General features: G+C 60.2%; 50 protein-coding genes and 1 rRNA gene (1 of these 51 running past the window's edge). 43 read left to right on the top strand and 8 right to left on the bottom strand.

All coding sequences use genetic code 11. From position 1 onward, the window contains the following. From secA2 to M516_RS0117560, 4 genes are all read left to right on the top strand, one after another. On the top strand, window positions 1-1,858 hold the 3' portion of the coding sequence (gene secA2 / locus M516_RS0117580) for an accessory Sec system translocase SecA2 (protein WP_029100279.1). The gene continues 665 nt to the left of window position 1, outside the view; only the last 1,858 of its 2,523 coding nucleotides appear in the window; its start codon lies beyond the left edge, outside the window; the stop codon is at window positions 1,856-1,858. 257 nt (window positions 1,859-2,115) lie between these two features. Beyond that, complete coding sequence (locus tag M516_RS24435; protein ID WP_152523427.1) at window positions 2,116-2,628, top strand: hypothetical protein; 513 nt, start codon at window positions 2,116-2,118, stop codon at window positions 2,626-2,628. A gap of 107 nt (window positions 2,629-2,735) precedes the next feature. Further along, window positions 2,736-3,849 (top strand): peptide chain release factor 2 gene (gene prfB / locus M516_RS0117565; RefSeq protein ID WP_141669699.1). Its coding sequence is split into 2 segments (ribosomal slippage): window positions 2,736-2,816 and window positions 2,818-3,849, totalling 1,113 coding nucleotides; the frame shifts between segments, so codons are not numbered across the junction. Window positions 3,850-3,860: 11 nt separating this feature from the next. Then, the gene (locus M516_RS0117560; protein ID WP_029100277.1) at window positions 3,861-4,601 is read left to right on the top strand and encodes a glycerophosphodiester phosphodiesterase; all 741 of its coding nucleotides are present in this window, start codon (window positions 3,861-3,863) and stop codon (window positions 4,599-4,601) included. Here M516_RS0117560 and M516_RS26020 read toward each other — a convergent pair. Next, window positions 4,584-5,114 carry an ATP-binding protein gene (locus M516_RS26020; protein WP_238551001.1) on the bottom strand — a complete coding sequence of 177 codons (531 nt, stop codon included), beginning with the start codon at window positions 5,112-5,114 and terminating at the stop codon, window positions 4,584-4,586. The genes M516_RS0117560 and M516_RS26020 overlap by 18 nt on opposite strands. A 12-nt stretch (window positions 5,115-5,126) precedes the next feature. Continuing rightward, window positions 5,127-6,011, bottom strand: coding sequence for a PAS domain-containing protein (locus M516_RS26015; RefSeq protein WP_238551000.1), 885 nt, complete (start codon window positions 6,009-6,011; stop codon window positions 5,127-5,129). 136 nt (window positions 6,012-6,147) lie between these two features. Here M516_RS26015 and M516_RS0117550 point away from each other — a divergent pair, with 136 nt between their 5' ends. From M516_RS0117550 to M516_RS0117500, 11 genes are all read left to right on the top strand, one after another. After that, window positions 6,148-6,417 carry a YciI family protein gene (locus M516_RS0117550; protein ID WP_029100276.1) on the top strand — a complete coding sequence of 90 codons (270 nt, stop codon included), beginning with the start codon at window positions 6,148-6,150 and terminating at the stop codon, window positions 6,415-6,417. Between the two features lie 84 nt (window positions 6,418-6,501). Then, window positions 6,502-6,864: a cytochrome c551 gene (gene cccB / locus M516_RS0117545; RefSeq protein WP_029100275.1), complete on the top strand. Its 363-nt coding sequence runs from the start codon at window positions 6,502-6,504 to the stop codon at window positions 6,862-6,864. A 209-nt stretch (window positions 6,865-7,073) separates the two neighbouring features. After that, window positions 7,074-8,114 carry an N-acetyl-gamma-glutamyl-phosphate reductase gene (gene argC / locus M516_RS0117540; protein WP_029100274.1) on the top strand — a complete coding sequence of 347 codons (1,041 nt, stop codon included), beginning with the start codon at window positions 7,074-7,076 and terminating at the stop codon, window positions 8,112-8,114. 13 nt (window positions 8,115-8,127) lie between these two features. Further along, complete coding sequence (argB, locus tag M516_RS0117535) at window positions 8,128-8,928, top strand: acetylglutamate kinase (protein ID WP_029100273.1); 801 nt, start codon at window positions 8,128-8,130, stop codon at window positions 8,926-8,928. A 59-nt stretch (window positions 8,929-8,987) separates the two neighbouring features. After that, window positions 8,988-10,169, top strand: a complete 1,182-nt coding sequence (locus M516_RS0117530) for an aspartate aminotransferase family protein (protein WP_029100272.1) — start codon at window positions 8,988-8,990, stop codon at window positions 10,167-10,169. Between the two features lie 238 nt (window positions 10,170-10,407). Beyond that, window positions 10,408-11,514, top strand: a complete 1,107-nt coding sequence (locus tag M516_RS0117525) for a carbamoyl phosphate synthase small subunit (RefSeq protein ID WP_029100271.1) — start codon at window positions 10,408-10,410, stop codon at window positions 11,512-11,514. After that, complete coding sequence (gene carB, locus M516_RS0117520) at window positions 11,507-14,743, top strand: carbamoyl-phosphate synthase (glutamine-hydrolyzing) large subunit (RefSeq protein WP_029100270.1); 3,237 nt, start codon at window positions 11,507-11,509, stop codon at window positions 14,741-14,743. Before M516_RS0117525 ends, carB begins: the two co-directional genes overlap by 8 nt. Continuing rightward, window positions 14,688-15,659, top strand: coding sequence for an ornithine carbamoyltransferase (argF, locus tag M516_RS0117515; protein ID WP_029100269.1), 972 nt, complete (start codon window positions 14,688-14,690; stop codon window positions 15,657-15,659). The genes carB and argF overlap by 56 nt, the downstream gene beginning before the upstream one ends. A gap of 432 nt (window positions 15,660-16,091) precedes the next feature. Next, on the top strand, window positions 16,092-16,643 hold the full coding sequence (locus tag M516_RS0117510) for a DUF5317 domain-containing protein (RefSeq protein ID WP_029100268.1): 552 nt from the start codon (window positions 16,092-16,094) through the stop codon (window positions 16,641-16,643). Then, the gene (locus tag M516_RS0117505) at window positions 16,627-17,961 is read left to right on the top strand and encodes an HD-GYP domain-containing protein (protein ID WP_029100267.1); all 1,335 of its coding nucleotides are present in this window, start codon (window positions 16,627-16,629) and stop codon (window positions 17,959-17,961) included. Before M516_RS0117510 ends, M516_RS0117505 begins: the two co-directional genes overlap by 17 nt. A gap of 169 nt (window positions 17,962-18,130) precedes the next feature. Next, window positions 18,131-18,559: a DUF4760 domain-containing protein gene (locus tag M516_RS0117500; RefSeq protein ID WP_029100266.1), complete on the top strand. Its 429-nt coding sequence runs from the start codon at window positions 18,131-18,133 to the stop codon at window positions 18,557-18,559. A gap of 18 nt (window positions 18,560-18,577) precedes the next feature. On the opposite strand, the gene M516_RS23835 is transcribed toward M516_RS0117500, so the two are convergent. Continuing rightward, the gene (locus M516_RS23835; protein ID WP_238550999.1) at window positions 18,578-19,198 is read right to left on the bottom strand and encodes a VanW family protein; all 621 of its coding nucleotides are present in this window, start codon (window positions 19,196-19,198) and stop codon (window positions 18,578-18,580) included. A 347-nt stretch (window positions 19,199-19,545) separates the two neighbouring features. On the opposite strand from M516_RS23835, the gene M516_RS0117490 reads away from it, so the two are divergent. Together M516_RS0117490 and argH are read left to right on the top strand one after the other, a co-directional pair. Beyond that, the gene (locus tag M516_RS0117490) at window positions 19,546-20,805 is read left to right on the top strand and encodes an argininosuccinate synthase (protein WP_029100265.1); all 1,260 of its coding nucleotides are present in this window, start codon (window positions 19,546-19,548) and stop codon (window positions 20,803-20,805) included. Further along, window positions 20,802-22,247 carry an argininosuccinate lyase gene (argH, locus tag M516_RS0117485; protein ID WP_029100264.1) on the top strand — a complete coding sequence of 482 codons (1,446 nt, stop codon included), beginning with the start codon at window positions 20,802-20,804 and terminating at the stop codon, window positions 22,245-22,247. Before M516_RS0117490 ends, argH begins: the two co-directional genes overlap by 4 nt. Window positions 22,248-22,430: 183 nt before the next feature. Here the strand turns inward: argH and M516_RS0117480 are convergent, their stop codons facing one another. Continuing rightward, complete coding sequence (locus tag M516_RS0117480) at window positions 22,431-23,588, bottom strand: iron-containing alcohol dehydrogenase (RefSeq protein WP_029100263.1); 1,158 nt, start codon at window positions 23,586-23,588, stop codon at window positions 22,431-22,433. A gap of 338 nt (window positions 23,589-23,926) precedes the next feature. Here M516_RS0117480 and ftsE point away from each other — a divergent pair, with 338 nt between their 5' ends. From ftsE to M516_RS0117445, 6 genes are all read left to right on the top strand, one after another. Next, window positions 23,927-24,613 carry a cell division ATP-binding protein FtsE gene (gene ftsE, locus M516_RS0117475; RefSeq protein ID WP_029100262.1) on the top strand — a complete coding sequence of 229 codons (687 nt, stop codon included), beginning with the start codon at window positions 23,927-23,929 and terminating at the stop codon, window positions 24,611-24,613. After that, window positions 24,603-25,499 carry a permease-like cell division protein FtsX gene (gene ftsX / locus M516_RS0117470; protein WP_029100261.1) on the top strand — a complete coding sequence of 299 codons (897 nt, stop codon included), beginning with the start codon at window positions 24,603-24,605 and terminating at the stop codon, window positions 25,497-25,499. The genes ftsE and ftsX overlap by 11 nt, the downstream gene beginning before the upstream one ends. Before the next feature lie 49 nt (window positions 25,500-25,548). After that, window positions 25,549-26,751 carry a murein hydrolase activator EnvC family protein gene (locus M516_RS0117465; RefSeq protein WP_029100260.1) on the top strand — a complete coding sequence of 401 codons (1,203 nt, stop codon included), beginning with the start codon at window positions 25,549-25,551 and terminating at the stop codon, window positions 26,749-26,751. A 591-nt stretch (window positions 26,752-27,342) separates the two neighbouring features. After that, window positions 27,343-28,821, top strand: coding sequence for a S41 family peptidase (locus tag M516_RS0117455; protein WP_029100258.1), 1,479 nt, complete (start codon window positions 27,343-27,345; stop codon window positions 28,819-28,821). Between the two features lie 99 nt (window positions 28,822-28,920). Further along, a complete protein-coding gene (locus M516_RS0117450) occupies window positions 28,921-30,189 on the top strand; it encodes a PDZ domain-containing protein (RefSeq protein ID WP_029100257.1) in 1,269 nt (422 codons plus the stop codon). A gap of 152 nt (window positions 30,190-30,341) precedes the next feature. Then, window positions 30,342-32,042 carry a YcdB/YcdC domain-containing protein gene (locus M516_RS0117445; RefSeq protein WP_051188283.1) on the top strand — a complete coding sequence of 567 codons (1,701 nt, stop codon included), beginning with the start codon at window positions 30,342-30,344 and terminating at the stop codon, window positions 32,040-32,042. Window positions 32,043-32,129: 87 nt separating this feature from the next. Here M516_RS0117445 and M516_RS0117440 read toward each other — a convergent pair whose 3' ends face one another. After that, window positions 32,130-33,062, bottom strand: coding sequence for a flagellar hook assembly protein FlgD (locus M516_RS0117440; protein ID WP_029100255.1), 933 nt, complete (start codon window positions 33,060-33,062; stop codon window positions 32,130-32,132). A gap of 174 nt (window positions 33,063-33,236) precedes the next feature. On the opposite strand from M516_RS0117440, the gene uvrB reads away from it, so the two are divergent. The 3 genes from uvrB to M516_RS0117425 are packed head-to-tail and all read left to right on the top strand — an operon-like array spanning window position 33,237 to window position 38,796. Next, window positions 33,237-35,213 carry an excinuclease ABC subunit UvrB gene (gene uvrB / locus M516_RS0117435; protein ID WP_029100254.1) on the top strand — a complete coding sequence of 659 codons (1,977 nt, stop codon included), beginning with the start codon at window positions 33,237-33,239 and terminating at the stop codon, window positions 35,211-35,213. A 16-nt stretch (window positions 35,214-35,229) separates the two neighbouring features. Beyond that, on the top strand, window positions 35,230-38,097 hold the full coding sequence (gene uvrA, locus M516_RS0117430; protein ID WP_029100253.1) for an excinuclease ABC subunit UvrA: 2,868 nt from the start codon (window positions 35,230-35,232) through the stop codon (window positions 38,095-38,097). A gap of 45 nt (window positions 38,098-38,142) precedes the next feature. Then, entirely contained in the window at window positions 38,143-38,796 is a 654-nt protein-coding gene (locus tag M516_RS0117425) for an HD domain-containing protein (protein ID WP_420796327.1), read from the top strand. 108 nt (window positions 38,797-38,904) lie between these two features. Here M516_RS0117425 and M516_RS26185 read toward each other — a convergent pair whose 3' ends face one another. From M516_RS26185 to M516_RS0117415, 3 genes are read right to left on the bottom strand one after another with little or no spacing between them, the layout of a single operon-like run. Next, window positions 38,905-39,033 (bottom strand): hypothetical protein, encoded by a 129-nt coding sequence (locus M516_RS26185; RefSeq protein WP_274518673.1) that lies wholly within the window; start codon window positions 39,031-39,033, stop codon window positions 38,905-38,907. A gap of 2 nt (window positions 39,034-39,035) precedes the next feature. Next, window positions 39,036-39,647, bottom strand: coding sequence for an accessory gene regulator ArgB-like protein (locus tag M516_RS0117420; RefSeq protein WP_029100251.1), 612 nt, complete (start codon window positions 39,645-39,647; stop codon window positions 39,036-39,038). 14 nt (window positions 39,648-39,661) lie between these two features. Continuing rightward, window positions 39,662-41,005: a sensor histidine kinase gene (locus tag M516_RS0117415; RefSeq protein ID WP_029100250.1), complete on the bottom strand. Its 1,344-nt coding sequence runs from the start codon at window positions 41,003-41,005 to the stop codon at window positions 39,662-39,664. Between the two features lie 227 nt (window positions 41,006-41,232). On the opposite strand from M516_RS0117415, the gene hprK reads away from it, so the two are divergent. The 17 genes from hprK to M516_RS0117330 form a co-directional block, all read left to right on the top strand. Continuing rightward, window positions 41,233-42,168 carry an HPr(Ser) kinase/phosphatase gene (hprK, locus tag M516_RS0117410; RefSeq protein ID WP_029100249.1) on the top strand — a complete coding sequence of 312 codons (936 nt, stop codon included), beginning with the start codon at window positions 41,233-41,235 and terminating at the stop codon, window positions 42,166-42,168. A gap of 25 nt (window positions 42,169-42,193) precedes the next feature. Further along, window positions 42,194-42,694, top strand: a complete 501-nt coding sequence (locus tag M516_RS0117405) for an acyltransferase (protein ID WP_029100248.1) — start codon at window positions 42,194-42,196, stop codon at window positions 42,692-42,694. A gap of 231 nt (window positions 42,695-42,925) precedes the next feature. Further along, window positions 42,926-44,101, top strand: coding sequence for an ATP phosphoribosyltransferase regulatory subunit (locus tag M516_RS0117400; RefSeq protein ID WP_029100247.1), 1,176 nt, complete (start codon window positions 42,926-42,928; stop codon window positions 44,099-44,101). A 3-nt stretch (window positions 44,102-44,104) separates the two neighbouring features. After that, window positions 44,105-44,746: an ATP phosphoribosyltransferase gene (gene hisG, locus M516_RS0117395; RefSeq protein WP_029100246.1), complete on the top strand. Its 642-nt coding sequence runs from the start codon at window positions 44,105-44,107 to the stop codon at window positions 44,744-44,746. Window positions 44,747-44,784: 38 nt separating this feature from the next. After that, complete coding sequence (hisD, locus tag M516_RS0117390; RefSeq protein WP_029100245.1) at window positions 44,785-46,083, top strand: histidinol dehydrogenase; 1,299 nt, start codon at window positions 44,785-44,787, stop codon at window positions 46,081-46,083. Continuing rightward, complete coding sequence (hisB, locus tag M516_RS0117385; protein ID WP_029100244.1) at window positions 46,080-46,676, top strand: imidazoleglycerol-phosphate dehydratase HisB; 597 nt, start codon at window positions 46,080-46,082, stop codon at window positions 46,674-46,676. Before hisD ends, hisB begins: the two co-directional genes overlap by 4 nt. A 2-nt stretch (window positions 46,677-46,678) precedes the next feature. Continuing rightward, the gene (hisH, locus tag M516_RS0117380) at window positions 46,679-47,296 is read left to right on the top strand and encodes an imidazole glycerol phosphate synthase subunit HisH (protein WP_029100243.1); all 618 of its coding nucleotides are present in this window, start codon (window positions 46,679-46,681) and stop codon (window positions 47,294-47,296) included. Next, window positions 47,293-48,030, top strand: coding sequence for a 1-(5-phosphoribosyl)-5-[(5-phosphoribosylamino)methylideneamino]imidazole-4-carboxamide isomerase (gene hisA, locus M516_RS0117375; protein WP_029100242.1), 738 nt, complete (start codon window positions 47,293-47,295; stop codon window positions 48,028-48,030). The genes hisH and hisA overlap by 4 nt, the downstream gene beginning before the upstream one ends. 1 nt (window position 48,031) lies before the next feature. Then, complete coding sequence (hisF, locus tag M516_RS0117370) at window positions 48,032-48,790, top strand: imidazole glycerol phosphate synthase subunit HisF (RefSeq protein ID WP_029100241.1); 759 nt, start codon at window positions 48,032-48,034, stop codon at window positions 48,788-48,790. Further along, window positions 48,787-49,440, top strand: a complete 654-nt coding sequence (gene hisIE / locus M516_RS0117365) for a bifunctional phosphoribosyl-AMP cyclohydrolase/phosphoribosyl-ATP diphosphatase HisIE (RefSeq protein WP_029100240.1) — start codon at window positions 48,787-48,789, stop codon at window positions 49,438-49,440. The genes hisF and hisIE overlap by 4 nt, the downstream gene beginning before the upstream one ends. Window positions 49,441-49,588: 148 nt before the next feature. Then, window positions 49,589-50,041 carry a GNAT family N-acetyltransferase gene (locus tag M516_RS24430; RefSeq protein WP_081656612.1) on the top strand — a complete coding sequence of 151 codons (453 nt, stop codon included), beginning with the start codon at window positions 49,589-49,591 and terminating at the stop codon, window positions 50,039-50,041. A gap of 30 nt (window positions 50,042-50,071) precedes the next feature. Next, window positions 50,072-52,012 (top strand): transporter substrate-binding domain-containing protein, encoded by a 1,941-nt coding sequence (locus M516_RS23825; protein WP_051188281.1) that lies wholly within the window; start codon window positions 50,072-50,074, stop codon window positions 52,010-52,012. After that, complete coding sequence (locus M516_RS0117350; protein WP_029100239.1) at window positions 51,987-53,363, top strand: sigma-54-dependent transcriptional regulator; 1,377 nt, start codon at window positions 51,987-51,989, stop codon at window positions 53,361-53,363. The genes M516_RS23825 and M516_RS0117350 overlap by 26 nt, the downstream gene beginning before the upstream one ends. Before the next feature lie 180 nt (window positions 53,364-53,543). Then, window positions 53,544-54,539, top strand: coding sequence for a TAXI family TRAP transporter solute-binding subunit (locus M516_RS0117345; protein ID WP_029100238.1), 996 nt, complete (start codon window positions 53,544-53,546; stop codon window positions 54,537-54,539). Between the two features lie 51 nt (window positions 54,540-54,590). Beyond that, window positions 54,591-55,094, top strand: a complete 504-nt coding sequence (locus M516_RS24425) for a DUF1850 domain-containing protein (RefSeq protein WP_029100237.1) — start codon at window positions 54,591-54,593, stop codon at window positions 55,092-55,094. After that, a complete protein-coding gene (locus tag M516_RS0117335) occupies window positions 55,095-57,062 on the top strand; it encodes a TRAP transporter permease (RefSeq protein ID WP_029100236.1) in 1,968 nt (655 codons plus the stop codon). Window positions 57,063-57,412: 350 nt separating this feature from the next. Then, a 16S ribosomal RNA gene (locus M516_RS0117330) occupies window positions 57,413-57,671 on the top strand; the annotation flags it as partial.

Below are 57,671 nucleotides of genomic sequence, written 5' to 3'. Positions count from 1 at the left end.
GATCATCTCCGGGGCGGCCAACCGTTCCACGGAGCTGTACTACATCTGCGCCCATTTTGTAAAGCGGCTGGAGCCGGAAAAGGACTTCACCGTGGACGAAAAGCTGAAAATCGTCACCCTGACCGACGAGGGTGTGGCCAAGGTGGAGCAGGCGTTCAACATTGAGAACCTGTACGACACCGCCCACATGACCCTGAACCACCATATCAACATCGCCCTCAAGGCGCAAGTCCTGTTCAAACGGGACGTGGATTACGTGGTGCAGGACGGCGAAGTGGTGATCGTCGACGAATTTACCGGCCGTCTGATGGTGGGCCGCCGCTACAGCGATGGTCTGCACCAGGCGATCGAGGCGAAGGAAGGGCTGCGCGTCCAGAGCGAAAGCATGACGCTGGCGACAATCACGCTGCAAAACTACTTCCGGATGTACGAGAAGCTGTCCGGCATGACCGGTACGGCCAAGACCGAGGAAGAAGAGTTCAAGAAAATTTACGGTCTGGACGTGGTGGTGATTCCGACCAACAAGCCGGTCATCCGCAAAGACCTGCCCGACCTGATCTTCAAAACGGAAGCGGCCAAGTACCGCGCCGTCGTCAACGACATCGTCGAGCGGCACAAGAAGGGGCAGCCCGTGCTCGTCGGGACCATCTCGATCGAAAACTCGGAGCGTCTCTCGCAAATGCTGAAGCAAAAAGGCGTGCCGCACAACGTCCTGAACGCCAAGCACCACGCTCGCGAGGCGGAGATCGTCGCCCGTGCCGGCCAGTACGGCGCCGTGACCATCGCCACCAACATGGCGGGCCGCGGTACCGACATCCAGTTGGGCGAAGGCGTGGCGGAGCTGGGCGGCCTGCACATCATCGGTACCGAGCGGCATGAAAGCCGCCGGATTGACAACCAACTGCGCGGCCGTGCCGGACGTCAGGGGGACCCAGGTTCCTCCCAGTTCTTCCTCTCCCTGCAGGATGAGCTGATGCGCCGCTTTGGTGCAGACAACATCATGAACATGATGGACCGCCTCGGCATGGAAGAAGACATGCCGATCGAGAGCCGGCTGGTGACGCGTGCTGTCGAGTCCGCCCAAAAACGGGTGGAGGGAGCCAACTTCGACGCGCGGAAAGTGGTTCTCCAGTACGACGACGTGATGAACCAGCAGCGCGCCGTTATCTACAAGCAGCGCCGCGAGATCCTCGAGCAGGACAACCTGGACGAAGTCGTGCTTAAGATGATCCACAGCGTCATCGACCGCAACGTGGAAGCCTACTGCCCGCAGGAGGAGGTTCCCGAAGACTGGAACCTGCAAGGGCTGGTTGAGGTGGCCAACAACACCTTCCTGCACGACGAGACGATTACCGTCTCCATGCTGAAGGGCAAAGAGGCCGAGGAAATTGCCGAACTGCTGAAAAACGAAGTGGCGAAGCAGTTCGAGAAGCGCAAAGCGGAAATCGGCGAGATGATGAACGAGTTCGAGAAAGTGGTCGTGCTGCGTGCCGTGGACAGCAAGTGGATGGACCACATCGACGCGATGGAGCAGCTGCGTCAGGGAATTCACCTGCGCGCGTACGGCCAGAACGATCCGCTGCGCGAGTATCAGTTTGAAGGATACGAGATGTTCCAGAACATGATCGCCTCCATCGAGGAAGAAGTGGCGATGTACATCATGAAGGCGGAGGTCAGCCAAAACCTGGAGCGTCAGGAAGTGGTGCGCGGCCAGGCGGTCAATCCGGCCCAACTGCAAACCTCCGGCCCTTCGGAGCGCCCCGTGGGCGAGACGTCCGGCGATGCGGAGCCGAAAAACCGCGCCCAGCGCCGCGCGGAAGAACAGGAACGCCGCCGTCAGATGAAGCGAGGCCAGTAATTGCTAATAGAGAACGCTGCGCATAGCAAACCGCTCTTCCCGTGTCGGGAGGAGCGGTTTTTTTCTCCCCGTCTCCCTGCGGCTAGACAGCATTCGCCCGTTTCTGGTGCGCCTCGCCGAAGAGGTTTGGCGGTTTTGTCTAACACTGGAAAAAAGCATCGAACGATTCTCGTGGAAAAACCAGGCAAAATGAATACAATCGGAAGTACACCACTTTTACCTGGAAATCATCCACACGAGAGACGGGGGAATGAACCATGAGAACGTCGAGTAACGTGATGGGCATACAAGGGAAGCTGATGCTGGAGCGTATTGCGGCCACGCTGGATGCGGTCCAGGCCGGTCACCAGCAGAAACCGGCCTACCTGCTGGCCGACAGAAAGATACAGATGGACAAGCCGGAAACTGACGAGGGAGAAAGACAGCCGGAGGTGGTGTTTGCCGCGAGGGACGTCGTCTACCTCGATGAAAGGCTGACGCGAGAAATTCCGGAACCCAATTGGTCAAAAGCGGCGCCGGCGGGGTGCGTCATCCCGGACAAGGCCGGTGCAGCGGCCGGATTCCGAGCGTACGGCGGACACAGCGGTGCGGCGGGGATGTGCACATGCGTCCAAGCCGCCGGAGGATGGACGCAGCAGGCGGAGCGCCTGCAGGCCGCGGACAGGTGGGCGGTACCGTCCGGAGGGAGCGTGCTCGTTCATGCGGGAAGCGGGGACATGGGGAACGCCCCGCAGGACGTCCGATCGGCGCCCGCCCCGCCGGAGGGGTAACGACGTGCTGACGCCTCTGCCACGCCCGAATCGACGTTGTCCGGTTGCGAATCCGCCGATTTGCGGTACAATGTAACATAGCACAAGGAAGAGAAGGTGATTCGCACATGGCATTGATCGACATTGCGGACGTCAAGCAAGAGATGTCCAGTATGGCTAAGCGATTAGCGGATATCAGGGGGTCTCTTTGACCTCCCTGCGAAACAGGAACGAATCGGCGAGCTGGAGGAGCGGATGCTCGCTCCCGACTTCTGGGATGACAACGACGCCGCGCAAAAAACCATCAGCGAACTGAATGCGCTCAAAGGCCTGGTGGAGACCATGGCCAAACTGGACGCCCAGTACGAGGACCTGCAGGTGATGCTGGAGCTGGTCATCGAAGAAGGCGACGAATCGATGATCCAGGACCTGTACGAGAGCGCCCAGGCGCTGAAAAAAGAGTTTGAGAGCTTTGAGCTGGAGCTTTTGCTCAGCGACCAATACGACAAGAACAACGCGATTCTGGAACTGCACCCGGGCGCGGGCGGCACCGAGTCCCAGGATTGGGCGTCGATGCTGCTGCGCATGTACACCCGCTGGGCGGAGTCGAAGGGCTTCAAGGTGGAGACCCTGGACTACCTGCCGGGTGACGAGGCCGGCATTAAGAGCGTCACCCTGCTGATCAAGGGGCACAACGCCTACGGCTACCTGAAATCGGAAAAAGGGGTGCACCGCCTCGTGCGGATTTCTCCGTTCGACGCTTCGGGCCGACGCCACACCTCGTTCGTCTCCTGCAATGTGCTGCCGGAGATTGAGGAAGACACCGACGTGGAAATCCGTCCCGAGGATCTGAAAATCGATACCTATCGCTCCAGCGGCGCGGGCGGTCAGCACATTAACACGACCGACTCCGCCGTCCGGATCACGCACCTGCCGACGGGGATCGTCGTCACCTGCCAGACGGAGCGCTCCCAGATCAAAAACCGGGAACGGGCGATGAAAATGCTGGCAGCCCGCCTGTTTGAGCGGAAGCGGGAAGAGCAGGAAAAAACGCTGCAGGCCATCCAGGGCGAGCAGAAGGACATCGCCTGGGGAAGCCAAATCCGTTCGTATGTCTTCCACCCGTACAGCCTGGTGAAAGACCACCGCACCAACGTGGAGGTCGGCAACGTACAGGCCGTAATGGACGGGGAGATTGATCCGTTTATCGACGCCTATCTGCGTTCGCAGATCAAGCGATAGGAGGAGTCGCGATGGCCGGCAGACCCTCGATTGTGGCACACCGGGGCGCTTCCGCCGACGCGCCGGAAAACACCCGGGCCGCGTTCCTGCTGGCGATGGAGCAGGGAGCGGACGGCGTCGAGCTGGACGTGCATCTGACGGCGGACGGCCGTCTCTGTGTGATTCACGATCACGTGTTGGACCGCACGACCACCGGTACGGGACTGGTGGGAAGCAAAACGATGGCGGAGCTCGCCGGGCTTTCGGCCGGGGCCTGGTTTTCCTCCCGCCACGCGGGCGAGACGGTGCCGGAGCTGGCGGACGTCCTCCCGCTGTTTCCCGCCGGAGCGGTGGTCAATGTGGAGATCAAAAACGGGCCTGTCTGGTACGACGGAATCGGCTCGGCCGTCGCAGAACGGCTGAGCCCCTGGAAACACAAGCTCTCGCTGATCGTCTCCTCGTTTGACCACAAGGTCTTGGAGGAGGTACATCGGCGAGAGCCTGATTTGTGTCTGGGGCTGTTGTACGAGGCCGTCCTGTACGATCCGGTGGGCTATCTCCGCCGTCTGCCGTACCCGGTGGGGTCCCTGCACGTGTGGCATCACCTGGTCACATCCGAACTGGTCCACGCTGCTCATGCCGCAGGGGTGAAGGTGCTGGCGTACACGGCAGACCGGGAAGAGGACGTCAGAAGGCTGGTCGCGTGCGGAGCCGACGGGATCATTACCAATGCACCCGGTGCCGTCGTCCGTCTGTTACGGGCAGAAGTCTGACATCGGCAGCCGGATCTCCACCGTGGTGCCTTTCCCCACCGTGCTGTGGATGGCGATGGAACCGCGGTGTTCACGAATGATTTTGTGGCTCACCATCAGGCCGAGGCCTGTTCCTTGTTCTTTGGTACTGTAAAAGGGCTCGCCCAATTTGGGGATCATCTCCTCGGGGATGCCGTCTCCTTCGTCGATGATCCGGACCACCACTTCGGCCGTACCCTCGGCCGACACGTCAACCGTGAGCGTTCCTCCGTGCGGCATGGCTTCCATGCCGTTTTTCACGATGTTGATGAATACCTGCTTGATCTGGTATTCTTCGCAGGTGATACAAGGGGCGGCATCGGGGAACCGGGTCTGGATGGTTACGTTTTTCAGATTGGCCTGCGGCTCCAGCAGCTTGATCACGGTTTGCAGGAGCGGCAGCAGGTCGTGCCGCTGATAGCGCAGCGCCTGGGGCTTGGCCAAAAGCAGCAGTTCGCTGGTGATAAAGGTGATCCGTTCGATCTCCGACAGCATGATGCGCAGATACTAATCGTTGGTCGACTGCTCCGTCTGCAAAAGCTGGATAAAACCCTTCAGCGCGGTAAGCGGATTGCGGATCTCGTGGGCGATCCCCGCCGCCAGCTCCCCCAGGACGGACAGCTTGTCCGAGTTGCGCAGCATGTCTTCCGTCCGCCTGCGCTCCGTGATGTCCCGGCCGATGACCACCACATGTTCCACTTCTCCGTTGGGGCCGATGACCGGCCTCCCTTTCACTTCAAACAGCAGGGTCCGCCCGTCCTGATGCCGGTACAGGTACTCCTTTTCAACCGGCCGCTTGCTTTCCACCATCTGCCGATAGGATGCTCTGGCTTTTTCCCGTTCGTCCGGATGCAGCAGGGAAAAACAAGGGAGATTCAAAAGCTGTTGCGGCGCAATGCCCAGCACGGTAAGGTGCGAGGGGGAGGCGTATTGAATCACGCCGTTCGTGTCGGTGATCCGGATCAGGTCCATTACGTTTTCAGAGATGAGCCGAAAATTTTTTTCCATTTGGTGCAGGGCCTCTTCGGTCCGCTTGTATGCCGTGATGTCCTTGGCGATTGCGTACCGCCCGGCCACTTTTCCGTTGTCGAAAATGGGAAAACTGGTCACACTGATTTCGATGAAATGGCCGTGTTTATGTCGAAGGAAATAATGGCGGTTTTTGCGGACTCCGTCATAGAGAGCTTTGACCATCTCTTCGACATGATTGCCGTCCGTTTTGCGCGAGAGTATGTCCCAGATCTTTCTGCCGAAGAGCTCGTCTGCAGCGTATCCCGTAAGCGCTTCCCCGGCCGGATTCACACTCGTAAACCCGCCTTCCATGTCAACCGTAAAGACAGCGTCAGGATTGTTCTGAAACAGGGACGTATAAAGTTGTATCTGCCTTCCCATTATCTACCGCCTTTCTTGTTGCTCCTCCTTCAATCGTTCGCTGTTTTCGTGGAAAATCCTACTTCTTCGACCGAATGAGTTGTCGAAATTGTGCTATACTTCCAGTGACAAGTCGTTTGATAAAGGAGAGGACGTCATGCTGTACGTTGCTGTGCTGACGATTGTTGACCAGGAACTGAACGCCAAGGTGCGCCCGGCCCACCTGAGCTACCTCAATGACCTCTACAAGCAGGGGAAAGTGGTCATGGCCGGACCGTTTACGGACAAGCGAGGCGGAATGGTCATCTACAAAGCGGAATCGCCCGAGGAAGCGCGCCGCCTGGCGGAAGCGGACCCGGTCGTCAAGGAGGGCGCCCGGACGCTGGAACTGCGGGAGTGGAGCCCGCTGGAACTGCCGCTGGCGTAGACGGATTCCCTGTGAGCGGAAGAATGATTTGTTCCGGGCGGAGGCATACTTAGCGAAGAATACTCATACAAAGGAGGGAACAGCATGAAGCGTTTCCCGTTTGCCATCCTTTCCATCGCGCTTGTATTCTTCCTGGATGCCTGTGCCACCGGCGGCAAACAAGCACAACCGCCCGCCGGGCAAAAACCCGCGACGGAAACACCCGCCGCTCCATCGGGCCAGTATGATGCCGCGACAGCCGAAACGTTGTTTAAAAACAACTGTGCCAGCTGCCACGGTCAGAATCTGGAGGGGGCAGTCGGCCCCAACCTGACGCACGTGGGAGGCAAATACACCAAGGAACAAATCCTGGAAATCCTCAAGAACGGGAAGGGGAGTATGCCAGGCGGACTGGTCAAGGACGGAGATGCCGAAACCGTTGCCGCCTGGCTGGCCGACAAGAAATAGCACGTGCGCGAAGCGTCCGGCGAATGGCCGGGCGTTTTCTTTTTGGTGACCGCTTGGGGACCGCCCAACGAACGGATACACGGAGCGGCGGCATCGGGGCAGAGGGCGGGAGCCGTAAGCGGGGGCGAGATTTTTAGGGGAGAAGGGTTGCCATCTGATTGAATTTTTATTATGATTCATGTATAAAAATACAAGAGAGGGAGAGAGCTATGATCCGGGTCGGGATTGTCGGGGCGACCGGTTACAGCGGCGTGGAGTTGATCCGTCTGCTTGCCGGCCATCCCCATGTGCAGGTGGCCAATCTGTATTCCAGTTCGACGGAGGGAGAAGCGCTGGGCAGCGTCTTCCCCCATGTGCAGCATTACCCCCTGCCCCATCTGTCGGCGATCGACGCTGAGAGGATGAGCGCCGACAACGACGTGGTGTTTCTGGCCACGCCGGCCGGCGTCAGCGCGGAACTGTCGCCGCAACTGCTCAAGCGCGGCGCCAGGGTAATCGATTTGTCGGGCGATTTTCGCCTGGCGAGCGGGGAACTGTACCGGCAGTGGTACAAACGGGAGCCGGCTCCCGATGAGTGGCTGGATCGGGCGGTGTACGGCCTGGCGGAGTGGAATGCGGAGCAGGTGGCCGGTGCGCAGTTGGTGGCTAATCCTGGCTGCTATCCGACGGCTGCGCTCTTGGCGCTGATTCCGTTGGCACAAAGCGGGTGGGTCAACCCCCGCAGTTGGATCGTCGATGCCAAGTCAGGGGTGTCGGGAGCGGGCCGCGGCGTCTCCCAGGGGGTTCATTTCAGCGAAATCAACGAAAGCATTCACGCGTACAAGGTGGCCCAGCACCAGCACACCCCGGAGATTGAACAGGAGCTGTCCAGAAAGGGCGGCGTGGAGCATGTGGTCCAGTTTACGCCCCATCTGGTGCCGATGACACGGGGGATTCTGGTCACCGCCTACGGACAGTTGGAGCGGGCGGTGAGGGCGGACGACGTGCATCAGCTCTACCGGTCGGCGTATGAAGGCAAGCCGTTTGTCCGGCTGCGAAAGCCGGGGAGCCACCCGCGGACCAAAGAGGTGTACGGTTCGAACTATTGTGACATTTCCGTCCATGTGGATGAGCGGACGGGGCGGGTTATCGTGCTTTCCGTCATCGACAACATGGTCAAAGGGGCGGCGGGTCAGGCGGTCCAAAACATGAACCTGATGTTCGGCTGGCCGGACGCGACCGGATTGCCGCTGGTGCCGCTGTTCCCGTAGAGGAGGATGTGACATGCAAGGCGTAGTGGTCATCAAGTGCGGAGGCAGCACCATGGATCTGCTGCCCGACGCGTTTTTTCAAGCGGTCGCCGACCTGCAGCAGGCCGGCCGGCGGATTGTCATCGTGCACGGCGGCGGTCCGGCGATCAACAGCATGCTGGAGAGGCTGGCCATCACTCCCCGGTTTGTGGACGGATTGCGCGTCACCTGCGAAGAGACGCTGCAGGTGGTGGAGATGGTATTGTGCGGGCAGATCAACAAGCGGCTTGTGCGCCGGCTGACGCAGGCGGGAGCCAGGGCGTGGGGCGTCAGCGGAATTGACGGCGTAATGCTGACGGCAGAGCGGACGCCAAAACCGCTCGGCCTGGTCGGCGAGGTGAAAGGGGTGGACACGTCCATCCCGGCCGCCATCCTCGAACGCGGCTACGTGCCGGTGATTGCGCCGCTGGCCGTGAGCGCAGACGGCGCGGAGACGTACAACGTAAACGCGGACGTGGCGGCGGGGGCGATCGCTGCCGCCCTGGCGGCGGAGCGTCTGGTCATGGTGACCGACGTGCCGGGCATCCTGCGCCCCGATCAGGACGGCGCCAAGACGCTGGTGGCGGAGACGAATGCGGAAGAGATCGGACAGATGATTGCGGACGGCGTGATTACCGGCGGCATGATCCCGAAAGTACAGGCCGCTCTGGACGCCCTCTCGCAAGGCGTATCCCGGGTCGTCATCTGCCGGGGAACGGCGGAAGAGCTGCGGGCGGTATGCGCCGGGCAAACGGCGGGAACCGCGATCAAGGCAGGCGTCCCAAAAGGCGCGTAATGGGCGCCGCGCGTAAAGTACACGCTTCAAGCAAGGAGCGTAAAAGGAGGAATCGTAACATGAGCACAGTGGCTGCCCCCCTGCATCTGATGAATACCTATTCAAAATGGCCGATCCGCCTGGTCAAGGGAGAGGGAAACCGCGTCTGGGACGACCAGGGCAACGAGTATCTCGACTTTGTCTCGGGGATCGCCGTCACCTCGCTGGGACACGTTCACCCCAAAGTGACCAAACGGCTGCACGAACAGTTGGACACCTTGTGGCACTGCTCCAATCTGATGCACGTTCCCCAGCAGGAGGTGCTCGCGCAGAAGCTGTGCGGCCTGTCCGGCCTCGACCGCGCGTTTTTCTGCAACAGCGGCGCGGAAGCCAACGAGGGACTGATCAAGCTGGCCCGGCGTTACGCGCAAAAAGTAAAAGGCACCGGACGATACGAGATCATCACGTTTCAGCAGTCGTTCCACGGCCGGACGCTGGCTACCCTGACCGCCACGGGGCAGGACAAGGTGAAGGACGGATTTGGCCCCCTGCCGGACGGGTTTGTCACCGTGCCCTACAACGATTTGGAGGCGGTGCGCGCCGCCGTCACGGAGAAGACCTGCGCCGTCATGCTCGAACTGGTGCAGGGGGAAGGGGGCGTACACCCGGCGGAAGAGCCGTTTGTGAAGGGGCTGCGCCAACTGTGCGACGAGCACGGCCTGCTGCTTTTGGTCGATGAAATCCAGACCGGCATCGGACGCACGGGCACCTGGTTCGCTTTCCAGCAGTACGGGATCAAGCCGGACGCGATCTCGCTGGCCAAGGCGCTGGGCAACGGGTTCCCGATTGGCGCCGTGGTGGCGACCGAAGAGGCGGCCCAGGCGTTTGCCCCCGGCACCCACGGCACCACGTTCGGCGGCAACCCGCTGGCGATGACCGCAGCCATCGCCACGCTGGAGACGATGGAAGAAGAGCGCGTGCTGGAACGGGTGGGCGGCCTGCATCGACAACTGGTGAGCGGACTTGAGAAATTGCGGGCGGAATATCCCGGCAAAGTGACGGCCGTGCGCGGCAAGGGGCTGCTCTTGGGCGTGGAAGTGACGGTGCCGGCGTCGTCCGTCGTCGATTACGCCCGTGAAAAAGGCGTACTCGTCCTGCTGGCCGGTCCCCAGGTCGTCCGCCTGCTGCCCTCGTTTGTTACGACCGAGGAAGAAGTGAACCGGGTGATAGCGGTCCTCGGCGAGGCGGTGGAGAAGTGGTAAGGAAAAGCGGTCCAATGCCGGGGGCGCGGCCGAAATCGCAAGGCGGTGCGGCCCGGCTTGGCGGCCGATGCGGGGGAACGGGAATGGATCGGGCACATGCATGCAGCGAGTCGGAAAGCGGCTTTCTGATCCCGTTGAAAAACTCGTTGCATTTTTATAATTCTAAATGTATATTAATACATGACGTTGCATAAATTTTCGTGAGAGAGTGCCCTTTGGAGAGGAGTGGCTTTCATAGATGAACGGAGAGAAACAAGGGTTGGGGCCCGGATATTTGACACTGGAGAACGGTGAGGTATTCGCCGGGACGCTGTACGGTGCCCCGCTGACAGGATACGGCGAAGTGGTTTTTCATACAGGGATGACGGGATACCAGGAAGTGATGACCGATCCGTCCTTTGCGGGGCAGATCGTCACCTTCACGTACCCGCTGATCGGCAATTACGGGATTAACGACAAGGATTACGAAGCGGCAAAGCCCGCCCTGTCGGGAATGGTCGTCAGCGAGCTGTGCCTTGCGCCGAGCCACTACCTGTCCCGCCGCACGCTGGCGGAAGCGGCGGAGGCGTTTGGCTTCCCGATCCTGGCCGGGATCGATACGCGGACGATTACCAAGCGGGTGCGCCAGTCGGGCCCGCTGTTCGGCGCGATTGCCGACCGGCCGCTGAGCGTGGAGGAGGTGGCGGCGCTTGGCTCCGCGCATCGGAAAAAGTCGCTGGTCGCCGACGTCTCCAGCCGCCACATTCAGCGCTACCCCGGCAATCAGGAACACGTGGTGCTCGTCGATCTGGGCATGAAGCAGTCGATTTTGGAATCGCTTTTGGAGCTGGGCTGCCGCGTGACGGTCGTGCCGTTTGACACCCCGTTTTCGCAGATTCAGGCGCTGCAGCCGGACGGCCTGCTCTTTTCCAACGGGCCCGGCGACCCGGCCGACCTGCTCGCCTACTGCGGCGAGTGGCGGAAGGCGGCGGAACTGTATCCGACGCTGGGCATCTGCCTGGGACACCAGGTGCTGGCGCTGATGTTTGGCGCCAAGACCGAAAAGCTGGCCTACGGACACCGGGGCAGCAACCATCCGGTCAAGGAACTGGCCACCGGGAAAGTCTACATGACCTCGCAAAACCACGGGTACGTGGTGAAGGAAGAAACCCTGGACAAACGGCTGTTGACCGTGACGTACCGCAATGTCAACGACCGGTCGGTGGAAGGGCTGTGCCACACCTCCCTGCCGATCATGAGCGTCCAGTTTCACCCGGAAGCGCATCCGGGTCCAAATGACACGTCGCACGTTTTTCACCAATTCTTGCAGTCGATGCGCGTAGTGGGAGCGAAGAGATATGCCTAAATTGCCGCACATTCACAAAGTGTTGGTCATCGGGTCGGGGCCGATTGTCATCGGCCAGGCGGCGGAATTTGACTACGCCGGGGCGCAGGCCTGCCTCTCGCTGAAGGAAGCGGGGGTGCAGGTCGTGCTGGTGAACAACAACCCGGCCACGATCATGACGGACGAACAGGTAGCTGACAAGGTGTATCTGGAGCCGCTCACGGTGGAGTCCGTGACGGCGATCATCGCCAAAGAGCGGCCGGACGGCCTCCTGCCCACGCTGGGCGGACAGACGGGGCTCAATCTGGCGGTCGCCCTGGCCGAAGCGGGGGTGCTCGCCCAATACGGGGTGGAACTGCTGGGCACGCCGCTGTCCGCCATCCAGAACGGGGAAGACCGGGAGCTGTTCAAGCAGTTGATGAAGCAGATCGGCGAGCCGGTGCCGGAGAGCGCCACCGTGGAGTCGGTGGAAGCGGCCGTCGCGTTTGCCGATTCGATCGGGTATCCGGTCATCGTGCGTCCCGCCTATACGCTGGGGGGGGCCGGGGGCGGCATCGCCGACGACGAACAGTCGCTGCGCACGGTGGCGGCCCAAGGCATCGCCGCCAGCCCGATCGGCCAGGTGCTGATCGAGCGCAGCGTCAAGGGCTGGAAAGAAATCGAGTACGAAGTGATGCGGGACGCGAACGACACCTGCATCATCGTCTGCAACATGGAAAACCTGGACCCGGTGGGCATCCACACGGGGGACAGCATCGTCGTCGCCCCGTCGCAGACGCTGACCGACCGGCAGTACCAGATGCTGCGCAGCGTCTCCACCAAGGTCATCCGCGCGCTGGGCGTGGTCGGCGGCTGCAACATCCAGTTTGCGCTTGATCCGAAGTCGGATCGCTACTATCTGATCGAAGTGAACCCGCGGGTGAGCCGCTCCAGCGCGCTGGCCTCCAAAGCGACGGGCTATCCGATCGCCCGGATCGCCGCCAAGCTGGCGCTGGGCTACAACCTGGACGAAGTGCTCAACCCGATTACCGGTTATACGTACGCCAGCTTTGAACCGACGCTGGATTACGTCGTGGTGAAAATTCCCCGCTGGCCGTTTGACAAATTCCCGCTGGCCGACCGTCAGTTGGGCACGCAGATGAAGGCGACCGGCGAAGTGATGTCGATCGCCCGCAACCTGGAAGCGGCGCTGCTCAAGGCCGTCCGCTCGCTGGAGCAGGGCTGCACCCACCTCGCCCGTCCCGAGCTGGCCGCATGCAGCCGGGACGAGCTGGTCGGCCTGCTGCGGGACGCGACCGACGTCCGCCTGTTTGCACTGGCCGAGGCGATCCGCAAAGGGTTCGACGAGGACGAACTGCACGCCCTGACCGGCATCGATCCGTTTTTCCTGCGAAGCGTGGGCCGGATCGTGGCGCTGGAGAAGCAGTTGGCAAAGAGCGGAACGCTGACCGTCGAGTTGTTGGCGGAAGCGAAGCGGCGCGGTTTTGCCGACGAGACGATCGCCGCCCTGACCGGCCGCACGGCGGCTGAGGTCAAAGCGCTGCGGAATCAGGCCGGCATCCAGCCGTCGTACAAGATCGTGGACACCTGTGCGGCCGAGTTTGACGCCCAGACGCCGTACTATTACTCCGATTGGCAGGGGTGCGACGAAGTGGAGGAGCTTGCCGGGCGCAAAGTGCTGGTGCTCGGCTCCGGCCCGATCCGCATCGGACAGGGGATCGAGTTCGACTACTGCTCCGTTCACGCGGCCAAGGCACTCAAGGCCAAGGGCATCGCCGCCGTCGTCGTCAACAACAACCCGGAGACGGTCAGCACCGATTACGAGACGGCCAACCATCTGTATTTTGAGCCGCTGCACGTGGAAGATGTGCTGCACGTGGCGGAGCGTGAAGGGGTGGACGGCGTCATGGTCCAGTTCGGCGGCCAGACGGCGATTAACCTGGCGGCCAAGCTGGCTGCCGCCGGCCTGACCGTGCTCGGCACGTCGCTGGACGCGATCGAACGGGCGGAGGATCGCGAACGGTTCTACGCGATGCTGCGCAAGCTGGAGATTCCGCACATCCCGGGCAAAGGGGTGTCTTCCCTGGAGGAAGCGGCCGCCGTGGCGGCGGAGATCGGCTGCCCGGTGCTGCTGCGTCCGTCCTACGTGATCGGCGGCCAGGGCATGGTGGTCGCCCATGACGTCGAGGAGCTGTCGGCCACGATCACGGAGTGGCTCAACCACCCCGACAGCCGCGCCTTTTTCCCGCTCCTGGTGGACAAATTCGTCCCCGGACGGGAAGCAGAAGTGGACGCCGTGTGCGACGGCGAGTCCGTGCTCATCCCCGGCATTTTTCAGCACGTGGAGAAAGCGGGCATCCACTCGGGCGACAGCGTGGCGCTCTTCCCGGCTCCGGATTTGTCCGAGGGCGTCAAACAGACGATCGCCCGGTACACGGAGGCCATCGCCCGCGAGATGGGGGCGGTCGGGCTGATCAACATTCAGTTCGTGATTCACGGCGAGACGGTCTACGTCCTGGAGGTAAACCCCCGCGCGTCGCGGACCGTGCCGATTACCAGCAAAGTGACCGGCATCCCCATGGTGGAACTGGCCGTGCGCGCCCAACTGGGCGAAAAACTGGCCGGCATGGGCTATGGGACCGGGCTGTTGCCGGACATTCCGTTCGCCGTCGTCAAGGCGCCCGTCTTTTCCACCGTGAAATTGAGCGGCGTCGACCCGGCCCTGGGACCGGAGATGAAATCGACCGGGGAAGTGCTGGGACTGGGGCGTACCTTCCCGGAAGCGGCGGGCAAGGCGTTCGCCTTTAAAGACAGCGTGCACCGCCCGTGGCAGAGGGGGCAGGTCTGCTTCCTCTCCCTGGCCGATGCCGACAAGACGGACGACGTGCTGCCGGCCATCCGGAAGATGCAGGAACAGGGCGCGGTCTGGGCGGCCACATCGGGAACGGCTGTCTGGCTGGGCGCAAACGGCTTTTCCGTCACGCACGTGGTCGCGGACGAGCGGGATCTGGCAGCGCTGCTGCAAACGGAAACCGTAGCCTTTTCGCTCATCACCGCCACCAAGGGGAACCGGCGCGGCCGCAGCGGTTTTGCTCTGCGGAGCCGGCTGGTCCAGCAGGGGGTTCCGCTGTTCACTGCCGCGGAGACGTTTGCGCTGTACGTGGAAGCCATTACGGAGAAAAGAGGTGACGGGCATGCAGCCTGTGAAGATATTGGATCACTTTGCAAGCGAGCAATTGGCCAGTTGTAAAGGAAAAGACCTGCTCCGCGTCGATGAATTCAGCGGAGAGGAGTTGACTCAGCTCCTGCATTTTGCCGCCTATCTCAAACAGCGGCAAAAAAGCGGTCAGCCGTATCAGCCGCTTAAAGGGAAGACATTGGGGATGATTTTCGACAAGTCGTCAACGCGGACCCGCGTTTCCTTTGAAGTGGGCATGTACCAGTTGGGCGGCATGAGCATGTTTCTGAGCGGCAAGGAGCTGCAGCTCGGACGCGGCGAACCGATCAGCGACACGGCCAAGGTGATGTCCCGCTACGTCGACGCCATCATGATCCGCACGTTTTCCCACGCCGGGGTGGAGGAGCTGGCCGAACACGCCAGCATTCCGATCATCAACGGCCTGACCGACCAGTTCCATCCGTGTCAGGCGCTGGCCGACATGCTGACGATCTGGGAGCACAAGGGCACGCTGCAGGGCGTCAAGCTGGCCTACGTGGGCGACGGCAACAACGTCGCCAACTCGCTCGTGCTGGCGGCCGCCCTGCTGGGCCTGGACGTGCGCGTCGCCACGCCGCCGGGCTATGAGATGGACGCCGACATCGTGAAGAAAGCGGCCGCGTATGCGCTGGCCAGCGGCGGCCGGGTGGTCGTCACGCACGATCCCGCCGAAGCGGTGAACGGCGCCGACGTCATCTACACGGACGTGTGGACCAGCATGGGCTTTGAAGCGGAAAACGAGCAGCGCCTCAAGGATTTTGCGGCCTATCAGGTAAACGAGCAGCTCGTCCAACACGCCGATCCCGGTTACCTGTTCATGCACTGCCTGCCTGCGCACCGCGGAGAAGAAGTGTCGGCCGGCGTGATTGACGGTCCCCACTCCGTCGTCTTTGACCAGGCGGAAAATCGCCTCCATGCGCAGAAGGCTGTCTTGGCAGCGTTGTTGTGAATATAGTTCTAGGAAAATTTTACCATTCAGAAATTGAAGCTATTAGACTATGAATCTATGATTGCCGAAATTTGTCATGAACGTGTAAAATATAGGTAGGAAGCGCGATGAAGTACAGACTGTATCTGGTCGCTTGGTCTGTATGGAGCCAGTAGCGAATCCGCCCTCTTTTCGAACGGAAAGAGGAAAGAAGAGCACAGGCTGTATGTGGTCGCTTGGCCTGTGTGTCCACAAGTAGCGAAACCAGCTTTCTCCACTATGTAAAAGGGGGGAATTGGAATGAAAAAATGGTTCGTTGCTGTCTTGCTGGTAGCCGGTATTGTTGCTGCAACTTCTGCTAATTATCACATTGGTTAATAATTTCAATGGCAAGGGAAAAACACCGCTTGACTGAAAAGTGGTGTTTTTTCCTTACCGTCTGGGGGATTTTGTATGTTGCTGGATGTCATTCTTCTCTCTTTTCTGATTGCGCTGCTCAGGGGAGGAAAACTAAAAGAAATCCCTACATTTAAAGGAATAATGATGCTGGTTGCCAGTATTGCGCTGCAGATTCTCTCCGCATTTGTTCCCGCGTACGGGGGTATTTTTGTCTCCGCAGCTTATTTGTTTATTCTGGGTTTTTTTCTCATGAACCGGGAATTTGAAGATATCCGCATTCTCATGGTCGGCTGGTTTTTAAATGCGATTGTCATTTGGACGAACGGCGGGAGAATGCCCATTGATCTGGAACAAGCCAAGAAACTGCCCTACGACCTCACTCCGGTACTCAACGGCACCGACTTTAAGCATACGGTCTTGACAGAGCAAACGGTTCTGCCCTTTTTGTCCGATATTATTTATATGCCGTCCATTATTCCGAGGGTGATCAGTATCGGTGATATTTTTATTATGTTAGGGGCATTTCTGCTTGTTCAGCGCTTGATGAACAAGCCGATCTCGTTACTTCAACTTCGAGAAGGTAAAAGTTATGCGACAAAGAGCTGAGAAACGATACATTTTGAAAGGATTACTGGTGATTTTGGGGTTTACCGTTTCCGGTATCCTCATCATTTTGAACTCCCTGCCTTACTGGGAGCCCAGAGAAAACTGGGAAATATTGATTTCCTATGTACTTCTCACCATCATCTCTTCATTTGCGCCCGTCAGGACGTTAAACTATATACTCACACTTAACAACGCCGTTATTTTTTCAGGGATACTGCTCTTCGGTGCGTGGGTCGGAATCTGGTCGGCCGTTATTGAGGCTTTGATTTTATCCGTCCTTGTCAAACCCAATCCCTTAAAAGCTGCCGCCAATTTCGGACAAATTCTGCTGACGATATGGGCTGTAGATGTTCTGAAAACGGCGTGCAATGTGCTTCCCGTTCCCACCATGATCACGGATGTAATCCTGGTGGTAGCGTATTGGTTTATTAACATCATGCTTTGCGGATTAGGAATTTCCTATTTTCATAAGTCGAAATGGATACCGACAGTAAAAAATTTGGCGAATGGAACAACGCTTACCTACTTGCTTTTGTTGATTCTCGGCGGCGTCAGTGCACGCCTGGTTGAAACGTTTGGGCTATCCGCCATCGTACCGATGATGGTCGCTTTTGTCCTCATGAGTTTTGTCTTTTATCAATACTACGATAGTCTTACAAAACTGCGCCAAAAAATGGACGAGATCAAATCCTTCAACCACAAATTCCTCACCGCCATGGCCGCTTCCATCGATGCCCGTGACCATTACACGAGCGGCCATTCCCAGCGGGTGGCCCATTGGGGACGGGAGATCGCCCGGGCGATCGGGCTGCCGGAGGAGAAGGCGGAGGAGGTTTATTTTGGCGGGATTTTGCACGACATCGGCAAAATCGGCATTGAGGATCAGATTCTCAACAAACGTGGGAAATTAACACCGGAGGAGTACGACAAGATCAAGCAGCACACGGTGATTGGATATGAGATTATCCTGCAGGCGGGCATGTTTCACGAGCTGCTGCCGGCCATCCGTTCGCACCATGAGCGAATCGACGGCAAGGGCTATCCGGACGGATTGGTCGGCGAGGAGATTCCGCTGATGGCCCGCATTCTGGCCATCTCTGACGCCTTCGACGCGATGGTGGCGGACAGGCCGTACCGCAAAGGGCTGCCGGTAGAGGAGGCCCTGCAGGAGATCAGCCGTGGGGCGGGGACGCAGTTCGACGCCGAACTGGCCTATCATTTCATACGCATCATCAGGCAGCTGCCCCGCGATGAATTGGAAACGATCATTCGGCAGGACGCGCAGCCGCAAAGGCATCTGCAGGAGGTGGCCCGATAGGGGACCCTCCTGTTGACGCTTCACGAGCAGTCCCCGGTGCTCGGACGAGCCCGGGGATTTGCTGTCCGGATGCAGGCCATTCGCGAAAAAATGCGAACAAACGCTTGTCTTTTCACCTGGTCTGGGACATACTGGAATCGGGTTGCATCTTTTTGTGAGGTGATAGCACATGATTCCCACGTATCAGGATGCGGACATTATTCTGAAATTGTACGATCAGTTCGAATCGGAACGGCTGCGGGCCGCGAGACAGTGGTTCGCCACCTCGCTGGCGGAAGAGGAGCTGGATTACGACGCGTTTTTGCGCCTGTATCCGCGCGGCAGCGAAGGCTATAACCACTTTGTCGCGCTGTACGGCTTCTTCGAGATGGTAGGGGTGCTGCATAAAAACGGCCTCGTCCATCCCGACCTGCTGTTTGACATGTGGTTTGTCAACGGCTTTTTCCGCCGGATGTACCCGATTTTCGTCGGATGGAGGGCGCAGGGAGACATTCACGTGGCGGAAAATTTTGAACGGCTGGCCCTGGCCGAACTGAAGTGGATCGGCACGCACAAAGGAAAGGAATACGTTCCCGAGGTGCCTTACGCCCGCAAGTAAGGAAGCGCCGGACAACCATCAGGGTTGTCCGGCTTTTTGCATGTTGGGCGTGATGTCGGCCAGGTCGTATTTCACTTCCGAAAAGTTGCGGATCACCAGTTCCTCTCCGGTGCGGTTCCCTGTTCGCTTGTCAATGACGAGTCGCCATATTTCGTTTCGCCGATAATGTTTTCCTCCCTGCCGCAGAAACGCGTGGTTGCGCTCTTCGACATGGTACGCACAGGGCCATTCCCGGTCGGTGAATACGGCTCCTTTGAGGTGGTTGTCCGTCAGCCAGACCCGGATCTGAAAAGTCTGCCGGGTCGGATTGAACAGGCGCAGGTCGACATAGTTGTAAAACACGCTGGCACCGCTGCCGAACGGGAGGACGCGGTGGTCGTCGGGAAACGGATCGAACTGGTGATGATGCCGCTCCGTCACCTGCAGCGGCGTGTGCAGCGCCATCCAGAAGAGCAAGTTGGCCAACTGGCACAGCCCTCCGCCCACGCCTGTCCTCACTTCCCCTTGCGACAGCAGCAGCCCTTCCACATATCCTTTGGCCGCCGTCGTCTTCCCCACCCGCTGCCAAAAGGAAAACGTCTCGCCCGGTTTGATCAAGAGGCCGTCGATGGACGGCACGGCAATGCCCAGATTGACCACTTTGTTTGCCTGCAGCCGGGGATCGGTGCTTCCCAGCTATCGCCGCAGCAGCGATTGGTGTCTGTTGCAGGTGAAAGGCAGGGAAGACGCCTGCTGTTCCGCTGCGAACCGCACGCCGCTGATTCGGTCGGATATCGATCGGCAAAGCCGTTTTTGGAATACGCGCACATGGTAAAACACCGGGTGCAGGCGAGATAGCCTCATCGCGGCCGCCTCCTTATCGGTTCGTTTTCTATTTTTATTTGTATCAGGGAGAAAAGTGGGGCAGAATAGAAAAGTGGTTGTATTTTTATAAATTCGTTTGTATAATTACTCATGAACAAATCTTCGAACAGGGAGAGGGAACGATGGCAAGAGAGAAAATCGTATTGGCCTATTCGGGCGGTTTAGATACATCGGTAGCAATCAAGTGGCTGCAGGAGACGTACAACTACGACGTGATCGCGGTCGCGCTGGACGTGGGCGAGGGCAAGGACCTGGAGTTCGTGCAGAAAAAGGCGCTGCAGGTGGGGGCGCTGAAATCGATCGTGGTGGATGCAAAGGATGCGTTCGCCCAGGAGTATGTGCTGCCGGCGCTGAAAGCGAACGCCATGTACGAAGGGAAGTATCCGCTGGTGTCAGCGCTGTCCCGTTACCTGATCTCCCGCGTGCTGGTGGAGATCGCGGAAAAAGAGGGGGCGGTGGCGGTCGCCCACGGCTGCACGGGGAAAGGGAACGACCAGGTGCGCTTCGACGTGTCGTTTACGGCGCTGAACCCCAACCTGAAAATCGTCGCGCCCGTTCGCGAATGGGGCTGGTCCCGCGACGAAGAGATCGAGTACGCGAAAAAGCACAACATTCCGATTCCGATCGATCTGGACAATCCGTACAGCATCGACCAAAACCTCTGGGGCAGAAGCTGCGAGTGCGGCATTCTGGAAGATCCCTGGGCGGCTCCGCCGGAGGGCGCGTACGACCTGACCAAATCGATCGCCGATGCTCCGGACCAGCCGGAAGAGATTGAGATCACGTTTGTCAAAGGCGTGCCGACCGCGCTGAACGGGGAAGAGCTGCCGCTGGCCGAGCTGATTCTCAAGCTGAACAAAATCGCCGGCAACCACGGCGTCGGCCGAATCGACCACGTGGAAAACCGCCTCGTCGGCATCAAGTCCCGCGAAGTGTACGAGACGCCGGCGGCCACCACGCTGATTCTGGCGCACCGCGAGCTGGAGTTCCTGACCCAGCCGCGCGAAGTGGCCCAGTTCAAACCGATCATCGAGCAAAAGATGGCCCAGGTGATCTACGAAGGTCTCTGGTATTCGCCGATCCGCAACGCGCTGCAGGCGTTCATCGAGGAAACACAGCAGTACGTCACCGGCGTCGTTCGCGTCAAGCTGCACAAAGGGCACGCCATCGTCGTCGGACGCAAATCGGCGTCGTCGCTCTACAGCCACGAACTGGCCACCTACGCGGCGGGCGACCAGTTTGACCACAAGGCGGCGCTCGGCTTCATCAAGCTGTGGGGCCTGCCGACCAAGGTGTACGCCCAGGTGAATGAAGGCGTGCTCCACGAAAACGCGAAAACGGCGATCAAGATTTTGGACGAAAAGGATGCGATCGTGCAATGAAACTGTGGGGAGGACGCTTCACAAAGCCGACGAACCAGCTCGTGGAAGAATATACCGCTTCCATTACCTTCGACCAGCAGATGTGGCGGCAAGACATCGTCGGCAGCCTGGCACACGTGGCGATGCTGGGCAAGTGCGGCATCCTGCCGATGGAGGAAGTCAGACAGATCATCGCCGGTCTGAAAAAGGTAAAGGAAAAGATCGAGCGGGGACAGGTGCAGTTTCTCGTGGAGCACGAGGATGTGCACATGAACATCGAAAAGCTGCTGATTGAGGAAATCGGCCCGGTGGGGGGCAAACTGCACACGGGGCGCAGCCGCAACGACCAGGTGGCGCTTGACATGCATCTCTATCTGCGGGAGAAGCTGATGGAGATCATTCAGCTCGCCACGTACCTGCAGGAGGCGCTGCTGGAACAGGCCAACCGCCATCTCGACACGGTCATGCCCGGCTACACCCATCTGCAGCGGGCCCAGCCGGTCCTGTTCGGCTACCATCTGATGGCGTACGTGTCGATGCTGCAGCGCGACATCGAGCGGATGCGCGACTGCTGGAAACGGGTCAACGTCCTGCCGCTCGGCGCCGGCGCCCTGGCCGGCACGACGTTCCCGATCGACCGGGCGTTCGTGGCCGAGATGCTGCAGTTTGACGGCATCTACCTGAACAGCATGGACGCTGTCAGCGACCGGGACTTCATCGTCGAGTTTCTGGCGGACGCTTCCCTCCTGATGGCCCATCTCTCCCGCCTCTGCGAGGAATTGGTCATCTGGAGCAGCCAGGAGTTTTCGTTTGTGGAACTGGATGACGCGTTTTGCACCGGCTCCAGCATCATGCCGCAGAAGAAAAACCCCGACGTGGCCGAGCTGGTGCGCGGCAAAACCGGACGCGTCTACGGCAACCTGATCGGCCTCTTGACGGTGCTGAAAGGGCTGCCGCTCGCCTACAACAAAGACATGCAGGAAGACAAGGAAGGCATGTTCGACACGGTGGCGACGCTGCACGGGGCGCTTGCCCTGCTGACGCCGATGATCCGGACGATGCAGGTCAAAGCCGACCGGATGCGCCAGGCGGTAACGCAGGACTTTTCCAACGCCACCGATCTGGCCGACTACCTGGTCCGCAAAGGCATGCCGTTCCGTCAGGCGCACGAAGTGGTGGGCCGAACGGTGCTCTACTGCATCGAGCACCAAAAATACCTGCTCGACCTGACCCTGGATGAGTTCAAGCGGTTCTCCGAGGCGATCGGGGACGACGTGTACGAGGCGCTGGCCGTGGAAACGGTCGTCAACGCGCGCAACGTGCTGGGCGGCACCGCCCGCAGCCAGGTGGAGGCGCAGATCGCCGCGTATCGCAGCCTGCTGGCCGAGACGCATGCGTGGGTGGAGAAAAACAGTCAAAAAGTGATGATTGAATCGCTGATTGATGTCGGTTCGCCGGTGTGATCGCTGATTGCGCGGGATAGGGAGGACATCCCCGTGCAGTTGACGAAGTCCTGGTCCGCCGGGACGAGTCGGGACGCCGGTCTCCGGTGGAAAACGGTCCTGCCGGCCAGCAGCGATATACAAAGAAGAAAACGGATAGAAGCCTTGACGGGGCTCCTATCCGTTTTCTCGTTTGTTCCGACGTTACAGGCACATCCGCAAGATGGCGGCCACGTCTTCGCTGGTCAGCTTCTTGAAGCGGCCGATCGGGCCGAACGGCGTCGCTTTTTCCGCCATCAGCTCCAGATGTTCGTCGCCGATCTGGTAGTCGGCCAGGCGGGTCGGGGCTCCGATGCGGGCAAAGAACGCTTCCGTGGCGGCGATGCCCTCCAGCGCCACTTCGTCGTCCGTCTTGCCGGACGGGTCGACGCCCCACACTTCCACGGCGAAGCGCTTGAAGCGATCCACGTTTTCACGGTAGACGTAGCGCATCCATTTCGGGAAAATGATCGCCAGGCCGCCGCCGTGCGGGATGTCGTAGACGGCGCTCACCGCGTGTTCGATGGAGTGGGTGGCCCAGTCTGTTTCCACGCCGACCGGCAGGGTGCCGTTCAGGGCCATCGTACCGCAGTAGAGAATGGTGGCCCGGGCGTCGTAGTCTTCCGGATTGGCCAGCACCCGTTCCGCGTATTCGATCACGGTTTTCAAAATCGACTCGGCAAAGCGGGTCTGCAGCGGAATCTCCGGCGTATGGGTGAAATACTGTTCAAACACGTGCGACATCATGTCGCAGATCCCGTAAACGGTTTGGTCGCGGGGGACGCTGAAGGTGTTCTCCGGATCGAGGATGGAAAAGGTGGGGAAGGTTGTGCCGGTGCCCAATTTTTCCTTTGTTTCCCAGTTGGTGATGACGCTGCCCCGGTTCATCTCCGAGCCGGTCGCCGCCAGCGTCAGCACGGTGCCGAGCGGCAGCGCCGTCTGTGGTTGGGCCTTGCGGGTGTAGAAGTCCCAGACGTCTCCCTCGTACGGCACGCCGACCGCGATCGCTTTGGAGGCGTCGATCACGCTGCCACCGCCCACCGCGAGAATCCAGTCCACGCGTTCGCGGCGGCACAGCTCAATGCCTTTCTTCACCGTGGAAAGCCGCGGGTTGGGCTCCACGCCGGGCAGTTCGTGGATGGTGCAGCCCGCCTCCTGCAGCAGGGAGACGACCTTGTCGTACAGGCCGATTCGCTTGATGCTGCCGCCGCCGTAGACGAGCAGGACGGTGGAGCCGAGCTGGGCGGCCTTTTCTTTGAGCTTTTCCAACTGCCCGCGTCCAAAGATCAATTCGGTGGGGTTATGATAAACGAAATTGTCCATGGAAAAAGTCTCCTTTCCGAGCGGATTCCCTTTTATTGTAGCCCATCATCGAGAGTGGGGCCAGTTGGGGACGAGCCGGGACCGAATCTGTCGGATTGGTGCGAAAGATTGTGGAAATCGACAGGAAATGAGAGATTTTGTGGATTCCAACATCGAAAACGGGTGGTATAATAGGAGAGATAGCTGTCGCCGCTGCGTTTCAGCACCAAGCGTCAGCGGACGACGGATATGTGCGAGCTTTGTCGGATAGAGAAACGATCAAACAACAGATACATGGATGGATGCGGACCGTTTTTGTACTACATATCAAGGAACTGACAAGGTAGGATGTGATTGGCTTGATCGAGATGTTTGACGTGTGGAAGACCTACCCCAACGGGACCAACGCGTTGAAAGGGATCAATGTTCGCATCGAAAAGGGCGAATTCGTCTACGTGGTGGGACCGAGCGGTGCAGGAAAGTCCACGTTTATCAAATTGATGTACAGGGAAGAAAAGCCGACCAAAGGCCAGATTTTCCTGGGCGGCTTTAATGTCAGCCGGATCAAGGAGCGGCAGATTCCCATGGTGCGCCGCAGCATCGGCGTGGTGTTTCAGGATTTCAAGCTGCTGCCGACGCTCAGCGTGTACGAAAACGTGGCGTTTGCCATGGAAGTGATCGAGACGCCGCCCAAGCAGATCAGGCCGCGGGTGATGGATGTGCTGGGCCTGGTCAAGCTGAAGCACAAGGCCAAAATGCTGCCGAGCGAACTGTCCGGCGGCGAACAGCAGCGCGTCGCCCTGGCGCGGGCGCTGGTCAACAATCCGGGGATTATCATCGCCGACGAGCCGACAGGCAACCTGGACCCGGACACCTCCTGGGAGATCATGAAGCTGTTTGAAGAGATCAACCAGCGGGGCACCACGGTGGTAATGGCTACGCATAACCGCGAAATTGTCAACACGATGAGAAAACGGGTAATCGCCATTGAAGCGGGGCAGATTGTCCGTGACGAGCAGAGAGGGGAATACGGTTATGAAGATTAGAACGCTGGGACGCCACGTCCGCGAAGGGGTCAAAAACCTCGGCCGGAACGGCTGGATGACGTTCGCTTCGATCAGTGCCGTGACCATTACCCTGCTGATTCTCGGCGTCTTTCTCATTCTGGCGATGAACGTCAACTACCTGGCCCAAACGGTGGAAAAGCAGGTGGAGATTCGCGTCTTTTTGGATACGCTGGCCACTCCGGAGAACGTCAAGCAGGTGGAACAAAACATTCGCGCGATTCCCAAAGTGGAATCGGTTGCGTTTATTCCCAAAGCCGAGGGGCTCAAGCAGCTAAAGGAGAGCATGGGCGAGAAGGCGTACCTGTTTGAGGGGCTGGAAAAGGAAAACCCGCTCCCCGACTCGTTTGTGGTCAAGACCAAGCTGCCGCAGGACACCGCCGACGTGGCCGGGCAGATCCAAAAGCTGGAGTTTGTCGAAAGCGTCAACTACGGCCAAGGCACGGTCGAAAAGCTGTTTGCCGCCACCAGCACGATCCGCAACGTGGGCATCGCCTTTATCGTCGGGCTGGGCTTTACCGCGATGTTTCTGATTGCCAACACGATCAAGCTGACAATCGTCGCCCGCCGACGGGAGATTGAGATCATGAAGCTGGTGGGCGCGACCAACTGGTTTATCCGCTGGCCGTTTTTTGTCGAAGGTCTGCTGATGGGGTTGCTGGGCGCGCTGATTCCGATCGTGCTGCTCACCGTCAGCTACTACTATTTGCTGGACGCCGTCTACAGCAGTATGCCGGCTGTCCAACTCTTCAAACTGCTGCCGCTGTTCCCGCTCGCCTACCAGGTGGCGCTTATTCTGGCCGCCATCGGCGCGTTTATCGGCATTTGGGGCAGCCTGGTGTCTGTCCGCCGCTTCCTGCGCATCTAGGACATACGCAACAAAAGAGACCACACAATTTTCACTAGGGAGGAGTACCATGAGGAAGAAGAAGATTCTGCTATCACTCTTGGTGACGGGCCTATTGGGTGCGGCAGCCGTACCGGCGACCGTGGGCCTGGCAGCGAGTAAGGCATCCCTAGACAAGATCAACCGGGAATTGAATGAGATCAAGAAAAAGAAAAAGGAACAGCAGAACCAGGTAAAAGCGATCGAAGGGCAGATTTCGTCGCTTCAGCGTAAGCAGGCCGACCTGGAGAACGAGCTGATGCACATCGACTTGAAGCGCAACGAGACGCAAAAAAAGCTGGACAAGCTGGAAAAGCAGATGGAAGAGACAAAGGTGAAGGCGGCAGAGGCGCAGGATCAGCTGGATGAGGCGAAGGAGCGCGTGGCCAAGCGTGAAGCCCTGCTCAAGACACGCGTCAAATCGATGTACGAACGCGGCAACGTCTCGTATCTGGACGTGCTGCTCGGCGCCTCCGACTTCGGCGATTTCCTCACCCGGATGCAGGGGCTCAAGCTGATTGCCGAGCAGGACACCCGCATTCTGGAGGACAACATCCGCGACAAGGAAACAATCGAAAAGAAAAAGAAAGAGATCGACCATCAACTGGCCGTCTACGCCGACATGTACGAAGAGGCGGAGAGGCTCAAAGCCGAATTGGACAAGCAGTACAAGCGGAGCGTCGTGGTCAAGGCGGAGCTGAAAAAGAAAGAAAGCGAGCTCCACGAAATTCTGGAAGAAGAGGAACAAAGCCTGTTCGCCCTGATGAAGCAGGAAGAGGCCAAATACGCGGAACGGCTGCGCGCCATGACCGCCAGCGGCAGCGGCTACAAGGGCGGACGCCTGGCGCTGCCGATCGATGACGGACTGTTCCGGTTCACGTCCGGATTCGGCATGCGCCGCGACCCGTTCACCGGCCGCTCGGCTGGACACAACGGCGTGGACATGGCCGCGCCCAAAGGGACGCCGATCAAGGCGGCGGCACCCGGCATCGTAATGTTTGCCGGTTATGCCCGCGGATTCGGCAACACGGTGATGATCAAGCACAACGACGAGCTGACCACGCTGTACGGCCACATCATGGAAGGCGGCATCCTGGTGTCGGTGGGACAACGAGTCGAAACCGGTCAAGTGATTGCCAAAGTCGGCTCCACGGGACGCTCCACCGGCAACCACCTGCACTTTACCGTCTACCGCAATGACGTCGCCGTCGACCCGATGCCGTATCTCAGATAGCCATACACGTTCATCCGGTAGAAACGGGAAGCACGGAAAGAAGGGATCGCGGAAACTTTCCGGGCTTCCCGATTGTTCAATCAGCTGCCGCTGTTCGCGGTTGATTGCCGCCTGACGCTCATCCGCTTTCCCCTCACCACACGGATGGAGGTTGGAACATTCCGGCAGCTTTCTGCCGTACCCCGCGCGTGTGGTACAATGAGGGAGGAGTGCCATCGGACCGCAGTTTCCGCCGGCACCTGCAGGCGGAAGGCGGCCGCAGACAGCGTCAACGGGATGAGCAAGCGGAACGGAACAAGCAGGAGAACAGGCTTCGCGGGCTCGAAAAAGAAGAGGAAAAGTTTGCTGTTTCCTGCATCAACCAACCAAGAAGCGGCCACACTGGCTGATATGAACAGGGTGAATCGGTCAGCAGTCCGAGGAAAACGGACAACGGGCAATCATCTTCGTTTTGGCGTGTACGTGAACGATGCGGCTGTCGACCCTGCTCCCTGCATGCGGTAACGGGATCCGGCAAATATTGCCACGCGGAGTTGCATACACTAGCTGCATACCTTTTCTACCGGGAGCACAAAGGATGGTGTCGTGACGATGAAATGGAATGGACGTTCCGTGCTTGCGCTTGTGCTTGTCTCCATGGTCGCCAGCAGTTTTCTCACCATGGGCCTGATGAAAAACTCGGCTGGCGAGAGCAGCAGCGGGACGATAACCGCTTCGGCAAGCTCGCTTTTCAGCGGAAGCCAACAGGAGTATCCGAAAGAGTTTAAAAAGCTGCTGGAGGCCTTTTCGGCCATCAAGCAGGAGTACATTGAAAACGTGTCGACCGACCAACTGGTCGAAGGGGCGATCAGCGGCATGGTCGGTTCGCTGAAAGATCCGTACAGCGACTACATGGACCCCGCGACGGCGGAAGAGTTCAACTCGACGCTCCACTCCACCTTCCAGGGAATCGGGACGGAAGTGACGATGCAGAACGGGCGAGTTACCGTCGTCTCCCCGTTCAAGAATTCCCCGGCGGAAAAGGCGGGGCTCAAGCCAAACGACCAGATCATCAGCGTCAACGGCGAGTCGCTGGAAGGGCTGGACCTGCATCAGGCGGTCACCAAAATCCGCGGCCCCAAAGGCACCAAAGCGGTGCTCAAGATCGTGCGGCCGGGCGTGCCGGAGCCGCTGACCATCGTCTGCATTCGGGACGACATCCCGATTGAGACGGTCACCAGCCAGATCATTGAGAAGAACGGGGTCAACATCGGCGTGATCAGCTTGACCCAATTCTCCAGCGATACGGCGAACCACTTCAAGGAACAACTGGCCGACCTGGAGAAAAAGGGGATCGGCGGCCTGGTCATCGACGTGCGCGGCAACCCCGGCGGGTATCTTTTGGCCGTCAAAGAGATCGGCGAAGTGCTCATCCCGAATCGGGGCAAGATCGTCCAAATCGAATACGGATCGAACAGCAAGGAGAAGGAAGAGTACTTCTCCAAGGCCGACGCAGCCAAACCGTATCCGATCGCCGTTCTGATCAACGCAGGCAGCGCCAGCGCTTCCGAAATCCTCGCCAGCGCGATGCGCGAGAGCGGCGGCTATAAACTGGTCGGGGAGAAGTCGTTTGGCAAAGGGACGGTGCAAAGCACGATGGAGATGGCGGACAAGAGCCAGCTCAAGCTGACCATCGCCAAGTGGCTGACGCCCAAAGGCAACTGGATTCACGAAAAGGGCATCGAACCGGACGTGAAGGTCGCCCAGCCCGACTACTTCAACGCGACCCAACTGCCGACGGACAAGGTGCTGGCCCGCGACATGGCCGGCAGCGACGTGAAAAACCTGCAGTTGATTCTCAGCGGCTTGAAACTGTCGCCGGGCCGAAACGACGGCTATTTCGACGAAAAGACGGAGCAGGCGGTCAAGCGGTTCCAGGCGTCGCACAAACTGCCGGTCACCGGCAAGGTGGATGCGGCGACGCGGACGGCTCTGGAGGACAGCCTGCGGGAAGAAATCCGGAAGCCGGCCAACGACCTCCAGCTTCAAAAGGCGCTGGACGTCGTCAGCCGCGACGCGAAAGCAAAATAAACCAGCGCGGCCAGGCAGGGAATCCCTCGCCAGCCGTAGAAATGGTAACCACGGCAGAGAAACGCCGTGGTTTTCCTTTTTGCAGGAGAGGTGAGGCAATTGGCGTTACAAGGCGATCTCCTTTCGATTGCATACGGGTTTGGACAGTTTTTTCTCCACCCGTTTTTCTACCTGTTTCTGTTCGTCATCTACCTGCACTACCGCAGGCAGATGAACCTGGAACGGCAGTTGTTTGCCGTGCGGATCCAGACGCCGTTTCTCCAGACGATGCGCTCGCTGGGCATGGGGGCGGCGGGAGGGCTGCTGGTCTCCCTGATGGCCGGAGCGCTGGGTGTCGTGGTCCAGGTGCAGGACCTCTGGCTGCTGTGGGGGCTGGCGCTGCTGCTCGCGCTGATTCGGCTGCGCTTTCTGTGTTTTGCCTACGCGGCGGGCTTGCTGACGCTGCTCCACGCGATCGCGCAGGTGGCCCCGGGAGCGGTGGACGTCCCTGTCATCGGCCCGGTGTGGAACGCGATCGGACAGGCAAAGCCGCTGCCGCTCCTGGCGCTGGTCGCCGTGATGCATCTGATCGAAGCCATGCTCGTCCGCTGGAACGGAGGACGGGACGCCTCGCCCGTGTTTGTCGAAGGAAAGCGGGGGCGGATCGTGGGCGCGTATCTGCTGCATTCGTTTTGGCTGACGCCGCTGGCCCTGTTTGTGCAGGTGGAGCCGGGCAGTCTGAGCGGGGCGCTTTATCCGGGCTGGCCGTTCTTTTCGCCCGGGACCGCATCGTACGGCCTCCTGCTGCTGCCGACAGTGACCGGTTACTCCGACTGGACGCAGACGCAGACGCCGGAACAGAAGGCGGGTCAAATCGCCAGGCAGTTGGCGCTGTACGCGGTGGGGCTGCTCGGCCTGGCTGCGCTCGCCGTCCTGTGGGCACCGTTGACGCTGCTGGCCGCGCTGTTTGCCCTCCTGGGGCACGAAGGGCTGTTCCTGTTGAGCCAATGGCAGGAACGGCAGCGGGCGCCGTATTTTGTCCCCTCGTCCCGGGGCGTCAAGGTGATGGCGGTCATCCCGGGAACGCCGGCGGAAGAGATCGGCATCCGGCCGGGCGAGGTCATCGTCAAGGTAAACGGGGTAAGCGTCCGCAGCAAAGAGGACCTGTACCCGGCCCTGCAGGTGAACCCGGCCTTCTGCAAGATGGAGGTGCTCACCCGCGACGGCGAGATCAAGTTTGTGCAGTGCGCCGTCTACGCAGGTAACCACCATCAGCTCGGCATCATCGTCGTTCCGGACGCCTCTACCCGGGTGTACGTGGACATGCAGCGGGCCGGCGTGGTGGAGCTGATCAAGCAAAAGTTGGAAAAATTGAATATCGGTGCGTAAGCTGCCGCCTGAACCCGTACCCTGCCGCATGCGCGCGGCCGTCCGGGTTTCGGGCGGTTTTTTTATTGCCGGGCAGGCTTGACAGACCGCAACGAATGATCCGGTTTCCGCGTCAAATGGGTGTGAATGGAAAAAGGGAGAGGATGAACGCGATGGGAGCATATCGAAAGTCTGCGGCGGTGTTCTGGACAGGGGCGCTTACGGCGGCAAGCCTGCTTGTCTCGCCGGTGGCGGCGGCCAACCCCGGATCGCAGCCGCATGCAGAATCTGCACAGGGGCAGAAGGCGCCCGTTCCCGTCCCCGCGCCGGTCTCCAAAGGCGTCCAGCACCTGGTCCGGCTCGTTCCGGAGCTGGCCAGCCGTTTCGTCGTCTACTCCGGCCCCGTCGACGGTCCCGGCATCAGCGGCGAGGCGGTCACGTTTGGCTTCACCCGTGCCGGTGCGGAGGAGAGCAGGGACAAAGCCGTCTTTGATCCGCAGACGGGCGATCTGCTGAGCATGGAGATTACGCCGGAGCAGCCCAATACGGGGCCCGTGCTTGGGGATCAGCAGGTGATCGCAAAGGCATCGGCGTTTTTGTCCCGCCTGCATCCGCACGGCTTGTCGTACCACCCCCGCGCCGTGACGCGCCAGGGCGAACTAAGGACGGTCCGCTTCGTCCGCACCATCCGCAACATCCCGCTCGACGACGGCTACGATTGCTTCGTCACGGTCGACCAGTCCGGCCGGATTGTCGGGTTTCGCACCTTTGACGGCGCCCTTTATCAAAAATGGAGCCCGGCGTCGTTTCCTTCCGCGCAGCGGATCATGTCCCCCGCGACAGCCAAGCAGCGCTACGTCCAGAGTCATCCGCTGGAGCCCGTCTATCTGCTGCCGAGCCCATACGACGGCCGCACACCGGTCGAGGCCCGGCTGGTCTACGCGATCAGAGACGGCGTGGTGCGCGGCCCGCACTCCGGCAGCGCGCTGGATGCCGTGAAGGGGAGCCGGCTGGCGGCATCCCGTCAACAAGCGGAGGTTCGCACGCTGACCGTGACGGGAACAGGAAAAGCATGGACAGCGCGGACAGAAGCGGAAGCGCAGGAACTGGTCAGGCGGGCACTGGGGGCGGATGTGCAAAAGCTGCCGGTGACCGTCTATACGGACGCGCGGGACAGCGGCGAGCAGCACCGCTTTTTTATCTGGGGGTTTTTTGACGAAGGCGTGGGCGACCGGGACAAAGCGTATGCCCTGGGCCAGTTTCCCCGCGGCCTGAGTCCCGCATTGCGCACCCACGTCCTGCTGGAAACGGACGCCGCGTCAGGCCGGCTCATCCGCGTCGTGCTGGACGATGGGCTGCACGGGGGGCGCCCAACGGACAAAAAACGGGATTGGGCGGCGGCCACTGCTCTGCTGGAGCGCCTGCTGCCGGCCGGTACCCACAAGCTGCGCGTGCAGGATACGGGAGGAGAAAACCGGACCTGGATCACCGCCGATCCGGTCGTCAACGGCATTCCCGTCTTTTGGGAGGACGAGCGGGAGGAAGAAGGTGCGTACACTATTTCCGTCAATCCGCTGGACGGTTCGATCCAGGAGGTGTCGCTCGCCCTGCCTGACTGGGCCGCCATCCGCTATCCCTCGCCCGCCGCGGCCGTCTCCGAACAGCAGGCGGTTCAGGCCCTGCTTGCCGCGTACCCGCTGGAACTGGTGTACGTCCGCGGCGATCGGCCGCATACGGATGGGCAGACCTGGCAGCTTGCCTACGATCTCTCGTTCCGGCAGTCGCGTTCCCACTGCTTTTGCGGCGTGGAAACGAAGGTGGACCTGACCGTTTATGTGGATGGACATACCGGGACCGTCGTCGTCCGTGAATGAAACGGGCCCGCAAAAGCCAAACAGCCGCACCTGCCTGTTCGGCCGGTACGGCTGTTTTTTTGTCATGTGTGAGGGCTCGCGCTAGGGTTATTGCGCAGTTGCTTCGAACCCGACAATCTGGCTCAGCTTCACCTTTTTGTCGTCTTCCAGGACAAACTCCACCATGCCGTTCTTCATGCTGACCGCCTTGATCACGCCGGTGCTTTCGGTGGTGGACGTGGTGCCGTCCGGGTTGGTGGCCGTCTCGGTGTAGGTGATCGTGTAGCCGATCATCTGGGCGTACTGGAGTGTGTTGTTCATCGGCAGGTTGTCCGGCTTCACCGACATGCCGGTCACGTCTTCCAGCTTGATGGTCTTGCCGTTGTCCAACTGGAATTCCACTTTGCCGTCCTTCATCGTAAAGCCGACAATCACGCCGTTCTTGATCTCGTCAACGGTGGTGATGTCGTCCGTCGTATCCGGATTGCCGTCCTTGTCCACCTGCTGCGTCTCCTTGTAGGAGATCTGCTTGCCGATCATTTCCGCGTACTTCAGGCTGTTGTCCAGTTCGGTCCCGGTCATGCCCTTGGACTCCAGGCCGCTCACCCATTCGCGCGGGATCGGTGTCTGCTCGCCCGCGATCCGGAAGTAGATTTTGCCGTTATCCATGGAGACCGATTCGATGACGCCCGTCTTTTTCTCGTGTGTCACTTCGCCGGTCAGCTCGTCCACCTTCTGCAAATCGTAGGTGGCCGTCTTCCCGATCAGGCCCTCATACTCGCGCAGGGTGAGCATGCTGCTGTTGGACTGCTCCATCAGGTTGGCCATTTTCGTGATTTTTTCCACCATGGTCATCATGCTGGTCTGCTGGATAAACTGCGAGTTGTCCATCGGAGAGAGCGGGTCCTGGTTTTTCAACTGCTCCAGCAGCAGTTTCATAAAGGCGTTCTGGTCCAGCTCGGTGGTAAACTCTTTTTTGCCCTTGTAGCTCCAACTGGGCTGTATGTAAGGATTGTTGGTAACGCTTCCTGTGTCTGCCATGGCGATCCTCCCTGACATGTCGGGTGTGTCGTTCACACATACGTAGAGACTCACTATCAGTATCGGCAGAAGCGGGCGGCGGGTGAAGACAAACATTTGTTCGAATTCCGGCTTATTTTTTGAACGATTGTGCTATAATGGAAAATGACATGTGACAAGGAGATGAACGAGGGAATGGACCGTTTTGAATTGGTATCGGAGTATCAGCCGTCCGGTGACCAGCCGACCGCCATTGCCGAACTGGTGGAGGGCGTGAAGGCGGGCAAGCGGCACCAGACGCTGCTGGGGGCGACCGGTACGGGAAAAACCTTTACGGCGGCGCAGGTGATCGCCCAGGTGAACAAGCCGACGCTGGTGATCGCCCACAACAAGACCTTGGCTGCGCAGTTGTGCGCCGAGTTCAAGGAGTTTTTCCCCAAAAACGCCGTCGAATACTTCGTCAGCTACTACGACTACTACCAACCGGAAGCGTACATTCCCCAATCGGACACCTATATTGAAAAAGACTCCAGCATCAACGACGAGATCGACAAGCTGCGCCACTCGGCCACCAGCGCCTTGTTCGAGCGGCGGGACGTGATCATCGTCGCGTCCGTCTCGTGCATTTACGGGTTGGGTTCCCCGGAAGAGTACCGGGAGCTTGTGCTGTCGCTGCGCGTCGGGATGGAGAAAAGCCGGGACGAAGTGCTGCACCGGCTGGTGGACATCCAGTACAACCGCAACGACATCAACTTCACCCGCGGGACCTTCCGCGTCCGCGGGGACGTCGTGGAGATCTTTCCCGCGTCCCACGGCGAACAGGCGATCCGCGTGGAGTTTTTCGGAGACGAGATCGAACGGATCACGGCGATTGACGTGGTGACCGGAGAGATTATCGGCCAGCGCGACCACGTCGCCATCTTCCCGGCATCCCACTACGTGACCCGCGAGGAGAAAATGAAGCGGGCCATCCAGAGCATTGAAGCGGAGCTGGAAGAGCGGCTGGCCGAACTGCGCGCCGCGGGCAAGCTGCTGGAGGCGCAGCGCCTGGAGCAGCGCACCCGCTACGACATGGAAATGATGATGGAGATGGGCTTCTGCTCCGGCATCGAAAACTACTCCCGCCACCTGACGGGGCTGCCGCCGGGGCACCCGCCGTACACGCTGCTCGACTATTTTCCGAAAGACTTCCTCGTCATCATCGACGAGTCGCACATGACGCTGCCGCAGATTCGCGGGATGTACAACGGGGACCGGGCGCGCAAGGACGTCCTGGTCGAGCACGGCTTCCGTCTGCCGTCGGCGCGGGACAACCGGCCGCTCACCTTCGAAGAGTTTGAGTCCAAGGTGAATCAGGCGATCTACATCTCCGCCACGCCGGGGCCGTACGAGCTGGAGCACTGCCCGGTCGTGGTGCAGCAGGTGATTCGCCCCACCGGCCTGGTCGACCCGACCATTTCCGTGCGGCCGATCAAGGGGCAGATCGACGACCTGATCGGCGAGATTCGGGCCACGATCGCCAAGGATGAGCGCGTGCTGGTCACGACGCTGACGAAAAAGATGGCCGAGGACCTGACCGACTATCTGAAGGAAATCGGGATCAAGGTGCGCTACCTGCACTCCGACATCAAGACGATCGAGCGGATGCAGATCCTGCGCTCCCTGCGGCTGGGGGAATTTGACGTGCTGATCGGGATCAACCTCCTGCGGGAGGGGCTGGACCTGCCCGAAGTGTCGCTGGTGGCGATTCTCGACGCGGACAAGGAAGGGTTCCTCCGCAACGAGCGCTCGCTGATCCAGACGATCGGCCGGGCGGCCCGCAACGCCGAGGGACGCGTCATCATGTACGCCGACCGGATCACCGACTCCATGGCAGCGGCCATCCGGGAGACGGAGCGGCGCCGTTCCATCCAGATCGCGTACAATGAAAAGCACGGCATTACGCCGCAGACCGTGAAGAAAGCCGTCCGCGAAGTGATCGAGGCGACGCGGGTGGCGGAAGAGAAAGCCGAATACCTGCCGCACGCCGACTTCAAGAAGATGTCGAAGAAAGACCGCCTGGCCGTGATTGAACGGATGGAAGAAGAAATGAAGGAAGCGGCGCGCAACCTGATGTTTGAACGCGCGGCCGAACTGCGCGACTTGATACTGGAGCTGAAGGCGGAGCTCTAAGAAAAGAGGTATGTTCATGCCATTGGAACACATCGTGGTAAAAGGCGCTCGCGCCCACAACCTGAAAAACATCGACGTGGTCATCCCCCGGGACAAGTTCGTCGTGCTGACGGGACTCTCCGGTTCCGGGAAGTCGTCGCTCGCGTTTGACACGATTTACGCCGAAGGACAGCGGCGTTACGTGGAATCCCTCTCCGCGTACGCCCGCCAGTTCCTCGGACAGATGGACAAACCGGACGTGGACTCGATCGAAGGGCTGTCTCCGGCCATCTCCATCGACCAGAAGACGACCAGCCGCAACCCGCGTTCCACGGTGGGCACCGTGACGGAAATCTACGACTATCTGCGGCTGCTGTACGCCCGCGTGGGGCGGGCGATTTGTCCGGAGCACGGGATCGAGATCAAGTCACAGACGATCGAGCAGATGGTGGACCGGGTGATGGAGTACCCGGAACGCACCCGCCTGCAGATTCTGGCCCCGATGGTGCAGGGGCGGAAAGGGGAGCACGTCAAGCTCCTGGAGGACATCCGCAAGCAGGGATTCGTCCGCGTCCGGGTGGACGGGGAGATTCGCGACCTGTCCGAAGAGATCAAGCTGGAGAAAAACAAGAAGCACAGCATCGAGGTCGTCGTCGACCGGATCGTGGTCAAGCCGGACGTGCAGGCCCGGCTGGCCGACTCGCTGGAGACGGCGCTGCGCCTGGCCGACGGCAAGGTGATCGTCGACGTGATGGAACAGGAAGAACTCCTGTTCAGCGAAAAGCACGCCTGCCCCGTGTGCGGTTTTTCCATCGGCGAGCTGGAGCCGCGCATCTTTTCGTTCAACAGCCCGTACGGCGCCTGCCCGGAGTGTGACGGGCTGGGCGTCAAGCTGGAAGTGGACCCGGACCTGGTCGTGCCGGATGTGACCAAGACGCTGGCCGACGGCGCCATTGAAGCGTGGGAGCCGAAGTCGTCCACCTATTATCAGCAGCTTCTGGAATCGGCCTGCCGCCACTTCGGCATCCGCATGGACATTCCGTACGAGGAACTGCCCGACGAGCATCGGCAGATCCTGATGTACGGCAGCCAGGGGGAAAAAATCCAGTTCCGCTACGAAAACGAGTTTGGCCAGGTGCGGGAAGCGTCCGTCGCCTTTGAAGGGGTCATCCCCAACCTGCAGCGGCGCCACCTGGAGACCAGCTCCGACTACATCCGCGAGCAGATCGAGGGCTACATGAGCCAGAAGCCCTGCCCCGTCTGCAAAGGGCACCGGCTGCGGCCGGAGAGCCTGGCGGTGCGGGTCGGCGGCAAGAGCATTTCCGGGCTGACCGACCTGTCGATTACGGAGGCGTACCAGTTCATCGAGAACCTGGAACTGAGCGAGAAAGAGGCCAAGATCGCCAACCTGATCGTCAAGGAGATCAAGTCCCGCCTCAACTTTTTGATCGACGTGGGACTGGATTACCTGACGCTCAGCCGGGCGGCGGGGACGCTTTCCGGCGGGGAGGCGCAGCGCATCCGCCTGGCGACCCAGATCGGCTCCAGCCTGATGGGCGTGCTCTACATCCTGGACGAGCCGAGCATCGGCCTGCACCAGCGGGACAACGCCCGCCTGATCCGGACGCTGGAGCACATGACCAAGCTGGGCAACACCCTGATCGTGGTGGAGCACGACGAAGACACGATGCTCGCCTGCGATTACATTATCGACATCGGCCCCGGGGCCGGGATTCACGGCGGCCGGGTGGTCGCTGCCGGTACGCCGGAGGAAGTGATGAACGACCCCAACTCGCTGACCGGTGCCTACCTGAGCGGCCGCAAGTTCATCCCGGTGCCGCTGGAGCGGCGCAAGCCCAACGGCAAGTGGCTGACGGTGGAAGGGGCCAGGGAAAACAACCTGAAAAACGTCACCGCGAAGATTCCGCTGGGACTGTTCGTCGCCGTGACGGGCGTCTCCGGTTCGGGGAAAAGCACGCTGATCAACGAAATCCTGCACAAGGCGCTGGCGCGCGAGCTCAACGGGGCCAAGGCGAAGCCGGGCGAACACCGGCGCATCACCGGTCTGGAACACCTGGACAAGGTGATTGACATCGACCAGTCGCCGATCGGCCGCACGCCGCGCTCCAACCCGGCCACCTACACCGGGGTGTTTGACGACATCCGCGACCTGTTCGCCTCCACCAACGAGGCCAAGGTGCGCGGCTACAAAAAGGGACGGTTCAGCTTCAACGTCAAGGGCGGCCGCTGTGAAGCGTGCAGCGGCGACGGGATCATCAAGATTGAGATGCACTTCCTGCCCGACGTGTACGTGCCGTGCGAGGTGTGCCACGGCAAGCGGTACAACCGCGAGACGCTGGAAGTGAAGTACAAGGGCAAGAGCATCGCCGACGTGCTGGAGATGACGATCGAGGACGCGCTGGAGTTTTTCCGCAACCTGCCGCGGATTGAGCGCAAGCTGCAAACCCTGGTGGACGTGGGGCTTGGCTACATGAAGCTGGGGCAGCCGGCGACGACGCTCTCCGGCGGGGAAGCGCAGCGCGTCAAGCTGGCGTCGGAACTCTACCGCCGCAGTTCCGGACGGACGCTGTACATTCTCGACGAACCGACGACCGGGCTGCATACGGACGACATCGACCGGCTGCTGAAAGTGCTGCAGCGGCTGGTGGAGAACGGCGATACCGTGCTCGTGATCGAACACAACCTGGACGTGATCAAGACGGTGGACTACATCATCGACCTGGGGCCGGAGGGCGGCACGCGCGGCGGCCAGATCGTCGCCACGGGGACGCCGGAAGAAGTGGCGGAAGTGCCGGGTTCGTACACGGGTCAGTTCCTCAAGCCGATTCTGGAGAGGGACCGCGCCCGGACGCTGGCCAAGCTGGAGCAGTTGGTTTCCAAATAGTTTCCAAATATGAGGAGCGATGCGGTCCGGGCGGAACCGGATCGAATGGACCAAAGGGGCGAGGAGAGCATGGAGTACGCGGCAGAGGCGCTGGCTTCGCTGCCGCCGCGGCTGGTGGAAACGGCGCGGCGCTATTTTGACGGACAGGACCCAGCCCACGACTGGCAGCACAATCTGCGGGTGATCGCCCTGTGCGAGCGAATCGGGCGGGAGGAAGGAGCGGACATGACCGTCCTTCGTCTCGCCGCGCTGCTGCACGACATCGGCCGCGCCGAGGAGAGGCGCACCGGAGAATGCCACGCGGAAATCAGCGCGCGTGAAGCGGCTGTGCTGCTGCGCGACGAAGGGGTGGACGAGGGGCTGATCGCCCGCGTCCAGAGCGCGATTCTCGCTCACCGCTATCGCAAGGAAAGGCCGCCGGTGACGCGGGAAGAGCAGATTTTGTTTGACGCCGACAAACTGGATTCCATCGGCGCCATCGGCGTGGCCCGGGCGTTTGCCTACTCCGGGGTGATCGGTCAGCCGATCCATTCCGACGATCCGGACCAGCACACGCCGGCCAAGGAATTCGAGTGGAAGCTGAGCCGATTGAAGGACAGGCTGATGACACCGGCCGCCCGGCGGATCGCCGAAGAGCGGCACCGCTTCATGGTGCAATTTTTTGAGCGGTGGGAGCAGGAACTGCGCGGGGTGCGGTGAACAACCGGCAGCCGCGACGATGTTTCCCCTCCCTGCGAACAAGATAACGCTGGTGAAAAAGAACAGGTCCACTCGTTTAGGGAGTGGACCTGTTCTGTTCTGTATGATCTATGCTAGTTTATCGCGCTGTTCCGGCGGAAGCGGTTCGTAAAAGACGCCAACTTTCAGAATGCCAGCCAGATTCAGTGCTGACAGGGAAGCAAAAAAACCACACGACAGCTTTACCAGTTTCTTCATCACTACCACCCTTTCGAAAAGGTTTTTTCCAGGCGGGCTACCAGCCGGAATGCGACCGGATGGAGCAGCAAGGATTGAAGAAATACAGCCAGTGTGTAGGTTATCGCTAGTCTATAGGAGAATTCTACCAGGACCAGCGATAGAAAGCAAGCGCATCCCAGCAGACTGAACGCAATTTTTCTGCTTGTTTGCCGGACGCTTGGCTGATAGTTGACGTAGCTGTGCGCAGCGGGCGCGTGTCGATAATAGATGACAAACGCCGTGCCGAACGCGAGCAGGATCAGCGCATAGGCCGCTGCTGGCGGCAGCAGCGGAACGTGTTTGACCAGATAGCCGCCCCCCAGCATAATCAGGAGGCCGGCGATCAGGCATGTCCACGGATTTTTCAAGTGGACGCCCCCGGTGATCACGCGATGCAGGAAAAGGATCAGGGCAAAACACAGGGTTTCCGGGAAGATCCCGAGCAGCCAGGCTGCGAGCAGCAGCACGGCGGCGTTGATCAGATTGAGCAGAAAAATCTCGATGCCGTGGGAGATCTGGCCTGCCGTATAAGGCGAGCCTTCCATGGTCAGGCGTTTGGCGATGCGATTGGATACTTTCCGGGTCCAGCCCATCAGAACCCCTCCTTTTATTTGGAGAGAAAAGAAATACGGAAACTGGTCACGCCATTCTCGGACTTCACCGCAATCTTGCCGCCGTAGCGTTCGGTCACCGATTTGACCACCGCCAGACCGACTCCGCCCTCACCGTCCTTTTTCGTGGTATAGCCCAGTTGAAAGATTTCCTGCAGTTTTTCTTTCGGGATTGTCGGACCGCTGTTCTCGATGTACAGGTATTGTTCCTTGTTGGTTTGCCCCCACTCAAAGCGTATGTAACGATCCTCCTCCAACTCGTGGGAGGTGGCCCGAATGGCATTGTCAAACAGGTTGCCCAGCACCTTGATCAAGTCGTAGGTCTTGATAAATGAAAACTGACCGGAGCCGGAGATGGTAATGGTACACGAAATCCGTTCGGCCAGACAGATTGCCATTTTGGACTGAAGCAGGGAAGAGACTGCGGGATTTTTGATGCCTTCCAGCACCTGCACGCTCGCCTCCGCCGCCTGTTCGATGGAGACGGTCTCCTTCAGGATTTGCTGTACGTATTCGCGAGCGTGATCGTGCAATCCTTCTTTGATAAAACCGTTGATCGCCGTGTAATGGTTGAGTGAATCGTGCTTGAGCGAACGGATGGCCGTCAGCAGGTCGTTGATGTTTTGCAAATAAGGTGTTTCCGTCTCTTCTTCGACACGGTTGATCGTCAAATTGATATAGATTCGAAACAGAATCACAATGACGATAAACAAGGCCAGAATCAAAAGCTGAAAGACCAATTGAAATTGGGGCGTGTAAAATTGGAAGAGCGGCGAGTTGTTGTCCCGGATGAAAAAGGACGTATTCATAAACAGGATCAGCAAAAACTCGACGCTGCCCATCAGAATCAGCATCAACAGGTAGCGGTTGTGCCGATTCCGGGGAATGAGCCGTCCCAAGTCCACTTTCAGCACGCGCAAGATACTGGTGAACAGGAACAGGACGAGCAAATAGAGAAAACTGGCGGCGTACTGCAGCCACTTGCCTTCCAGGATGTCGATCCAGTAGATATGTTGACTGTTAAAAATCATGAAGAGAACAAATTCCGACATGATCATGCTGCCCATGGCAGCCGTCGCCATCGCTACGGACAGCAGCAGTCTCGTGCGGAAAACAACACGCAGCAAAAGTATGTAAAAGAGAAACATCAACAAGATTTTCGGTTGATACGCGACCTGCGACAAGCCCAGAATTTCTCCGGCGGCGGAAAACGGCATGCTGAAAAACAAGGCTTTCTTCCAATCTTCGAAGACGGAACGATTGAAGACGGCAAAACCTATGGCCAGCAACAAGAAGGCTTCGGGTACGTCAATAAGTACGAATCGCAAGAGGAACTCCAAGGTCTTGCCTCCTTTCAATCTAGACCAGGGTATGTAGCTGAATGTAACGCTTCTATAATAATATATATAACACGGTTCAGCGGCATCATTTCTATCTTATGAAATAAGTCGAAAAATGTAAATGATGCGACAATTCTGCGTTTGGCCAAAGGTTGTCGCTTTGGCGGCGGTTTCGCTACAATGAAAATACAGAAACAGGACGAGGATTTTGCCAAGGGGGATCAAACGTGCGCAAGACAAAAGTGAGTCATCTGGCAGAGCATTTCCATATGAAAGTGTTAAGCGGCGAAGAGGGGCTGGGCCGGGAGATTACCGTTACGGATTTGAGCCGGCCGGGGCTGCAGCTTGCCGGCTACTACTCCTATTACGCGGACGAACGGATCCAACTCCTCGGCTTGACGGAAATCAACTTTTTTCAGACGTTGAGCCGGGAAGAACGGCTGGAACGGATGCGCTTTTTGATGCAGGAGCGGACGCCCTGTTTTTGTGTGACGCGCAACCAGCCGGTCCCGGAAGAAGTGCTGGAGGTCTCCAACGAACGCGGCGTTCCCGTGCTGCAATCCCCGCTGGCGACGACCACCCTGGTCGGAAAAGTGACCAACTACCTGGAAAACCGGCTGGCGCCGACGACGACGATCCACGGCGTGCTCACCGATATTTACGGGGTGGGCGTGCTGATCATCGGTTCGAGCGGGATCGGCAAAAGCGAGGCGGCGCTGGAGCTGGTGAAGCGGGGGCACCGCCTGGTGGCGGATGACGCCGTGGAGATTCGCCAGACCCAGGGCGGCCAACTGGTCGGCAGCGCGCCGGAGCTGATCCAGCATCTGCTGGAGATCCGCGGGGTCGGGATCATCAACGTGATGACGATGTTCGGTGCCGGCGCCGTGCGCAATGTGAAGAACATCGCCATGGTGGTCCAACTGGAACTGTGGGAACCGCACAAGCAGTACGAGCGGTTGGGACTGGATGAAGAAAAGATCAAGATCATGGACACGGAAATCCCGATCATTACCGTGCCGGTCCGCCCCGGCCGCAACCTGGCCGTCATCATCGAGGTGGCGGCGATGAATTTCCGTTTGAAGCGGATGGGCTACAATGCCGCCGTCCACTTTTCCAAGAAACAGTCTGACATGATCCTGGAAGACAGCGATTCCGACTTGTAGAAGGCGAGGCAGAAAGGACGAGCAGATGAGACAGACCAGGCGTTTTCCCGTCCACGGGGCCAACCCGTTGTGGCAGTTGTACCGAACCGTCAGCTTTTGGAAAGTGGTCAAAAACTTTCTCGTGATTCAGATCGCCCGCTATACGCCGTTTCTCTCCTGGAAAAACTGGCTCTATCGGACCTTTTTGCGCATGGAGGTGGGGGAGCAGACGGCTGTGGCCCTGATGGTGATGATGGACATCATGTTTCCCGAACTGATCAAAATCGGCCGCAACTGCGTCATCGGCTACAACACCACGATCCTTGCCCACGAATATCTGGTGGACGAATACCGGCTGGGCGAGGTGCGCATCGGCGACCGCGTGCTGGTGGGAGCCAACTCCACCATTCTGCCGGGCGTGACGATCGGCGACGGGGCGATCGTCGCGGCAGGCACCGTCGTGCACAAGGACGTGCCCCCCGGTGCGTTTGTCGGCGGCAATCCGATGCAGATCATCCGGGAAGCAGGCTCCGACCGGCCGGAGTAGTCGCGGGATGGTTGTTTCGTCAGAAGCCCCAGACGCGGTTTCGTGAAAAACGCGTCCGGGGCTTTTCGCTGTTTCCGGACGCTGTGCTCGTTTTTGGTCGAGATGATTGAATTGCCCGATAATTCCTGTTGCGGTTGACGGCCGGGAGTTTCCGTGATAATCTTCTACATAACACTTTAGTTTGCTACCATATTAGCAGAGTAAAGCGAAATCGGTGTGGAGGGAAGAGCGATGACAAAGCCGTTGGGATTTGAAAAACCGCTGGGGATGCGGGACATACTGCCGGAATCACTGGCGAGACAACGGCATTTGGAGCGGGCGCTCCGGCAGTGCATTGAACGGTGGGGATACCGGGAGATCGTCACCCCGTCGCTGGAATATTTCGACACGGTGGGGATGGCGAGCGCGACGCTGACCGACCGGATGTTCCGGCTGCTGGACAAACAGGGTCACACCGTCGTGCTGCGGCCGGACATGACGACGCCGATCGCCCGCGTCGTGTCTTCTTTATATAAGGATGTGCCGCTGCCGATTCGCCTGTATTACCAGACCAACGTATTCCGTGCCCAGGAAAAGGAAGCGGGCCGCAACGCGGAGTTTTTCCAGACGGGCATCGAACTGGTCGGGGACGGGACCGTGGACGCCGACGCGGAGGCGATTGCCCTCGCCGTGTTCTGTCTGCGGGCGGCCGGGGTGGAGACGTTCCGGATCGCGATCGGCCATGTTGACTTTGTCGAGGGACTGCTGGAGGAGACGGCGCCGGACGAGGCGGTGCGCGGCCAGTTCCGCCGGTTCCTGTACGAGCGGGATTTTGTCGGATTCCGGCAGTTGGCCGACGAATTGGACATTTCGGCGGAAGATCGGCGCCGGCTGCATGCGCTGCTGCGGCTGCGCGGGGGCAAAGGCAAGATTGCCGAAGCCCGCGAGCTGACGGCGAACGGCAAAGCGCGCCGGGCCGTCGAGAACGTCTTCTCGCTGTGGCAGGCGCTGGAGGCGTACGGCGTGACCGATGCGCTGCTGCTCGATTTTAACCTGATCAGCAACCTGGACTACTACACGGGCGTCGTGTTTGAAGGATATGCGGCCGATCTGGGCTCGCCGCTGGTGGGAGGCGGTCGCTACGACCGCTTGCTGGCCCAGTTTGGACGGCCCGCGCCGGCGACCGGTTTTGCCATCAAAATGGACCGGCTGATGCAGGTGACGCCGCTGGCCCCGTCGCCGGAACAGCCGCCCGTGCTGCTTTGCTACACGGAAGAACGGCGCAAAGACGGGCTGGCCGAGGCGCAGCGGCTGCGTCAGGAGGGACGGGTCGTCGTGACGCGGTTGGTGCGCGACCAGGCGGAGGCGGCGGTGTGCCGGGAGCAGGCCGACGGCGAATTTATCTGCCTTACGGGACAGGGGGAGTAGGAGATGAGTCTTTCCGACAATGCGCAAAAATTGACGATTGCCATGCCGAAAGGGCGGATCTTTGAGGAAGCGGTCCACTTTTTGCAGCAGGCCGGCCTGCAGGTGACGGCGGAACTGCAGGATTCCCGCAAACTGATCATCCCGGTCGAAAACGCCAGCCTGGAGTTTATCCTGGCCAAGCCGACGGACGTGCCCACCTACGTGGAATACGGCGTGGCCGATGTCGGGGTGGTGGGCAAAGACGTGCTGCTGGAAGAGGAGCGGGACGTGTACGAACTGCTCAATTTGCGCATCGGCCGCTGCCGCATGGTGGTGGCCGGCCTGCCCGGCTGGAGACAGACCGAGGCGCCCCGCGTTGCCACCAAGTACCCGCGCATTGCCTCCCGCTATTTTCGCGAGCAGGGGCAGCAGGTCGAGGTGATCAAGCTGAACGGTTCCGTCGAGCTGGCCCCGCTGATCGGGCTGGCGGACAGGATCGTGGACATCGTCTCCACCGGCCGCACGCTGAAAGAAAACGGGCTGGTGGAACTGGAACACATCTGCGACATTACCACCCGCCTGATCGCCAACAGGGCCAGCTATCGGATGAAGAGCGAGGCCGTGGACGACATCGCGCAAAAATTCTGGGAGGCCATCCCCCGCTGAGCCCCCAATCGTTAGGAAAGGAGAGGTAACCGGCAATGATGCGAATTGTGCAAGCCAATCAGTTCGACGCGAAACGCTCGGTGGAAACGGGAACGCGCGAACAGCAGGAAGCGGTGCGGGCCATTCTGGCCGACGTGCGGGAGCGGGGAGACGAGGCTGTCCGGGCATATACGGAGCGGTTTGACCGGGTCCGGCTGGAGAACTTTCGGGTGAGCGAGGCGGAATACGCCGAGGCAGAGGCGCTGGTGGCCCCCGCAGTGAAAGCCGCGCTGACGGAAGCGGCGGCCAACATCCGCGATTTTCACCAGCGGCAGGTGCGCCAGTCGTGGTTTACCGCCAAGGAAAGCGGCACCGTGCTGGGGCAGATCGTCCGGCCGCTGAAACGCGTCGGCCTGTACGTGCCCGGCGGAACGGCCGCCTATCCGTCCAGCGTGCTGATGAACGCCATCCCGGCCAAGATTGCCGGCGTCCCGGAAGTGGTCATTGCCACGCCGCCGGGACCGGATGGCAGGATCAATCCGGCGATTCTGGTGGCGGCCGGCATCGCCGGCGTGAACGAAATCTACAAGGTGGGCGGCGCGCAGGCGATCGCCGCCCTCACCTACGGCACCGCGCAGATCAAGCCGGTGGACAAAATCGTCGGGCCGGGAAACATCTTCGTGGCGCTGGCGAAACGGGAAGTATTCGGCCTGGTCAGCATCGACATGGTGGCCGGCCCGAGCGAGATCGTCGTGCTGGCTGACGAGACGGCCAACCCGCGTTACGTGGCCGCCGACCTGCTGTCCCAGGCGGAGCACGATCCGATGTCGGCCGCCGTGCTGGTGACGCCGTCCCGCGCGCTGGCGGAAGCGGTGGCGCAGGAAGTGGAGCGGCAGTTGACCGAACTGCCCCGCCGCCAGATTGCTGAGGCGGCGCTGCGCGATTATGGCGCCATTTTGCTGGTGAACGATCTGGACGAGGGATTTGCGGTGATCAACCGGCTCGCCCCCGAGCACCTGGAGATCATGATCGACAACCCGTTTGACCAGTTGGGCAAGGTGGAAAACGCCGGGGCCATTTTCCTCGGACCGTACAGCTCGGAGCCGGTCGGGGACTATTTCGCCGGCACCAACCACGTCATCCCCACCAACGGCACGGCCCGTTTCTCCTCGCCGCTGTCGGTGGACGACTTTGTGAAAAAATCGAGCGTGGTGTCCTACAGCAAACGGGACCTACAAGAGCACGGCCATAAAATCGTCGCCCTGGCGGAACAGGAAGGGCTGGCCGCCCACGGACGGGCCATTCAGGAGCGGCTCAACGACTTTGCCAAAGAAGAGCAGGAGCGTGACCAATCATGAGCGACAACAGACGGGCGGCGCAGATCGCGCGCACGACCAACGAAACGGACATCGCCCTTTCCTTTGCCGTCGACGGCACGGGGGAAAGCAGACAGGACTCCGGCGTGCCGTTTCTCGACCACATGCTGGACCTGTTTACCCGCCACGGACACTTTGATCTGACCGTGAAGGCAAAAGGGGACATCGAGATCGACTACCACCACACCGTCGAGGACATCGGCATCTGCCTCGGCCAGGCGCTGCGCGAAGCGTTGGGCGACAAAAAGGGCATCAAGCGCTACGGCAACGCCTTCGTGCCGATGGACGACGCGCTGGCGCAGGTGGTCATCGACATCAGCAACCGGCCCCACCTGGAGTACCGGGCAGCGTACCCGTCGCCGGTGGTCGGGCAGTTTCCCACCGAGCTGGTGCACGAGTTTCTCTGGAAGTTCGCCCTGGAGGCGCGGATCAACCTGCACGTAATCCTGCACTACGGCCACAATACGCACCACATGATCGAAGCCATTTTCAAAGCGCTCGGCCGCGCCCTGGACGAAGCGACGACGATCGATCCGCGCGTCAAAGGCGTACCGTCCACCAAAGGGGTTTTGTGACGATGATCGGCATTATCGACTACGGCATGGGCAATCTGTACAGCTTGAGCAAAGCGCTGGAACGGCTCGGATACGCCTATGAGTTCGTCTCCCGCCCGGAGCGGCTGGACGACTTTGCGGGCGTGATCCTGCCGGGAGTCGGGGCGTTTGGCGACGCGATGGCCAACATCCGCCGGCTTGGACTGGAGGAGGGCATTCGCGCGTACGCGGCGTCCGTCCGGCCGGTTCTCGGCATCTGCCTCGGCATGCAGCTCCTGTTTGAAAAAAGCGAAGAGCACGGCACGCACACCGGCCTCTCCCTGTTGGGCGGGGAAGCGGTCCGTTTCCGCGGCGACTACAAGGTGCCGCACATGGGCTGGAACCAACTGCAGGTGAAGCAGGAGCACCCTCTCCTGGAAGGCGTGCAGAGCGGGGATTACGTCTACTTTGTTCACTCCTACCATGTGCGGGTGAGCGATCCGACCGTGCTGTTGGCGACCAGCGACTACCATCAGGACGTCACCGCCATCGTCGGGCGGGACAACGTGTTCGGCATGCAGTTTCATCCGGAAAAGAGCGGCGACACCGGCATGCGGCTGCTGCGCAACTTTGCCGGACGGTGCGAGGGGGGAAAGGCATGAGGTTTACGATCTATCCGGCTATCGATATTCGCGGCGGCAAATGCGTGCGGCTGTTCCAGGGTGACTACGCGCAGGAGACGGTGTACGCCGATTCGCCGCTGGAGATGGCCCGCCAGTGGGTGGCCCAGGGAGCGTCCTGGCTGCACCTGGTCGACCTGGACGGGGCCAAGGAGGGACAGCCGGTCAACGGCGAACTGATCAAGGAGATCGCCCGCACCGTGCCGGTACCGGTGCAGGTGGGCGGCGGCATCCGCACGGAAGGGCAGATTGCCGGCTATCTCGAGGCGGGGGTCGCCCGCGTCATTCTCGGCACGGCCGCCATTGAGGACGAACCGTTTACGGAACGGATTTTGCGCCGGTACGGGAACAGCGTGGCGATCGGCCTGGACTGCCGCAACGGCATGGTAGCCACCCGCGGCTGGCTGACCACGACGGACGTGTCGGCGGTGGAGCTGGCGAAGCGGCTGGTTTCGTACGGCGCGGAGACGTTCATCTACACGGACATCGCCCGGGACGGCACGCTGACCGGCCCCAACGTGGAGGAGATCGCCGGGCTGGCGAAAGCCACCGGCAAATCGGTGATCGCTTCGGGCGGCGTAAGCGCGCTGGACGATCTGCTGACGCTCGCTGCCTGCACGGCGGACGGCGTCTCGGGGGCGATTGTCGGCAAAGCCCTCTACACGGGCGCGTTCACCTTGGCGGAAGCGTTATCCCGGATGGAGGAGCGTGAGTAGCATGCTGGCCAAGCGCATCATTCCCTGTCTGGACGTAAAAGACGGCCGGGTCGTCAAAGGGGTGCAGTTCGTCGGACTGCGGGACGCCGGGGACCCGGTGGAGCTGGCGAAAAAGTACAGCGAAGAAGGGGCGGACGAGCTGGTCTTCCTCGACATCTCCGCCTCCCACGAAGGGCGCAAGACGATGGTGGACGTGATCGAACGGACGGCGGCCAACATCACGATTCCCTTTACCGTCGGCGGCGGGATCAACAGCGTGGAGGACATGAAGCGCATCCTGCGCGCCGGAGCGGATAAAATCTCGCTCAACACGGCGGCGGTGCTGCGGCCGGAGCTGATCCGCGAAGGGGCGACGGTGTTCGGCTCCCAGTGTGTCGTGGTCGCCATCGACGCCCGCCGTGTCGGCCCCGGCCGCTGGGAAGTGTACACCCACGGCGGACGCAACGCCACGGGCCGGGACGTGATCGACTGGGCGCGGGAGGCGGAAGCGCTCGGCGCCGGCGAGATTCTGCTCACCAGCATGGACGACGACGGCGAAAAGAAAGGCTTCGGCGTGGAGCTGACGCGGCTGGTCTCGGAGGCGGTCGGCATTCCGGTGATCGCGTCCGGCGGCGCGGGAGCGCGGGAGCATTTCTACGACGTGCTGACGGAGGGCAAGGCGGACGCCGCCCTGGCCGCGTCCATTTTCCACTACGAAGAGACATCGATTCAGGCGGTCAAAGAGTACCTGCTTGCGAAAGGAGTTGTCGTGCGGCCATGACCCAAACCATTCCCTGGGAGCAATTGCGCTTTGACGAAAACGGGCTGATTCCTGCCATCGTGCAGGACGCGGTAAGCAAAGAGGTGCTGACGCTCGCCTACATGAACAAAGAGTCGCTGGCGAAGTCGCTGGAGACAGGAGAGACGTGGTTCTGGAGTCGTTCGCGGCAGGAACTGTGGCACAAAGGAGCCACGTCCGGCCACACCCAGCGGATTGTGTCCATGCGGTACGACTGTGACGGAGACGCCCTGGTCGTGCAGGTCGTGCCCCACGGCCCCGCCTGCCACACCGGTTCGTACACCTGCTTTGGCGGGGCGATCGCGTACGGAGGGGAAGCGGCGGAGGGAGCGGAGCAGGCGCCCGTCCCTGACCGGTTTGCGATCCTGAACGAGCTGGAGCGGCTGATCGCCTCCCGCGAGGCGGAACGGCCGGAAGGGGCGTACACCACGTATCTGTTTGAAAAGGGCGTCGACAAGATTTTGAAAAAAGTAGGAGAGGAAGCGGCGGAGGTAATCATCGCCGCCAAGAACCGCAGCCACGACGAACTGCGATACGAGGCGGCCGACCTGATCTACCACCTGCTGGTTCTCCTGCGGGAGCAAAAGCTGCCGCTCGACGACGTGCTGGCCGAACTGCGGCGGAGACGTTGACGCCACACGACCACTCCCTTTGCCGGGGAGTGGTTTTTTGCTAGAATGGAAACATCCGCCGAAGGGAAAGGAGTGGTGTTTATGCAGCATATCTTGAATGATTTTGCAAGCGCTTTCGCATACATCATTTCGAAAGGCGGGGATCCGATTGATCAAAGGAGAGCGAGTGGAGCTGCGCCCGGTCACGGAAGCGGACCTGGTGCGGCTGTTTGAATGGCGAAACGACGAGGAAGTGGCCAGGTGGGCGACCGGTTCGGAGGCGGCCGAATACAGCAACCTGCCGCTGGAATCGCTGCGGGCGATGTACGCGGAGGCCGTGCGCAGCACGCGTCCGTCTGACAATTTGCGCGGGTGCGTATTTTCTGTCTACACCCTGGACGGCGTGCATATCGGCACATGCGATTACCGCGACGTCCGGCCTGATCCCAAGCAAACCGACGACAGAAGCGATGGATCAGACAGGCGGCGGACATGGCGGCTGAGATGTTACACAACAACTGACCGCTCACACACCTGCACGATGGGACACCTACAGGAGAAAACGCCGGTACGATGGGGGCCTCTGCCAGGCAGGGGCCTCTTCCGGTTGGCGGCCGTGTGAAAGACGAAGCGACGAAAGGAGGACAGCGCTGTGAACCGACGATGGTGGGCCATCGCCCTGCTGGCTTTGGTCTGGCTGTATCCCGCGAATGCGTCAGCCGGCGACGTGCTGCGGGTCGTCTTTGACAAGGAGCTGCCCCCGTTTTCCTACACGGACGAACACGGCGACGTCTCCGGGTTTAACGTCGACTTGATCCGGGCCATCGCCGAGCAAAACGGCTTCGAGCTGGAGTTCGTGCCGCTGGAGTGGGAGGATGCCGTCTCCTACCTGCTGCACGGCAAAGCGGATGTCCTGCTGGGGATGAAATACACCAGCCGGTACGATCGGGTCGTCGACTTCAGCGAATCGTTTTTCACCATGTCGGAGGTGCTGCTGGTTCCGAAAGCCGACAGCGACATCTACACCCTGAACCACTTGAAGGAAAAGGTGGTGGCGGTGCAGCGGGGGAATACCGGCATGGATCTGGTGCAGGACATCCGCAGGGTGAAACTGCTCGTCTCCTTCAACCAGCGGGACGCCCTGGACAATCTGATGCGGGGGAGAGCAGACGCGTTTATCGGCAACCGCTGGACCGCCGCCTACTTCCTCGACAAGGCGGGCAGGCGCGACGACTTTGTGATGCGTTCCGGCCTGATCAACCCGACCGACTACGCCTTTGCCGTTCGGGAGGGCAACTACGAGCTGCTGGACAAGCTGAACAAAGGACTGAACCAACTGTACCGGGACGGCACCTATACGCGGCTGTACAGCCAGTACTTTGAACCGTATTCGCCGCATGTCACCGACTGGTGGCGAAAACTGGTCATCGCCCTGGTGATCGCGATGGCGATCGTGGTTGTGACGCTGGTGACCATTTTTACCTGGAACAAACGGCTGCAGGAGGAAGTGCGACGGCAGACGGCGGCGTTGGCCGACCTGCTGGCGTTTCAGCGCAAGGTGCTGGACAACACGGAGAGCGCCATCCTCTCGCTGGACGTGAGCGGCCACGTGACGCTGGTCAATCAGGTGGCCCGCCGGCTGCTGTCCTTGTCCGACGACGTGTTGGGCCGCCACATCTCCTCCCTCTTGCCGCAATTGCCGCTGGAGACGCCGCTGGAGCAGTTGGCCCCTCGTCAGTACGAAGGGGAGTTTCAGTGGGAGCCCGGCTCCATCCGCGTCTTTCACTACTACATGGCGCCGTTTGCCAACGCGTCCCACGAGCACGTGGGATGGATCGTCAGCCTGCAGGACCGGACGGAGCAGAAGCGGCTGCAGGCCCGGCTGGTCGCCCAGGAAAAGATGCGGGCGCTCGGCCAGTTGGTGGCAGGCATCGCCCACGAGCTGCGCAATCCGCTGACCGCGATCAAGACGTTCGTCGAGCTGCTTCCGAAAAAGCTGGACGACGAGCGCTTCCGGGCGGAGCTGCTGCGGTACGTGCCGGAAGAGATGGAGCGGATGAACCGCATTTTGGAGGACCTGCTGGACTACTCCCGTGCCAAGCCGCTGCAGATGCAGAACGTCGAGCTGCGGGAGCTGGTCGGCTCCGTGCTGGGCCTGTTTGCCAGACGGATGGAGCGCGAGCAGGTGGAGGTGGTCGTGGAGGTGCCCGGCGAGCTGGTGATTCGAGCCGACCGCGCCCGGGTGAAGCAGGTGCTGATCAACCTGGTGATGAATGCGCTGGAAGCGATGGCGGCCAGCCCCCGCAAGCGCCTGACCATCCGTGCTGGCGGCGGGGCGGGCGGCGTGGAACTGGCGGTGGGCGACACCGGGGAAGGAATGGACCCGGAGGAGCTGCCCCACCTGTTCCAGCCGTTTTATACGACCAAAGCCCAGGGAATCGGCCTGGGGCTCTACCTGAGCGACAGGATCATGCGGGAGCACGGCGGCCGCATCGAGGCAAACAGCGCGAAGGGGAAGGGAACCACGTTTACGCTATGGTTTGAACGACAGGAAAAGGAGGAGAGCCATGCCCAACTTGCTCATCGTGGATGATGAACCGGCCATCTGCGCCTCGCTGTCGTTTGCGCTGGAAGACGATTACACGGTCTGGACGGCCGGGGACGAGCCGAGCGCGCTGGCCGTCGTCCAGCAGGAAGCGATCGACTGCGTCCTGCTGGACTTGAACCTGGGACACACGTGCGGCCTGGATTTGCTCGCCAAGCTGAAAGGCGTCAAGCCGGATGTGACCGTGATCATGATGACGGCGTACGGCACGATCGAATCCTCCGTCGCCGCCATGAAGGCCGGCGCCTACCACTACCTGACCAAGCCGCTGCACCTGGACGAGGTCAGGCTGCTTTTAAACAAGGCGCTGGAATTTCAGCATCTGCACCGGCAGGTAAAGGTGCTGAGCGAAGCGGTCAAGCAGCAGCAGTCGTACGCCGGGCTCATCGGCAAAAGCCAGCCGATGCAAAAGCTCTACCAGTTGATCGAGAAAGTGAAGGACATCACCTCCAGCATCCTGATCACCGGCGAAAGCGGAACGGGCAAGGAACTGGTAGCCCGGGCCGTCCACTTTCAGGGAAATCGCAGACACGCGCCGTTTTCGGTGGTCAACTGCGCCGCCATCCCGGAGCAGCTCCTGGAAAGCGAGCTGTTCGGCTACGAAAAGGGGGCCTTTACCGGGGCGTTTCAGCGTAAAATCGGACTGTTTGAGCGCTCGCACGGCGGCACGGTGTTTCTCGACGAGATCGGGGAAATGCCGCTGGCCCTGCAGGCCAAGCTGCTGCGCGTCATTCAGGAGCGGACGGTGACGCCGCTCGGCGGTTACGAGGCAAAAGAGGTGGATATCCGCATCATCGCCGCCACCAACCGGAATCTGGAGGAGGAAGTGGCGCGGGGAGCGTTTCGCGAAGACCTGTTTTACCGCCTCAACGTCATCCCGATCCGCACTCCGGCGCTGCGGGAGCGGCGCGAGGACATCCCGCTTTTGATCGAACACTTCCTCGACCTGTACGCCGTCAATCTGGGCAAGGGAAAGAAAGTGTGCAGCCCGGAGGCGCTCAAACGGTTGTACGCCTACTCCTATCCGGGCAACGTGCGGGAGCTGGCCAACATCGTCGAGTACGCGGTCGCCCTTTCTCAGGGAGAGATCATCACGACAGAGGACCTGCCGTTTTCCGTCAGCGAGCGGCCATCAGGCAGCCGGACGGCCCCTGCCGGACAGGAGGGCGTCTTTATCCCGGCCGGCATGTCCCTGGAGGAGGCGGAGCGGCGGATCATTCTCTACACCCTGGAGCGAAACGGCGGCCACCGGAAAAAGACGGCGGACCAGTTGGGCATCAGCGAGCGGGGGCTGCGGCAAAAATTGAAACAATACCTGGAATCGGAGTCATTCTCGTAATCCATTGTCGAACCGGCAAAAAATTCCGTGCGGGCGGGATTTTTTTGCCGGTTTTTCGTGGGCGGCGGCAGGAAAAACGGCAAAATTCGTCGTGTTTCGGCATGTGTGTCAGTTGGCACGGCATTTGCTTGCAAGTAGGGGTGTAAACGGTTTCAAACCAGAAAAGGGGGAATTGTCGTGTTGAAGAAAATGCTGACCATCTTGTCTTCCACGCTGCTGGTGCTCTCCGTGGCGGCCTGCAGCAGCCAATCTTCGCCTGCGCCGGGAGGGGGCAGTGCATCCGGCGGCGCTGCCGAGCAGAAGTTTTTGACCATCGCCACCGGGGGAAGCTCCGGTCCGTACTACACGATCGGCGGCGCGATGGCCAAGATCTACAAGGACAAGCTGGGCTACAACGCATCCGTCCAATCCACCGGCGCGTCCGTGGAAAACATCAACCTGCTGAAGACCAAAAAGGCGGACATGGCGTTCGTCATGTCGGACGTGGCCTCGTTTGCCTACAACGGCCAGGAAAACTTCAAGGATACCGGCGCCGTCAAGGACCTGAAGGCCATGGCCGGCCTGTATCTCAACTACGTGCAGATCGTCACGCTGAAAGACCGCAACATCAAATCCGTGGCTGACCTGAAAGGCAAGCGCGTCGGCGTGGGCGCTCCCAACTCCGGGGTGGAGGTAAACGCGCGGATGGTGCTGGCCGGGCACGGCCTCACCTACAACGACATCAAGGCGGACTACCTCTCTTATGCCGAGGCGGTCGAGCAGTTGAAGAACAACACGATCGACGCCGCCTTCGTCACATCCGGTCTGCCGAACTCCACGGTGATCGACCTGATGACCACCAAGGACGTGGAGATCGTGCCGATCAAAAAGGAAGACGTGGAGAAAATGGCGCAGCAGTTCCCGTTCTTCGTGTCGGCGGAAATTCCGGCGGGCTTGTACAAAAACGACCAGCCGGTGCCGACCGCCGCGATTCGCAACTTGATGCTGGTTCGCGGCGACTTGTCTGACGATCAGGTGTACAAGCTGACCAAGGCCTTCTTTGAAAACCTCGACACGCTGAAGGGCGCCCACAGCGCCGCGAAGGAGATCGACCCGAAGGAAGCGGGCAATAATCTGGTGGTGCCGCTCCATCCGGGGGCCGAAAAATACTACAAGGAAATCGGCGCTCTCAACTAATCCGGATCATTTTGAAAACCGATTCGCCAGGGATGCGGGAGGGATGACGGCATGAAGAGACGGGCGATGTGCGTGTTCCTCCTCGTTGTGGGGCTCGTCCTGACAGGGCCCCACCCCTTTTTGCTGCTGAAGGACTTTCAGCGGCAGGAGATCATCGGAGCGGTGCCGCTCGGGATGGACGACCGCTTTGAGATGGAATGGGTTCATTCGGTGGAGCTGACCCCGTGGCGGGAAACGTACCGGGTCCATTGGCTGCGCGGCATGGAGCTGGCCGAGACCTCGTTTCAATCGTTTGGAGCGGGCGTTCCGACCGCGTTTGCCGACGCGGTTGTCGCGGTCCACGACGGCTGGATCACGGTATCCGGACTGCACGAACAGCGGGACAGCGTCCTGTATGTCATCTCCCGGAAGGATTACAAGCTGACCGCGGGAGGCCAACAGTGGAAATTATCCGAAGTATTGCCGATGGGTACGTCGTTGGAGCTGTCAGTCAAGTGGTTCCCGTGGTGGTACCGGTATCTATACAGGTTGAAGCAGAAAGGAAGTGACGTGTAGGTGAGCACGCAGGCAAACCTGCCCAACCAGGAGGAAATCCGCTTGAACGAGAGCAAGGCCCAGGCTGTCCTGGAGGAGTACGACATGGAAGCCCGCTACCGCGTGTTTGAGAAAAAGTGGCTGCGCCTCCTGGTCTCCGGTGTGGCGATCGCTTTCGCCCTGTATCACTTGTACGCCGCGTACGCGATTCCGTTTGTGACCTTGAAGCATCGGTCGCTGCACGTGGCCATCGTGTTATGCCTCATCTTTTTGCTGTACCCGGGCCGAAAAAAGGCGTCCCGCAAACATCTGTCGCTTCTGGACGCGGTGTTGGCCGTAGTGTCGTTGGGCACGGCCGGCTATATTTTTATCTATTACCTGGACATCGTCAACCGCGGAGGGATTCCGTCTGCGCTGGACGTGACCTTTGCCACGATCACCTGTCTCCTGGTGCTGGAAGCGTCCCGCCGCGTGGCCGGCTGGGAGCTGACGGCGATGGCCGCCATTTTTGTCGCGTACGCCTATCTCGGTCCGTACCTGCCGGGCGAATTTGGCCACAGGGGGTATACGCTGAGCGATATCTTCAACTACATGTACGTGACGACGGAAGGGATTTTTGGCGACGCCATCGCGGTATCCGCGTCGTTCATCATTCTGTTCATCATCTTTGGCGCGTTTCTCTCCAAATCCGGCATGGGCACCCTGTTTAACGACCTGTCGCTGGCACTGGCCGGCAGCAGCAAGGGCGGTCCGGCCAAAGTAGGGGTGATTGCCAGCGCGGTCCACGGGTCGATCAACGGCTCGGCCGTCGCCAGCGTGGTGACGACCGGTTCCTTTACGATTCCGATGATGAAGCGCGTCGGCTACAAGCCGGAGTTCGCCGCGGCAGTGGAAGCAACGGCTGCCGTGGGCGGTCAAATCCTCCCGCCGGTCATGGGAGCGGCCGCTTTCATCATGGCCGAGACGCTGGGGGTGCCGTACGTCACGATTGCCATCGCGGCGCTGATTCCGGCGGTGATGTATTACTTCGGCCTGCTCGTCCAGGTGCACCTGCGCGCGGACCGCGACAACCTGCAAGGGCTGAGCAGGGACGAACTGCCGAAGGTAAAGGACGTCCTTCGCGAGCGCGGGCATCTGCTGCTGCCCCTGATCCTGCTGGTGGCGCTGCTGATGATGGGCTACACGCCCACGCTCGTGGCGGTGGTAACGATCGTGGCTACCGTGATCATCGCCGCGCTGCGCCCGTCCAGCCGGATGGGGTTCCGCGACATTCTGGCAGCGCTGGAAACCGGCGTGCGCGATACGCTGGGCGTGGCGGCCGCCTGCGCGTCCGTCGGGATTACCGTAGGCGTGTTCAGCCTCACCGGCCTGGGTCTGAAACTGGCCAACATCATCCTGATGATGGGCTCGGGCAGCCTGTTCATGACGCTGTTTTTCACGATGATCGCCTCCATCATTCTGGGGCTTGGCCTGCCGTCGATCCCGTGCTACATCATCACCGCGACGATGGCGGCGCCGGCGCTGTCCACGTTCGGCGTCGACCCGCTGGCGTCCCATCTGTTTGTCTTTTACTTTGGAGCGATTGCCAATCTGACGCCGCCCATTGCGCTGGCCGCATTTGCCGGAGCGGGGATTGCCGGTTCCGATCCGCAGCGGACCGGCTGGATCTCCTGCAAGCTGGCGCTGGCCGGGTTTATCGTCCCGTTTATCTTCATCTACAAACCGGGCCTGATGATCCTCAACTCCAGCGTGCTGGACATCGCCGTTGCTGCCGTCACCACCATTCTGGCCGTCCTGGCGCTGGCTGCCGCCACCGAAGGGTTCCTGTTAACCAGGCTGAACTGGGCGATGCGCCTGGTCTTGATCGGGGCAGGCGTTCTGCTGATCTTCCCGGAAGCCGTCTACATGGGCACTGGACTGGCGGCGATGGTCGCCGTACTGATGTATCAATTTCTCAAAAAGCGCGGTGCCGTTTCCATACAGGCTTGAGGATGAACGTTCCTTTTTCGTATGGAAGCTGCAGCAGAGGCACAGTGTCCCCTCCACGAACAGGAGGGGACATTCCTTTTGTCACCACCCGTTTTTGACACAAAAAAACTTTTAAAATTACCCTTGATTTTGTTTTTGTAATGTGATAGATTATTCCTTGTCGCCGATGAGCGATGACGAAATGAGAGAAACGATCTCGAAGATTGATAGAAAAAAGATCTTGACTCTCGAAAGTCGAATGTGATATAGTAGCAAATGTTCGACACGAAATGCTCCTTGAAAACTGAACAGCGAAAGCGTTGAACGAGCCTAGCAATTCTTTTTCTTGAAGCTAATGATTCAACTCAACTTTATTGGAGAGTTTGATCCTGGCTCAGGACGAACGCTGGCGGCGTGCCTAATACATGCAAGTCGAGCGGACCTGTTTGGAGCTTGCTTCAGACAGGTTAGCGGCGGACGGGTGAGTAACACGTAGGCAACCTGCCCGCAAGACCGGGATAACGTAGGGAAACTTACGCTAATACCGGATAGGGCATCCTCTCGCATGAGAGGGTGCGGAAAGGTGGCGCAAGCTACCACTTGCGGATGGGCCTGCGGCGCATTAGCTAG

Source organism: Brevibacillus thermoruber 423, from assembly GCF_000454065.1.
Classification (GTDB): domain Bacteria; phylum Bacillota; class Bacilli; order Brevibacillales; family Brevibacillaceae; genus Brevibacillus; species Brevibacillus thermoruber.
Note: the sequence above shows the minus strand (reverse complement) of the source record. Positions and strands in the feature narration are given on the sequence as shown.

Excerpts from the sequence above, each read along its gene's own strand:
- M516_RS24435 (WP_152523427.1), top strand. The coding sequence starts at position 2,116 with ATGAGAACGTCGAGTAACGTGATGGGCATACAAGGGAAGCTGATGCTG.
- M516_RS0117560 (WP_029100277.1), top strand. The coding sequence starts at position 3,861 with ATGGCCGGCAGACCCTCGATTGTGGCACACCGGGGCGCTTCCGCCGAC.
- M516_RS26020 (WP_238551001.1), bottom strand. The coding sequence starts at position 5,114 with ATGCTGTCGGAGATCGAACGGATCACCTTTATCACCAGCGAACTGCTG.
- M516_RS26015 (WP_238551000.1), bottom strand. The coding sequence starts at position 6,011 with ATGGGAAGGCAGATACAACTTTATACGTCCCTGTTTCAGAACAATCCT.
- M516_RS0117550 (WP_029100276.1), top strand. The coding sequence starts at position 6,148 with ATGCTGTACGTTGCTGTGCTGACGATTGTTGACCAGGAACTGAACGCC.
- cccB (WP_029100275.1), top strand. The coding sequence starts at position 6,502 with ATGAAGCGTTTCCCGTTTGCCATCCTTTCCATCGCGCTTGTATTCTTC.
- argC (WP_029100274.1), top strand. The coding sequence starts at position 7,074 with ATGATCCGGGTCGGGATTGTCGGGGCGACCGGTTACAGCGGCGTGGAG.
- argB (WP_029100273.1), top strand. The coding sequence starts at position 8,128 with ATGCAAGGCGTAGTGGTCATCAAGTGCGGAGGCAGCACCATGGATCTG.
- M516_RS0117530 (WP_029100272.1), top strand. The coding sequence starts at position 8,988 with ATGAGCACAGTGGCTGCCCCCCTGCATCTGATGAATACCTATTCAAAA.
- M516_RS0117525 (WP_029100271.1), top strand. The coding sequence starts at position 10,408 with ATGAACGGAGAGAAACAAGGGTTGGGGCCCGGATATTTGACACTGGAG.
- carB (WP_029100270.1), top strand. The coding sequence starts at position 11,507 with ATGCCTAAATTGCCGCACATTCACAAAGTGTTGGTCATCGGGTCGGGG.
- argF (WP_029100269.1), top strand. The coding sequence starts at position 14,688 with ATGCAGCCTGTGAAGATATTGGATCACTTTGCAAGCGAGCAATTGGCC.
- M516_RS0117510 (WP_029100268.1), top strand. The coding sequence starts at position 16,092 with ATGTTGCTGGATGTCATTCTTCTCTCTTTTCTGATTGCGCTGCTCAGG.
- M516_RS0117505 (WP_029100267.1), top strand. The coding sequence starts at position 16,627 with ATGCGACAAAGAGCTGAGAAACGATACATTTTGAAAGGATTACTGGTG.
- M516_RS0117500 (WP_029100266.1), top strand. The coding sequence starts at position 18,131 with ATGATTCCCACGTATCAGGATGCGGACATTATTCTGAAATTGTACGAT.
- M516_RS0117490 (WP_029100265.1), top strand. The coding sequence starts at position 19,546 with ATGGCAAGAGAGAAAATCGTATTGGCCTATTCGGGCGGTTTAGATACA.
- argH (WP_029100264.1), top strand. The coding sequence starts at position 20,802 with ATGAAACTGTGGGGAGGACGCTTCACAAAGCCGACGAACCAGCTCGTG.
- M516_RS0117480 (WP_029100263.1), bottom strand. The coding sequence starts at position 23,588 with ATGGACAATTTCGTTTATCATAACCCCACCGAATTGATCTTTGGACGC.
- ftsX (WP_029100261.1), top strand. The coding sequence starts at position 24,603 with ATGAAGATTAGAACGCTGGGACGCCACGTCCGCGAAGGGGTCAAAAAC.
- M516_RS0117465 (WP_029100260.1), top strand. The coding sequence starts at position 25,549 with ATGAGGAAGAAGAAGATTCTGCTATCACTCTTGGTGACGGGCCTATTG.
- M516_RS0117455 (WP_029100258.1), top strand. The coding sequence starts at position 27,343 with ATGAAATGGAATGGACGTTCCGTGCTTGCGCTTGTGCTTGTCTCCATG.
- M516_RS0117445 (WP_051188283.1), top strand. The coding sequence starts at position 30,342 with ATGGGAGCATATCGAAAGTCTGCGGCGGTGTTCTGGACAGGGGCGCTT.
- M516_RS0117440 (WP_029100255.1), bottom strand. The coding sequence starts at position 33,062 with ATGGCAGACACAGGAAGCGTTACCAACAATCCTTACATACAGCCCAGT.
- uvrB (WP_029100254.1), top strand. The coding sequence starts at position 33,237 with ATGGACCGTTTTGAATTGGTATCGGAGTATCAGCCGTCCGGTGACCAG.
- uvrA (WP_029100253.1), top strand. The coding sequence starts at position 35,230 with ATGCCATTGGAACACATCGTGGTAAAAGGCGCTCGCGCCCACAACCTG.
- M516_RS0117425 (WP_420796327.1), top strand. The coding sequence starts at position 38,143 with ATGGACCAAAGGGGCGAGGAGAGCATGGAGTACGCGGCAGAGGCGCTG.
- M516_RS26185 (WP_274518673.1), bottom strand. The coding sequence starts at position 39,033 with ATGAAGAAACTGGTAAAGCTGTCGTGTGGTTTTTTTGCTTCCCTGTCA.
- M516_RS0117420 (WP_029100251.1), bottom strand. The coding sequence starts at position 39,647 with ATGGGCTGGACCCGGAAAGTATCCAATCGCATCGCCAAACGCCTGACC.
- M516_RS0117405 (WP_029100248.1), top strand. The coding sequence starts at position 42,194 with ATGAGACAGACCAGGCGTTTTCCCGTCCACGGGGCCAACCCGTTGTGG.
- M516_RS0117400 (WP_029100247.1), top strand. The coding sequence starts at position 42,926 with ATGACAAAGCCGTTGGGATTTGAAAAACCGCTGGGGATGCGGGACATA.
- hisG (WP_029100246.1), top strand. The coding sequence starts at position 44,105 with ATGAGTCTTTCCGACAATGCGCAAAAATTGACGATTGCCATGCCGAAA.
- hisD (WP_029100245.1), top strand. The coding sequence starts at position 44,785 with ATGCGAATTGTGCAAGCCAATCAGTTCGACGCGAAACGCTCGGTGGAA.
- hisB (WP_029100244.1), top strand. The coding sequence starts at position 46,080 with ATGAGCGACAACAGACGGGCGGCGCAGATCGCGCGCACGACCAACGAA.
- hisH (WP_029100243.1), top strand. The coding sequence starts at position 46,679 with ATGATCGGCATTATCGACTACGGCATGGGCAATCTGTACAGCTTGAGC.
- hisA (WP_029100242.1), top strand. The coding sequence starts at position 47,293 with ATGAGGTTTACGATCTATCCGGCTATCGATATTCGCGGCGGCAAATGC.
- hisF (WP_029100241.1), top strand. The coding sequence starts at position 48,032 with ATGCTGGCCAAGCGCATCATTCCCTGTCTGGACGTAAAAGACGGCCGG.
- hisIE (WP_029100240.1), top strand. The coding sequence starts at position 48,787 with ATGACCCAAACCATTCCCTGGGAGCAATTGCGCTTTGACGAAAACGGG.
- M516_RS0117350 (WP_029100239.1), top strand. The coding sequence starts at position 51,987 with ATGCCCAACTTGCTCATCGTGGATGATGAACCGGCCATCTGCGCCTCG.
- M516_RS24425 (WP_029100237.1), top strand. The coding sequence starts at position 54,591 with ATGAAGAGACGGGCGATGTGCGTGTTCCTCCTCGTTGTGGGGCTCGTC.